This is a genomic window from Streptomyces sp. NPDC020875 (genome assembly GCF_040641415.1).
Lineage (GTDB): Bacteria > Actinomycetota > Actinomycetes > Streptomycetales > Streptomycetaceae > Streptomyces.
In genome coordinates this window covers 83,450-141,120 of the sequence record NZ_JBFADP010000004.1, presented here as the reverse complement: position 1 = coordinate 141,120, position 57,671 = coordinate 83,450, and the positions used below count along the sequence as shown (strand labels likewise).

Annotated in this window: 45 protein-coding genes, 1 tRNA gene and 1 pseudogene (1 of these 47 cut by a window edge); 22 read left to right on the top strand and 25 right to left on the bottom strand. The window is 72.7% G+C overall.

Translation table 11 applies throughout. From position 1 onward, the window contains the following. Positions 1-265: 265 nt before the first annotated feature. The 5 genes from AB0G74_RS03880 (at position 266) to AB0G74_RS03860 (ending at position 6,552) form a co-directional block, all read left to right on the top strand. A complete protein-coding gene (locus tag AB0G74_RS03880; protein ID WP_361140273.1) occupies positions 266-2,044 on the top strand; it encodes a SelB C-terminal domain-containing protein in 1,779 nt (592 codons plus the stop codon). Continuing rightward, a complete protein-coding gene (selD, locus tag AB0G74_RS03875; RefSeq protein WP_361140270.1) occupies positions 2,041-3,081 on the top strand; it encodes a selenide, water dikinase SelD in 1,041 nt (346 codons plus the stop codon). The genes AB0G74_RS03880 and selD overlap by 4 nt, the downstream gene beginning before the upstream one ends. A 223-nt stretch (positions 3,082-3,304) precedes the next feature. Continuing rightward, positions 3,305-4,381, top strand: coding sequence for a BTAD domain-containing putative transcriptional regulator (locus AB0G74_RS03870; RefSeq protein ID WP_361140267.1), 1,077 nt, complete (start codon positions 3,305-3,307; stop codon positions 4,379-4,381). A gap of 297 nt (positions 4,382-4,678) precedes the next feature. Further along, complete coding sequence (locus AB0G74_RS03865; RefSeq protein WP_361140264.1) at positions 4,679-5,809, top strand: pyridoxal-phosphate dependent enzyme; 1,131 nt, start codon at positions 4,679-4,681, stop codon at positions 5,807-5,809. Then, on the top strand, positions 5,806-6,552 hold the full coding sequence (locus tag AB0G74_RS03860; protein ID WP_361140261.1) for a PAS domain-containing protein: 747 nt from the start codon (positions 5,806-5,808) through the stop codon (positions 6,550-6,552). Before AB0G74_RS03865 ends, AB0G74_RS03860 begins: the two co-directional genes overlap by 4 nt. A gap of 446 nt (positions 6,553-6,998) precedes the next feature. Here AB0G74_RS03860 and AB0G74_RS03855 read toward each other — a convergent pair whose 3' ends face one another. From AB0G74_RS03855 to AB0G74_RS03840, 4 genes are read right to left on the bottom strand one after another with little or no spacing between them, the layout of a single operon-like run. Next, on the bottom strand, positions 6,999-8,351 hold the full coding sequence (locus AB0G74_RS03855; protein WP_361140255.1) for a DUF4407 domain-containing protein: 1,353 nt from the start codon (positions 8,349-8,351) through the stop codon (positions 6,999-7,001). Then, positions 8,341-10,014, bottom strand: a complete 1,674-nt coding sequence (locus AB0G74_RS03850; protein ID WP_361140252.1) for a hypothetical protein — start codon at positions 10,012-10,014, stop codon at positions 8,341-8,343. The genes AB0G74_RS03855 and AB0G74_RS03850 overlap by 11 nt, the downstream gene beginning before the upstream one ends. A gap of 5 nt (positions 10,015-10,019) precedes the next feature. Then, the gene (locus AB0G74_RS03845) at positions 10,020-12,503 is read right to left on the bottom strand and encodes a hypothetical protein (RefSeq protein WP_361140249.1); all 2,484 of its coding nucleotides are present in this window, start codon (positions 12,501-12,503) and stop codon (positions 10,020-10,022) included. A 45-nt stretch (positions 12,504-12,548) separates the two neighbouring features. Further along, positions 12,549-13,373, bottom strand: coding sequence for a hypothetical protein (locus AB0G74_RS03840; RefSeq protein ID WP_361140246.1), 825 nt, complete (start codon positions 13,371-13,373; stop codon positions 12,549-12,551). 323 nt (positions 13,374-13,696) lie between these two features. Here AB0G74_RS03840 and AB0G74_RS03835 point away from each other — a divergent pair, with 323 nt between their 5' ends. Further along, entirely contained in the window at positions 13,697-14,314 is a 618-nt protein-coding gene (locus AB0G74_RS03835; RefSeq protein ID WP_361140243.1) for a Pycsar system effector family protein, read from the top strand. A gap of 3 nt (positions 14,315-14,317) precedes the next feature. Here the strand turns inward: AB0G74_RS03835 and AB0G74_RS03830 are convergent, their stop codons facing one another. The 3 genes from AB0G74_RS03830 to AB0G74_RS03820 all read right to left on the bottom strand — a co-directional run bounded on the left by AB0G74_RS03830 (position 14,318) and on the right by AB0G74_RS03820 (position 18,357). Beyond that, positions 14,318-15,025 (bottom strand): Crp/Fnr family transcriptional regulator, encoded by a 708-nt coding sequence (locus AB0G74_RS03830; RefSeq protein WP_361140240.1) that lies wholly within the window; start codon positions 15,023-15,025, stop codon positions 14,318-14,320. A 39-nt stretch (positions 15,026-15,064) separates the two neighbouring features. Next, positions 15,065-17,149 (bottom strand): restriction endonuclease, encoded by a 2,085-nt coding sequence (locus AB0G74_RS03825; protein ID WP_361140237.1) that lies wholly within the window; start codon positions 17,147-17,149, stop codon positions 15,065-15,067. Between the two features lie 167 nt (positions 17,150-17,316). Then, positions 17,317-18,357, bottom strand: a complete 1,041-nt coding sequence (locus tag AB0G74_RS03820) for a hypothetical protein (RefSeq protein WP_361140234.1) — start codon at positions 18,355-18,357, stop codon at positions 17,317-17,319. Positions 18,358-18,484: 127 nt separating this feature from the next. Between AB0G74_RS03820 and AB0G74_RS03815 the strand changes: the two genes are divergently transcribed. Continuing rightward, positions 18,485-19,015, top strand: a complete 531-nt coding sequence (locus AB0G74_RS03815) for an ATP-binding protein (protein ID WP_361140231.1) — start codon at positions 18,485-18,487, stop codon at positions 19,013-19,015. A gap of 139 nt (positions 19,016-19,154) precedes the next feature. Here AB0G74_RS03815 and AB0G74_RS03810 read toward each other — a convergent pair whose 3' ends face one another. The 3 genes from AB0G74_RS03810 to AB0G74_RS03800 all read right to left on the bottom strand — a co-directional run bounded on the left by AB0G74_RS03810 (position 19,155) and on the right by AB0G74_RS03800 (position 20,406). Beyond that, the gene (locus AB0G74_RS03810) at positions 19,155-19,910 is read right to left on the bottom strand and encodes a hypothetical protein (RefSeq protein ID WP_361140228.1); all 756 of its coding nucleotides are present in this window, start codon (positions 19,908-19,910) and stop codon (positions 19,155-19,157) included. Next, entirely contained in the window at positions 19,907-20,239 is a 333-nt protein-coding gene (locus tag AB0G74_RS03805) for a hypothetical protein (RefSeq protein WP_361140225.1), read from the bottom strand. Before AB0G74_RS03805 ends, AB0G74_RS03810 begins: the two co-directional genes overlap by 4 nt. Positions 20,240-20,333: 94 nt before the next feature. Next, a tRNA-Arg gene (locus tag AB0G74_RS03800) sits at positions 20,334-20,406 on the bottom strand. Positions 20,407-20,616: 210 nt separating this feature from the next. On the opposite strand from AB0G74_RS03800, the gene AB0G74_RS03795 reads away from it, so the two are divergent. Beyond that, entirely contained in the window at positions 20,617-22,272 is a 1,656-nt protein-coding gene (locus tag AB0G74_RS03795; RefSeq protein WP_361140222.1) for a class I adenylate-forming enzyme family protein, read from the top strand. 154 nt (positions 22,273-22,426) lie between these two features. On the opposite strand, the gene AB0G74_RS03790 is transcribed toward AB0G74_RS03795, so the two are convergent. Then, complete coding sequence (locus tag AB0G74_RS03790) at positions 22,427-23,899, bottom strand: M6 family metalloprotease domain-containing protein (RefSeq protein WP_361140220.1); 1,473 nt, start codon at positions 23,897-23,899, stop codon at positions 22,427-22,429. 288 nt (positions 23,900-24,187) lie between these two features. Between AB0G74_RS03790 and AB0G74_RS03785 the strand changes: the two genes are divergently transcribed. Together AB0G74_RS03785 and AB0G74_RS03780 are read left to right on the top strand one after the other, a co-directional pair. After that, positions 24,188-25,096 (top strand): TetR/AcrR family transcriptional regulator, encoded by a 909-nt coding sequence (locus AB0G74_RS03785; protein WP_361140217.1) that lies wholly within the window; start codon positions 24,188-24,190, stop codon positions 25,094-25,096. Between the two features lie 159 nt (positions 25,097-25,255). Beyond that, on the top strand, positions 25,256-26,821 hold the full coding sequence (locus AB0G74_RS03780; RefSeq protein ID WP_361140214.1) for an MFS transporter: 1,566 nt from the start codon (positions 25,256-25,258) through the stop codon (positions 26,819-26,821). Between the two features lie 431 nt (positions 26,822-27,252). Here the strand turns inward: AB0G74_RS03780 and AB0G74_RS03775 are convergent, their stop codons facing one another. Continuing rightward, positions 27,253-27,795, bottom strand: a complete 543-nt coding sequence (locus AB0G74_RS03775) for a MarR family transcriptional regulator (RefSeq protein WP_361140212.1) — start codon at positions 27,793-27,795, stop codon at positions 27,253-27,255. Positions 27,796-27,899: 104 nt separating this feature from the next. Between AB0G74_RS03775 and AB0G74_RS03770 the strand changes: the two genes are divergently transcribed. Beyond that, the gene (locus tag AB0G74_RS03770) at positions 27,900-28,691 is read left to right on the top strand and encodes a class III extradiol ring-cleavage dioxygenase (protein WP_361140210.1); all 792 of its coding nucleotides are present in this window, start codon (positions 27,900-27,902) and stop codon (positions 28,689-28,691) included. Positions 28,692-28,826: 135 nt separating this feature from the next. Here the strand turns inward: AB0G74_RS03770 and AB0G74_RS03765 are convergent, their stop codons facing one another. After that, positions 28,827-29,972, bottom strand: coding sequence for a questin oxidase family protein (locus tag AB0G74_RS03765; protein ID WP_361140207.1), 1,146 nt, complete (start codon positions 29,970-29,972; stop codon positions 28,827-28,829). Positions 29,973-30,089: 117 nt separating this feature from the next. Next, the gene (locus AB0G74_RS03760; RefSeq protein WP_361140204.1) at positions 30,090-30,650 is read right to left on the bottom strand and encodes an N-acetyltransferase family protein; all 561 of its coding nucleotides are present in this window, start codon (positions 30,648-30,650) and stop codon (positions 30,090-30,092) included. Between the two features lie 149 nt (positions 30,651-30,799). Between AB0G74_RS03760 and AB0G74_RS03755 the strand changes: the two genes are divergently transcribed. Then, positions 30,800-31,801, top strand: coding sequence for a sigma-70 family RNA polymerase sigma factor (locus AB0G74_RS03755; RefSeq protein ID WP_361140201.1), 1,002 nt, complete (start codon positions 30,800-30,802; stop codon positions 31,799-31,801). Positions 31,802-32,020: 219 nt separating this feature from the next. Here the strand turns inward: AB0G74_RS03755 and AB0G74_RS03750 are convergent, their stop codons facing one another. Then, positions 32,021-32,992 (bottom strand): YafY family protein, encoded by a 972-nt coding sequence (locus AB0G74_RS03750; protein WP_361140198.1) that lies wholly within the window; start codon positions 32,990-32,992, stop codon positions 32,021-32,023. A gap of 126 nt (positions 32,993-33,118) precedes the next feature. Here AB0G74_RS03750 and AB0G74_RS03745 point away from each other — a divergent pair, with 126 nt between their 5' ends. Then, positions 33,119-34,798, top strand: a complete 1,680-nt coding sequence (locus AB0G74_RS03745) for an MFS transporter (protein ID WP_361140453.1) — start codon at positions 33,119-33,121, stop codon at positions 34,796-34,798. A gap of 109 nt (positions 34,799-34,907) precedes the next feature. Here AB0G74_RS03745 and AB0G74_RS03740 read toward each other — a convergent pair whose 3' ends face one another. The 3 genes from AB0G74_RS03740 to AB0G74_RS03730 form a co-directional block, all read right to left on the bottom strand. Continuing rightward, positions 34,908-36,071 carry a DUF6227 family protein gene (locus tag AB0G74_RS03740; protein ID WP_361140450.1) on the bottom strand — a complete coding sequence of 388 codons (1,164 nt, stop codon included), beginning with the start codon at positions 36,069-36,071 and terminating at the stop codon, positions 34,908-34,910. A gap of 254 nt (positions 36,072-36,325) precedes the next feature. Then, on the bottom strand, positions 36,326-37,486 hold the full coding sequence (locus AB0G74_RS03735; RefSeq protein WP_361140447.1) for a P1 family peptidase: 1,161 nt from the start codon (positions 37,484-37,486) through the stop codon (positions 36,326-36,328). 91 nt (positions 37,487-37,577) lie between these two features. Next, positions 37,578-38,759, bottom strand: a complete 1,182-nt coding sequence (locus tag AB0G74_RS03730) for a low temperature requirement protein A (protein WP_361140444.1) — start codon at positions 38,757-38,759, stop codon at positions 37,578-37,580. 627 nt (positions 38,760-39,386) lie between these two features. Between AB0G74_RS03730 and AB0G74_RS03725 the strand changes: the two genes are divergently transcribed. From AB0G74_RS03725 to AB0G74_RS03700, 6 genes are all read left to right on the top strand, one after another. Then, positions 39,387-40,388: an MFS transporter gene (locus tag AB0G74_RS03725; RefSeq protein ID WP_361140442.1), complete on the top strand. Its 1,002-nt coding sequence runs from the start codon at positions 39,387-39,389 to the stop codon at positions 40,386-40,388. Next, entirely contained in the window at positions 40,385-42,709 is a 2,325-nt protein-coding gene (locus AB0G74_RS03720; protein WP_361140195.1) for a molybdopterin oxidoreductase family protein, read from the top strand. The genes AB0G74_RS03725 and AB0G74_RS03720 overlap by 4 nt, the downstream gene beginning before the upstream one ends. A gap of 6 nt (positions 42,710-42,715) precedes the next feature. Continuing rightward, a complete protein-coding gene (locus tag AB0G74_RS03715; protein WP_361140193.1) occupies positions 42,716-43,330 on the top strand; it encodes a 4Fe-4S dicluster domain-containing protein in 615 nt (204 codons plus the stop codon). Then, positions 43,327-44,073: a Rieske (2Fe-2S) protein gene (locus AB0G74_RS03710; protein ID WP_361140190.1), complete on the top strand. Its 747-nt coding sequence runs from the start codon at positions 43,327-43,329 to the stop codon at positions 44,071-44,073. The genes AB0G74_RS03715 and AB0G74_RS03710 overlap by 4 nt, the downstream gene beginning before the upstream one ends. Continuing rightward, complete coding sequence (locus tag AB0G74_RS03705; protein WP_361140187.1) at positions 44,070-44,573, top strand: hypothetical protein; 504 nt, start codon at positions 44,070-44,072, stop codon at positions 44,571-44,573. The genes AB0G74_RS03710 and AB0G74_RS03705 overlap by 4 nt, the downstream gene beginning before the upstream one ends. 271 nt (positions 44,574-44,844) lie before the next feature. After that, a complete protein-coding gene (locus AB0G74_RS03700; RefSeq protein WP_361140184.1) occupies positions 44,845-45,048 on the top strand; it encodes a hypothetical protein in 204 nt (67 codons plus the stop codon). A 22-nt stretch (positions 45,049-45,070) separates the two neighbouring features. On the opposite strand, the gene mscL is transcribed toward AB0G74_RS03700, so the two are convergent. From mscL to AB0G74_RS03670, 6 genes are all read right to left on the bottom strand, one after another. Then, positions 45,071-45,565, bottom strand: coding sequence for a large conductance mechanosensitive channel protein MscL (mscL, locus tag AB0G74_RS03695; protein ID WP_361140181.1), 495 nt, complete (start codon positions 45,563-45,565; stop codon positions 45,071-45,073). Between the two features lie 216 nt (positions 45,566-45,781). Continuing rightward, the gene (locus AB0G74_RS03690; RefSeq protein ID WP_361140179.1) at positions 45,782-46,345 is read right to left on the bottom strand and encodes an RcpC/CpaB family pilus assembly protein; all 564 of its coding nucleotides are present in this window, start codon (positions 46,343-46,345) and stop codon (positions 45,782-45,784) included. A gap of 442 nt (positions 46,346-46,787) precedes the next feature. Further along, entirely contained in the window at positions 46,788-47,627 is an 840-nt protein-coding gene (locus AB0G74_RS03685) for an S-methyl-5'-thioadenosine phosphorylase (protein WP_361140176.1), read from the bottom strand. A 163-nt stretch (positions 47,628-47,790) separates the two neighbouring features. After that, positions 47,791-48,126: an FmdB family zinc ribbon protein gene (locus AB0G74_RS03680; protein WP_361140173.1), complete on the bottom strand. Its 336-nt coding sequence runs from the start codon at positions 48,124-48,126 to the stop codon at positions 47,791-47,793. A gap of 68 nt (positions 48,127-48,194) precedes the next feature. Beyond that, positions 48,195-49,448, bottom strand: a complete 1,254-nt coding sequence (locus AB0G74_RS03675) for an MFS transporter (RefSeq protein ID WP_361140439.1) — start codon at positions 49,446-49,448, stop codon at positions 48,195-48,197. A 541-nt stretch (positions 49,449-49,989) separates the two neighbouring features. Next, positions 49,990-51,477: a potassium/proton antiporter gene (locus tag AB0G74_RS03670; RefSeq protein WP_361140437.1), complete on the bottom strand. Its 1,488-nt coding sequence runs from the start codon at positions 51,475-51,477 to the stop codon at positions 49,990-49,992. Positions 51,478-51,743: 266 nt separating this feature from the next. Here AB0G74_RS03670 and AB0G74_RS03665 point away from each other — a divergent pair, with 266 nt between their 5' ends. Then, positions 51,744-54,641 carry a penicillin acylase family protein gene (locus AB0G74_RS03665; protein WP_361140170.1) on the top strand — a complete coding sequence of 966 codons (2,898 nt, stop codon included), beginning with the start codon at positions 51,744-51,746 and terminating at the stop codon, positions 54,639-54,641. Positions 54,642-54,888: 247 nt separating this feature from the next. Here the strand turns inward: AB0G74_RS03665 and AB0G74_RS03660 are convergent. Continuing rightward, a pseudogene (locus AB0G74_RS03660) lies at positions 54,889-55,443 on the bottom strand (5-formyltetrahydrofolate cyclo-ligase); the annotation flags it as partial. 445 nt (positions 55,444-55,888) lie between these two features. Between AB0G74_RS03660 and galU the strand changes: the two are divergent. Together galU and glp are read left to right on the top strand one after the other, a co-directional pair. Then, positions 55,889-56,800, top strand: a complete 912-nt coding sequence (gene galU, locus AB0G74_RS03655; protein ID WP_361140168.1) for a UTP--glucose-1-phosphate uridylyltransferase GalU — start codon at positions 55,889-55,891, stop codon at positions 56,798-56,800. Between the two features lie 26 nt (positions 56,801-56,826). After that, positions 56,827-57,671: the 5' portion of a gephyrin-like molybdotransferase Glp gene (gene glp / locus AB0G74_RS03650; protein WP_361140434.1), read on the top strand. 478 nt of this gene lie beyond the right edge of the window; only the first 845 of its 1,323 coding nucleotides appear in the window; it begins with the start codon at positions 56,827-56,829; the stop codon falls past the right edge of the window.

Sequence of the window (57,671 nt, the reverse complement as noted above, 5' to 3'; positions counted from 1 at the left end):
ACCCCGCCGACGCCGCCGACGCCGCCGACGCCGAACCCGCGGGGGCCGTCGGGGCGCCGCCCGCCGCCGAGTCGTCCGCCCGTCGATCCGGCCCGGAAGCGCCCGCCGCCGTACGGCATCCGCGTGACACACCCCCGCCGGAGCCGGGCGACGGCGCCGCCGGTGCCGTACGCGATCCCGGTGACGCCCTCGCCCCCGCGCCCCACCCGGACCCGGACGCGCCCCTGCCCCCGGTGCCCGCCGAGCGGGCCGCCGGAGCCGCCCGATGATGGTCGTGGTCACCGCGGGCCACGTCGACCACGGCAAGTCGACGCTGCTGCGCGCCCTGACCGGGATGGAGCCGGACCGTACCGAGGAGGAGCGGCGGCGCGGCCTCACCATCGACCTCGGCTTCGTCTGGACGGACATCCCCGCCGGGCCCGGCGCGCCGCCCGCCGCCGACGAGCGGGTCGCGTTCGTCGACGTACCCGGGCACGAACGTTTCCTCGGCACGATGCTCGCGGGCGCCGGGCCCGTGCCCGCCGTCCTGTTCGCCGTCGCCGCCGACGGCGGCTGGATGCCGCAGTCCCAGGAGCACGCCACCGCGCTCGACGCGCTCGGCGTCCGCGACGGAGTCCTCGTCGTCACCAGGACCGATCTCGCCGACCCGGCGCCCGCGTTGGCGCGGACGAGGGCCGCGCTCGCCGGTACCGGCCTCGCCGGGCTGCCCGCCGTCGCGGTCAGCGCCCGTACCGGCGACGGCATGGACCGGCTCCGTACCGCCGTCGCCGGACTCCGGGACCGGCTCCCCGCACCCGACCCCGGGGCGCCGGTACGGCTCTGGGCCGACCGCGCCTTCACCCTCCCCGGCCACGGCCTCGTCGTCACCGGCACCCTGCGGGACGGCGCCATCGCCCGGGGCGACGTCCTCGAAACCGGTCCCGGCCAGGCGCCTTTGACGGTCCGGGGCGTCCAGGAACTCGGCCGGGACACCGACCGTTCCACCGGGACCGCCCGGGTCGCCGTCAAACTCCGGGGCGAACCCCCGCGCGGCGGACTGCGCGGTACGGCGCTCTGCGCCCCGGGCACCTACGCCCTCACCGACACCGCCGACGTCCGGCTCGCCGGGGCCGTACTGCGCCGGATCCCCAACCGGCTGACCGTGCACCTCGGCTCCGCCGCCGTACCGGCCGCCGTCCGCCGCTTCGGCCGGGGCATCGCCCGGCTCGTACTCGAACGGCCGCTGCCGCTGCGGATCGGCGACCGGGCCGTCGTCACCGAACACCGCCGCGTCGTCGGCAGCGCGCTCATCCTCGACCCCGTACCGCCGTACGTCGGGCCGCGCCGGGCCGGAGGGCGCCGGGCCGACGCGCTGACCGGCCACCCCGGCACCCCCGACCTCGGCCACGAGACCGCCGCCCGCGGCTTCGTCCGGACCGGGACCCTGCACCGGGCGGGCGTCGACTGCGCGGCCGCCGAACCCGTCGCGGGCGACTGGCTGGTCGCCGCCGCCGAACGGACCCGGATCGCCGCCGCCGTCACCGCCGCCACCGCCGACGGCGAACCCGTCGACGCGGACGGACTCGTCCGGCGGCTCGGACTGCCCGACCGGGCCCTGCTGGCACCCCTGTTGCCGGAGGGGCGGGTGCTGCGCGCGGGCCGGGTCGTCCCCGCCGACCGCGCCGATCCCCTCCCGGCCGCCGCCCGACGGCTGGTCGAAACCCTGGAAGCCGGTCTCGCACGAGGCGAGTTCGAGGCGCCGACCCCCGCCCAGTTGATCGCTCTCGGCGTCGGCCGCCGCGATCTGGCCCTGGTCGTCCAGTCCGGCCGCCTGGTCAGGCTCTCCGAGACCGTCTACGTCGCCGCCGGAACCCCCGAATCCGCCGCCCGCGCCCTCGCACCGCTGACCGGACGGCCGTTCACGGTATCCGAGGCCCGGATCAGGTGGAACGTACCCCGCCGTATTGCCCTCCCTCTTATCGAGCACCTCGACCGCGCCGGGATCACCCGGCGCGGCCCGGACGACTTGCGCACCTTGCGCCCCACAAGGGAGAAACGCACGTGAACGGCTTGAGGATGACCCAGTACGGGCGGGGTGGCGGCTGTGCCTGCAAGATCCCGCCCGGGGAACTGGAGACCTTACTCAGCGGGCTGACCGACGCGGCGGCCGATGCGCCGTCCCCTTTCTCGTCCCCCGCCCCCTCCACCTCGGGTGCCCCGCTCGCCCCCCGGCTCCTCGTCGGCCCCGAACACGGCGACGACGCGGCCGTCGTCCGGGTCGGCCCGTCCCTCGCCGTGATCTCCACCGCCGACTTCTTCACCCCCGTCGTCGACGACCCCCACACCTGGGGCCGGATCGCCGCCACCAACGCGCTCTCCGACGTGTACGCGATGGGCGGTACGCCGGTGATGGCGATCAACCTCCTGGCCTGGCCGCGCGAGACGCTGCCGCTGGAGATCGCCCGCGAGGTGCTCCGCGGCGGACTCGACGCCGCCCGGGCCGCGGGCTGCCCCGTCGCGGGCGGCCACAGCGTCGAGGCGGCCGAACCGCTGTACGGCATGGCCGTCACCGGGACCGCCGACCCGGAGCGGCTGATCACCGTCGACCGGGCCGAACCCGGCACCCCCCTCACCCTCACCAAGCCGCTGGGCGTCGGAGTCCTCAACACCCTGCACAAGAAGACCGGCGAGGTCTTCCCCGAGGCGATCGAGGTGATGACCACCCTCAACCGGGACGCGTCCACCGCCGCGCTCGCCGCCGGGATCCGGGCCGGAACCGACGTCACCGGCTTCGGACTCCTCGGCCACGCCCACCGGATGGCCCGCGCCTCCGGCGTCACCGTCGCCATCGACACCGCGCGGGTACCGGTCATCGAAGCGGCCCGCCGGGCCGCCGCCGCGGGCCACATCAGCGGCGGCAGCCGCCGCAACCTCGCCTGGGTGGCGCCCCACGCCGACGTGGGCGCGGCGGACGAGGAGACGACGCTGCTGCTGGCCGACGCACAGACCTCCGGCGGCCTCCTTTTGGCCGGAGAGCTGCCAGGTCATCCCGTCATCGGAGAGGTCCTTCCCTACGAGGGCAGCACCGTGCTGCTGCGTTAGGGGGTCACTGGTGGACCGGGCCGGACGAGCGAGCCGGGGCCGGTACGTACGAAGGTGCGTACCGGGGCCGCGAGGCCGGCCGGAGCCACCGGAGACCAACCGGGCCGTTCCCGGCGGCGCCCGCCGTCCGCCCGGGCGGGCCCAACCGCCCGACCCGGCCCGGGACATGAACCGGCCGCCGGGCCCACGTGCCATCCGACCAACGACGAATCGGGGTTCCATCATGCAGAGAGCCGGTGCCATCGACCCGGGGCTCCTCGACCAGAGCCACGGTTGGCCGGCCGTCACCGACGAACCGGCGACCGGCCCCCGTCCCGGCCTCAGGTCACCGCGCGACGCGGGGACCCGGGACCCGGGGCGGCCCGACGGCCTGCCGGGCGTACGGGGCGCCTCGGCCGCGCCGTACGACCCGGGCGTCCTCCACCGGGCGCCCGGACCGGCCGTGCCACCCGCGCCGCCGACCGTCGCCGAACGCCACACCGCCGACACCCCAGCCCCCGCCCCGCTCCCGGACCCGGCCACCACCGACCCGGCCGGCGTCCCCGACTGCGGAGGCGGCGGCTCCGTCCACAGCGTCGGCATCCTCGGGCCCGTGGTACTGATCGGCCCCGACGGCTCGACCGCGCCGTCGGGCTCCGTGGTCCGCGCCCTGCTCGGCAGCCTGGCGCTGGCCCACCCCCATCCGGTCAACGCCGACACCTTCGCCACCCGGCTCTGGCCCGACCGGACACCCGCCCAGGCCCGGCAGTGCCTGCACACCGGCGCCCACCGGCTGCGGTCCTGGCTCCAGAACGCCACCGACGGCGGTCTCGGAGTCGTCACCCAGCCCTCCGGCTACGCCCTGACCGGCGGGGAGATGCCCACCGACCTGGCCCGCTTCCGGCACGCCGCCGAACGGTCCCGCCGGATCGCCGACCCGCTGCGGCGACTGCGCCACCTCCAGCAGGCCCACGTCCTGTGGCGCGGCAGGCTGCTGGAAGGCGTGGCGCCGGAGTGCGTCGACCACCAGGCCCAGCAGTCCCTGATGCTGGAGCACACCGGCCATCTCCAGGACCTGGCCAGGGCGGCGCTGGAGGCCCGGCTGCCGAGGGAGGCCATCGTCGCGGCCCGCCGCGCCTGCGAGGAGGACCACTTCAACGAGTCGTCGCACGCCCTGCTGATGGACGCCCTCACGGCGGCCGGGATGCGGGTCGCGGCGCTCGACGTCTACGAGCACATGCGCAACCGGCTCAACCGGTCCCTCGGTATCGCGCCGGGGGAGATCCTCAAGCAGGCCAGGGGACGGGTGATCGGCCGGTGACGACCGTCACGTCACCGGCCGGGGGCTCGTAGGCCCCCGGAACCCGGCTCCCCCTCCCGGCGGCGGCACCCCTGCCCGCGGCCGGGCCGGGCGGAGCCACCACGGACCGAACGGGGCGCGGAGTTCCCGGAGAAGGACGGCCGGACCACGGGGGACCGGCCACCGGGAACGCCCCGCGCACAGTGCGGCACGTTCCGGATCCCGAACCGGGAGCGCCCCGCGCCGACGAGGCGCTTCTCAGGCCCCCGAAGCTCCGCATCCTTGACAGATCTTCCAGATCTGGAAACTCTGTCCACCATGACCGCTCCGACCTACCGCGACGAACGCTCGGGCCGCACCTACCCGTTGACCGGCCCCGACCGCTGGCGCGGCGACGACGGCGCACCGCTCACGGTCGGCCCGCTGCCCGGACTCGCCCCCGTCGACGTGGACACCACCCGCCGGTCCCTGTGGCGCTACCGGGCCGCGTTCCCCGTACCACTGGCCCCCGTCACCCTCGGCGAGGGCGCGACCCCGCTGCTCGACGGCGAATGGGACGGCGTACCGGTCGCCTTCAAACCCGAGTGGTTCAACCCCACGGGCAGCTTCAAGGACCGCGGCACCAGCCTGATGATCTCCTTCCTCGCCCACCACGGCGTCACCGAGGTCATCGAGGACAGCTCCGGCAACGGCGGCGCGTCCGTCGCCGCGTACTGCGCCGCCGCCGGGATCCGGGCCCGGATCCTCGTCCCCGCCCACACCTCACCCGCCAAGATCCTCCAGGCCCGGGCGTACGGCGCCGAAGTCGAGGAGATCCCCGGCGACCGCGACGCCACCGCCGCCGAGGCCCTGCGCCGGGCCGGGACGGGCACGGTCTACGCCAGCCACAACTGGCACCCCTTCTTCCTCCAGGGCACCAAGACCCTCGCCTACGAGATCTGGGAAGACCTCGGCTTCCGCGCACCGGACAACGTGGTCACCGTCGCGGGCGCGGGCAGTACCGTACTCGGCTGCGCCCTCGGCTTCGGCGAACTCCACGCCGCCGGACGCATCGCCCGCCCGCCCCGGCTGCTGGTCGCCCAGCCCGCCAACTGCGCCCCGCTGTACGCGGCGTTCCGCGCCGGAGCGGAGACGGAAGTCCCCGTCGACACCGCCCCCACGATCGCCGAGGGCACCGCCATCAGGCACCCCGTCCGCCTGCCGGAAGTCCTGCGCGCGGTCCGCGCGTCCGGCGGCGACTTCGCCGCGATCCCCGAGCCCGCGATCGAGGAGGCCGTACGGGGACTCGCCCGCAAGGGGCTCTACGCGGAACCCACCAGCGCCGGAGCGGCGGCGGCGGTCACCGCCTTCGCCCGCCGGGGGCTGATCACCCCCGGACAGACGACGGTCGTCCTGCTCACCGGCTCGGGCCTCAAGACGGACGCGGCGATGGCGAGGATCACCGGATGAGCCGTACCCCCGAACCCCCGACGGCCGCCGCGCCTACGCCGGTCGCCGAACCCCCGACGGCCGCCGCGCCTACGACGGCCGTTGCGCCCGCGACGGCCCCCGCGCCCGCGACGGCCGTCGCCGACGAGCATCTGCTGCGGGAGGCCGAGAAGATCGCGACCGCCGTCGGCCGGATGTTCCCCGGCCTGTGCGAGGTCGTCCTGCACGATCTGCGCGACCCGGAGCACGCGATCCGTACCGTCGAGAACCCCCTCTCCGGCCGTACCCCCGGCGACCCGGCCACCGAACTCGGCCTGGCCCGGGCGGCGGACCCCGGCTTCCCCGACGTCGTCCAGAACTACGCCAACCACCTCCCCGACGGCCGCCCGCTGAAAAGCACCTCCATCGGGATCCGCAACGCGCACGGCGACTACATCGGCGCCCTCTGCCTCAACCTCGACGTCTCCGTACTCGACCGGGTCACCACCACCCTCAACCGCCTCACCGCCACCAGCGCCGACGCGCCGGTACGGGAGACACTCGCGCCCCGGACCCTCGACACCCTCAGAACGGCCGCCGAACGCCGGGCCGCCGACCACGGCCTCGCCCCCCGCGAACTCCCCCCGACGGCCCGCCGGGAACTGGTCCGCGCCCTGCGAGCCGAGGGCTACCTCGACCTCAAACACGCCACATCGACGCTCGCCGCGCTGCTCGGCGTCTCCCGCTCCACGATCTACAACGACCTGGACGCGCCCCCGCTTTGACGCCTCCCGGCTGCGCCTGAGCTTCCCGGGGGCCGCGCGCCCGGCGCCCGCAGGTTTTCCCCGGCCTGCGGACCGTCGTGGGTTGCTCGCGCAGTTCCGCCCCCTATGCCTTCGGCAATGGGGGGACCCCCAGCGCCTTGGCCCTCCGGGTGAGGCCCACGCCACCCGCCCAGCCGGGCAAGCCACTTGGGCGACCGCGCGCGGTCGGTGGCTTGTCGCGCAGTTCCCCGCGCCCCTAAATGCTCTCCCCCGCGCCGCCCCTGCAAGGGGCAGCCTCTGGTAGGAGGGCCCGTCTCTTTCCGAAGGCCGTCAGGAGAAGCAACCAGGGGCGCGGGGAACTGCGCGAACGGCCCACGACGGCGCGCGGTCGCCTGACCGGCTGGCCCGGCTGGGCGGGTGGCGTGGGCCTCACTTGGAGGGCCGAGGCCCTCCGGGGCGTCGGCCCGCTACACGCCCACCCCCCTCGCCCGCAGCAGCCGCTCCGTACGCGCGTCCAGCTCCTCCCGTTCCTCCGCCGCGCGTTCCGACCTGGCCTGCTGGTATTCGCGTTCGGTGCGGTCCTTGCGGTCGGCCGCGTCCTGTTCCGAGCGGTGTCTGCGGACCTCGTGTTCGAGCCGGGCGCAGACGAGCTGGACCTGGAGTTCCTCGGTGTGCCTGCGGCGGCTCGCCGCGTACCGGGCGCCGAGCAGGGTGTCGTACGTGGTCGAGCCGCCGAGTACCTTCGCCAGGACCGGCATCGCGTCCAGCGCCAGCAGCAGCAGGTGCAGTACGACGGTGAGGAAGAGGGCGAAGCCGTCGGAGCCCGCGACTTCCTTGAGGCCGTGGGCGCGGGTGAGGATGCCGTCGGTGTCGAGGTCCGCCGCCCGCCGATCGGTCTTCGCGTCGACGGCCCGCTGGAGCGCGGGCTGGTAGTCGTCGGCGGCCCGGTCCTTGCGGGCGCCGAGGTCGCGGGCTTCGACGACGAGCCCGGCCAGTTCATCCTCGTACATCTCGAGCCGACTGGTCTTCGGGAACGCCGAGGTGGCGGCCCTGGCCCGTTCGCAGGTGACGGAGACGTCCCGGCCGCCGCCGCGCCGTACCCAGTACTTGGGGCCGCACAGCCGCTGCTCGGTGTCCATTTTGCCTTTGAGGGTCCGGTTCAGGCCGTCGACCTGGGTCCGCAGGGTCGCGGCCCGTTTGGTGGTCTGCTCGATCTGCCGGGTGAGTTCGGCCGGTGAGCCCGGTACTTTCAGCTGGTACGGGCCGCATTCGGCGCGCCGGGTGGTGTCGGCGCCGTCCGTCGGGTTGCAGGAGACCAGCATGCCCCGGTAGTCGGCCACCTTCCGCTCGTTGCCGACGGCGATCTCCTGCCGGATCTCCTTGTCGAAGATCTGGAAGAGGATGGGTTCGGCGATGAAGAGTCCGAGCAGTACCGACAGAAAGAACCGGACTGCCAAGGTCCATTTCTTGACGCCGGTGCCATGGGTACTCGACACCAGCCAGGCGTCCAGCGCCAGGATCGCCCAGAACCAGATGACGGCCACCAGCGCGACGGCCGCCCAGGGCAGATCAGACCGGAAGCTGCCGAGGGCCAGGGCCATCGAGACCGCGCCGAACAGGGCCGTATTGACCACCAGCGCGCCGTACCAGGTGTAGCGGGTGCGCTCCTCCGGCACCCAGTCCAGCAGGGGCTCGTCCACGCCGATCAGCCGGCGCAGCCGGGCCCCGTGGCCGGGATCGGGCGGCGCGGGCAGTTCGGGGCCCCGGCCGTCGTCGAAGTCCCCGTCGGCCACGGGGCGCAGCGGGGTGTCAGTCGCCAAGGTGTGCCTCCTGGTTCGCGAGGTCCCAGCCGTCGTCATCCGGTTCGTCCATGGAGCCGGAGCCGGAGCCGGGGCCGGGGCCCTTCGGGCCGGGGGCCGTCCGCTCCGGATCGGCGGGCCGCCGGACGGCCCCTTGGTCCAGCTCGCCCTTCGGTTCGGCGGCGGTCGTCTCCCGCCCCTCCACGGACCGGCCGCTCATGGACCGGCCCTCCACGGTCCGCCCGTCCACCGGCCGTCCGCCCGTGGCCCGCTCCTCGGCGGTCCAGTCGCCGCCCGCCGCCGGGGACTGGTCGTAGGGGACGTCACCGAGGCTGTTGATGAAGGCGTCCGCGTCGTGCACCGAGTCGAAGAGCCCCCGGTCGATGGCGCGCCGGAACACATCAGCCCGGGTCGCGAGCTGCTCCCTGGCCCAGGTGCTGCGGTCCTGCCGCAGCTCGGCCGCGTCCGCGCGGTCCTCCTGGCGGCGCAGTACCCGGTCCTCGCGGTCCAGATTCCACTGCCGCTGCTCCTCCTGCCGCAGGGCCGCGGCCTCCTCCCGCCGTTCTGCCCGGTCCAGCTCCTCGCGGCGGACATCCCGCTCGACGCCGAACCGCCGTTCCTCGCGGTCGAGTTCGTCCCGGCGCCGCAGCTCCTCCCGGTCGAGCCGGATGCCGTCGTCCCGCCGCTCGGCCCGCTCCTTCTCGGCCTGCCGCAGCCGCCCGGCCAGCTCGTCGGCGCTGATGTCGCCCTGCTGCCAGGCCAGGAAGTCCGCCGCCGCCGGATCGGAGTCGATCAGCCGGACGTCCTCGGCCAGTTCGGCCCTGGCGGCCCGGTTGCCGCGCGCCTTGAGGATCAGTTCGTGCTCCTGGGCGTCGGAGCCGACGATCCGCTCGTAGCGGGTACGCAGGGTGTCGAGGCCCTGCCGGTTGCGCTCCTTGTCCAGCTCCTCGTCCCGGCGGTTCTCCTCCTCCAGATCGGCCTGGAGCCGCCGCAGCTCCTCCCGCTTCAGCTGCAATTTGGCCTTGCGCTCCTCCCGTTTGAGGGCGGCTTCCTGGTCCAGCTCCTCCCGCTGGAGATCGCGTTCCTGCTCCAGCCGGGCCCGTTCCATGTCGGCGGTGAGCGCCGTCATCTCCTCCGGCGAGAAGACCTGGACGAGGCTGCGCCGTACCCGCATCCCGGAGACCACGGCCGGGCGCATCTCGTGGTACGCGGTCAGCCGGGCGTCGATCCTGGCCCGCAGTACGGCCGAGGCGTCGACCGGCAGGTCCCGGCCGTCCTCGGTGAGTCCGGGCACCTCCCGCAGATGGGCCGTGAGCAGCGCCTCGGCATCGGTGACCCCGTCGCGTACTACGGCGCACGGGTCGGTCACCGTACAGCTGAACACGGCCCTGACCGTGAACTCGGCGGTCCCGGCCGACGGGACGCGGGTCTCGACCGTCACGGGCGTCTCGACCCGCAGATCGACGACGGTGACGGACGCGGCGCCGAGCACCACCGGGTCGTCGGCGCGCAGCAGCCCGTGGTCGGTGACGTACTCCTCGCCGACCCGGAAGACCCGCACGTGGTGGGCGGCGATCGGGGGCAGTCCGTCTTCGTTCCGGGTCGCCCGGCGCCGCAGAAAGCCGCCCCGCTTCTCCGGTGAGCCGTACTCCCGCTGCAGGACGAGCGGGTAGTTCTTCGCCATGCCTGTCATTCCTCCGTGCTCAATACGGCGGTGAGAAAGGTGTCGATCACTTCGGCGGCCGGATCGCCGGTGCCGGTGCCGGAGGCGGGCCCCGTGCCGGGGCCGGGCCCGGAGCGGGTGCCGGTCCCCGTACCGGTTCCGGTGGCGGCCCGGGTCAGGGCCGTGACGAGCCGGGTCCGCTCACCCGGGCCGAGGGCCGTCCCCACGGCCCGGCCGAACCGGTCTGCCGCCTTGCCCGGCTCGGCCGCGACGGCGGGCAGATCCCGCAGTACGGCGGCGAGCGCCCGCAGCGCGTCGCCCCGGTGGGGCCGGTGCTGAAGCACCCGCGCCCACAGCTCCCCGAGGACTTCGGTGCGGCGGGGCTCCCGCTCCAGGACCCGGGCGCAGACCATCCGCCCGGTACGGGTGTCCCGGGCGCGCAGTACGGTCAGTACGGTCGTCAGTACGGCCGTCCGCTTCTCCCACGAGAGCTTCCGGCCCGGGTCGCGGAGCCGGAACGCCAGCGGCCGCAGCACGGCGCCGGTGTCCTCCCCGCACTCCGTCTGGATCGCGACGAGACCGGCCGTCGCCAGCATGGCGCTCGCGGCGAGTACCGGTGACCGCTGCTGCGCCAGCCGCAGCAGAATCGTCACCGCGTCCGTGGGGAACCGGACTCCCAGGGCCCCGCTGAAGGCCGCGGCGGCCGTGGAACGTGTCGTGGTGTCGCCCGAACCGGCCCAGTCCCGGGCGATGCCCAGCGCCGTCACCGCCAGACTCTCGTCCAGACACATGCACTGGAGCACCAGCGCGGCCGTCGTCCGGCCCCCCGGGCCCGCCGCCCCGGCCGCCCAGGGCCGCAGATAGCTCTCGGCGACCTCCTCGAAGGCGGGCCGGGTGAGCAGGGCGAGCCCCTGCGCGACCGAGAGCTGGAGCGCCGGACCCGGCCCGGCCGACACGAGGTCCGTCAGCCACCCCCGTACCCCGTCCCAGTACGGCGTCGCCCGCAGCGCCCACAACTCCTCCAGCACCCAGGACCGGTAGGACGCCTGCGGGAAGACCAGGGCCGTACGGGTCAGCGCGCCCTGCTTCCGCCGCCGTACGTGCACCAGCGCGTTCCGGCCCAGCGACTGGCGGCGGTCGGCGGCCCGCCGGGCGGCCTCCGCCTGCTCCTCCTCCGTCACCGGCGCCGGGAAGGCAGCCGCCAGCCGGGCCTCCAGCAGCACCTGACAGGTCTCGAAGTCGCGGTAACCGGCCCCGGTGACGAACGCCAGGGCCGTGATCTCCGCCCACTCCTGCGGGGTGCGGTCCGCCGCGAACCAGTCCCGTACGGGCTGCGCCGCGCCGCTGCCGTACTCCGGCCACACCTCGGCGGGCGGCGCGCCCCCGGCGATCCGGTCGGCCGCCTCGGCGACCTCGGCGACCCGGCAGCCCCCGGGCATCAGCTCGACGGCCGTCGCCACGGTCTCCTCGGCACACCCGGCCCGCGCCAGCCGGACCCTGACCACTGCGGGCAGTTCGGGCTCCCGCCACTCCACATGCCGTACGGCCTCCACACCGCCCGGGCTCCGGACGGTGGTGACCACCAGATGGGCGCCGTGCTCACGGACCGCGTCCCGGACCCGCCGCCAGTCGAAGTCCGCGCTGTTGCCGCCGTTGCCGTTGCTGGTGTTCCGGGCCGTCGGGGTGTCGGACCCGGCGGACTCGCCCGTCCAGTCCAGCAGGACGTAGCCGACCCCCGGATCGAAGGGGACCCGGCCGCTCGCGAGATCTTCCAAGCTGCGGCTGGGGGAGAGGACCACCAGGTCGGCGCGTTCGGCGACCCCGGAGACGAGCTTCACGGCACCGGACCGCTTGCCCGAACCGGGCGGCCCGAAGACGACCACGACCCCGTCGCGTTCCAGGGCGCCCGCCGCCTCGTCGAAGCATGCGGAGGGTTCCACGTACGGGGCGATGATCGCGTCCGCCTCGCGGGCGCCCAGCCGGCCGACGGCCCGGCGGCGGGCGTTGTCGGGGTCGGCGCTGGTGATGCCGAAGAGGGCGCGGGAGGCGTTCAGCTCTCCGTAGAAGTACTGGTTGACGTTGTTGTGCTGGACCTGCTCGCGCTTCCCGGACTCACCGGGCGATTCGACCGCGGCTGTTCCGGCTGACCCGGCGGACCCGGCGGACTCAGGGCTCCCGGTGGTCCCGGCTGTCCCGGCGGTCTCAGGGGGCTCGGCGAGCCGGTCGTGCCCGGCGGCCCTGCCGGGCGGCTCGGACGGACCGGACGGTTCCGGGGGCTCGGCGGGACCGGACCCGTCGGGCGGCTCCGGGGGCTCGGGCGGTTCCGGCGGCTCGGGCTCGGGCGGGGAGCCGGACCCCTCGTCGGCGTCGGCGGATATCACCGACTCGGGGTTCTCCGGCGGGCGCTCCGGGCTCCCGGTCTCCGCCGCGTCCGCCGCCTCCGCCACGTCCTTCGCCCCGTTCCGCTCGGGCCGTTCGTCCGGTTCTGTGCTCTGTGCTCGGTCTCTCACGTCGCTCGGTCTCTCAGGTGTCCCACGTACGTTCAAGGCAGTCGCTCACGGTCGATTCGAGATCCCGAAGACGGCACCCTGGGCATGGACGGTTCCGGTGAATGCCTGAACCACCTGATCCCTGGGAGCAGTCGGCGCACCAGGGGGGCGCGCGCCGGGAGATTCACCACCGTCTCGGCCCCGCGCCCCCTCCGCGGCAGCCGGCCCGCCCCCGGCGGCCCGCCCGTCCCCGGCGGCCCGCCCGTCCCCGGCGACTCGCCCCTCCCCGGCGGCGGGACCGAGGTCGAGGGCCCGGGAGTCGTACCCCGGAACCCAGATCCAGATCCGCCCCGCGTACTCCTTCTCCACCACCGGGACCTCACGGAAGTCCCCGGCCCTGATGGTCGTGTACGCCTCGCCGATCATGTCGTTGAAGACGGTCGAGGAGACCGCCAGCGCCAGACAGGCGTCCGGCGCCGAGGCCAGCGCGCTCCGCAGCGGCCCGCTGTCGAGCATCCGGCCGATCTCGACCGGGGCCCGCCCCTCGAACCCGTTGGCGGCCGCCCGCGCCGTACCGAAATGCACCGCGGCCCGCAGCCGCAGCCACGCCTCGCGCACCCGGTTGCGGTTGAACTCCCGCAGCCCGGCGTCCAGACGGCGCATGAAGGTGTCCACGAGATCGGGCTCGGAAGCCCCCTCGGGCAGTACGGCGAAGACGGAGTCCCCGCCGATCTGCGTCTCCCACCGCTCCCGCGCGAGACCCGCCGCCGCGGCGGCCTCGGCCAGCAGCCGCGAGATGGCCTCCTGGAACTGCCGCTGGGTCACCACGTCGACCCGGCCGTAACCCTTGGCGTCGACGGCCAGCAGCAGCCTGCGACCGAACGTTCCCATGCTCGAACTCCCCGTTGGCGTGAGTGGAGCCGCACCCCGGGGACGGTGGTCCGGGGCACGGCTCCGGTACGACCCGGCGCCCGCACCCCCGATTTCCCCCGACATACGGGCGCCGGTAAGAGCAGTCGTACACGTCCCTCGGCCCGTGAACCCCGTCGAAGTACGGGATGCGGAAAGATGCGCAAAGTACCGGCCGTACGACGGGTTACGGGCGAGTACGCCGCGGGCCCCGGCCCCGATTCCCCGAATCCCGCAGAAATCCCAGGTCGTGCGCCCGGAGTTCGGGCCTACTAAACGGGTCCCCACCGACCAGGAGGAGCCGGATGTTACCCGTCACGCCCCCGACCGCCCCCGCCACCGTCCCCACGCGCCCCGACACCCCCTCCGGAAGCCGCCCCGACAACCGCTACGAGAGCCGCCCCGAGAGCCGCCCCGAAAACGGCCACGGGAGCCGCCCCGCCCAACTGATGTTCACCGCCCTCCACACCACGCACCAGCACGCCGACACCAAGGCGGGCATCCTCGCCGCCGCCCAGGCCGCCCTCGTCGGCACGGCGGGCGCCTGGAGCGCCCCCGCCCTGCGTGCGGCGGCCGACGGCGGCGCCAGGGGACTGATCGCGGGGACGCTGCTGGTCGTCTTCGTCGCCGCGATGGCCACCGGAGCGGGCTGCCTCGCGGCGATCCTCCGCCCCCGGCTGCTCCGCCCCACGAACACCAACCGCTACAGCTTCGTCCATCTCACCTCGGGCCCCGACATCCTGCCCGCCCACGACGACGAGGAGCCCCCCGGCCCGGAACGGCTGGAACTCTCCCAGACGATCCGCTTCCTCTCCCAGGTCGCCGTCCGCAAATTCCGCTGGGTGACGGCGACCGTGATCTGCACCTCGGTGATGGGCGGCTGCGCGGGCACCCTGATGGTGCTCCGCCCCGTCCTCACCTGACCCTCACCCGTCGGGCGCCAGATCCCCGATCTCCCGCAGCCGCCCCAGATCCCGGATCACCGTCGACCCGTACCCGGTCTCCAGCAGCCCGTCCTCCCGCAACTCCCGCAACCCCTTGTGCACGGTGGTCTCGGCGGCCCCGGTGAGGGCCGCCAGCTCCGGCTGCGTCAGCCGGCAGCCCAGCACCACCCCACCACCCCCGCCGTTCACGGGGTGCCCGTACGACGTCGCCAGCTCCACCAGCAACCGCGCCAGCCGCACCTTCGCCGGATACCCCCGGAAGTCCAGCCGCCGCCGGTTCGCCCACCGCAGCCGCCCCGCGACGATCCCGGTCAACGCCAGATGCACCTCGGGCCGCCGCACCAGCAGCGCGTGCAACACCGCCGACGACACCACCCGCGCCTCCACCACCCCGCAGGCGGTCACGGTCGCCGACCGGGGAGCCCCGTCCATGGCGGCCATCTCCCCGACGGTCTCCCCACCGACCCGCACCGCGAGCAGCGACTCCTCCCCGTTCTCCACCCGCGCGGTCACCTTCGCGAACCCGGACAACAACACCACGACATGCCGGTCCCGGTCCCCCTCCCGCAACACGACCTCCCCGGCCCGGAACCGCGCGGCGACCCCCAACCCCATCAACTCCCGCCGCGCGTCCCCGGACACCACCCCCAGCAGACTCCGCCCGGGCCAGTCCCCGGAGCCGTACGCCATCCCGATCCCTCCGATCGACGACAGGGGCCGCCGCGCCCGCTACTCGACCTCGATGCCGTAGTCCTGGATCAGCTCTTCCAGACCACCCCGGTAGCCCCTGCCGCCGGGGACGAACTCCCAGTCACCATTGGCCCGGCGGCGGAAGGAACCCAGGACGAGGGCCGTCTCACCGGGGCGGCCGTCGGAGACCTCCAACTGGTCGAGCGGGGTGCCCCCGGAGTCCAGCAGCCGGATCCCGGCCCGGGTGAACCCGGACAGATCGGCCGCCGGATTGACCTCGGGATCGACCGCGGCGACCACCACGAGCCGGTTGGCCCGCGCGGGCAGCTCGTCGAAGGACACCTGGATCGCGGCCCGGTCCGGCGGCACGGCCGGAAGCGCGCGTACCGCACCGTCCGGCGTACGCGGATTGTTGAAGAAGACGAAGTGCTCGTCGTCCAGGACGCGATTGTCCCGGCAGACCAGCGCACAGACGTCCAGGGCGACACCACCGGACCAGAACATGCCCAGCACGTTGTGGTCCTCCGGGCCCGGCCCGGGATCCGGCTCGGCCCGCTGCGCGGGCACCCGCCGACCCTCACCGCCACCGCCACTGCCGCCGCTGTCGCCCAGTCGCCCCCGGAGCCCGTGCCGGTGCAGCAGATCCACCAACTCGGCACCCGACACCAACTCCAGCGGCTTGCCGTTGGCGAAGGTGTGCGAACCCGGCCCGAACCCCGAAGTCGTCACCAGCACACCCTTGTTGGCGCCCGCGTCCTGAACCGTGCCGTAGAGATCGCGGACGGCCGTCGGCGGCACCGTACCGCGATACCGCTTGACCTGGACGACGATCTTCCCGCCCCGGATCGGCGTGGGATCCAGCGCGTCGACATCGACCCCGCCGTCATTCGACCGCTGCGTCGTCACCGCCTGCATCCCCATCGCCCGGAACAACTCGGCGACCAGCTCCTCGAAGGCCACCGGGTCCATCGCGTACAGATCGGGATCGTCGTCCCCGCCATGGGTGACGACACCGCCGCCGACATCCTCCGGCACCCGGCCGGGCCGTACGGGCGCGTACTGATCAGGCTTCGTCGACAACTGCCCCCGAAGACCGTCCACCAGACAGTTGACCGCGTTGACCTGCTCCAGATGCAGCCCGGCGAAGGCCGCCCGGGTGGCCATCACCGTACCGAGGACGATGGACCCCCGCCGTCCGGTCGTCGGATCGTGATCGTCCACGAACCCGTTCAGCGCCACCGACTCCAGCGCCCCGAACTCGTCCGCCGCGAACAGATCCCGCAGCACCAGCAGCAGACACTGCGCGAGCACATCCCGATACAGGGCCCGGCGCTGCGCGACCGGCCGGGGCGCCTCCTTCTCCTGATCGGCATTGATCATGTACCGCACCGACTTGGCCTCCGGTACGACGTCGTACCGGGGCAGCTCCCAGTTCATCACCAGCTGACGCGCACCGGAGTCGTACGCGGCCGACAGCTGCCGGGGCAGCCCGTCCGGCCACCCCGTCGAGGCGTACAAAGCAGCCGAGAAATACTCCACCGCGGCCCCGGCGTCACCCTCCCGCAGCCCCACCAGCATCTCCGCGATACCCGCGTTGTGCCGCCGTATCTCCCCCAACCGGCCATCAGCCCAACGCCGGTACTCCTGCTGATACGCGGCCAACTGCCGCTGCCGCTGCGCCTCCGCGGCCTGCGCCGCCGCCCAGTCCCGCTCGAACCGCGACCGGGCCTCCGCCTGCGCCTGAGCCCGCCGCGCGGCCGTCCACCCCCCACCCTGCGCCTGATAGTGACCGGGATCCGGCATCCGCAGCGGAACCGCCAACTGCCCCGGCGCGAACGGCTCCACGTGCTCCACCCGCCGCAACGACTCCACCCGGAACGCCGGCGCCCCGCACCCCGCCGCCAGCAACCCCCGCAACACCTCGACCCGCGCCTCTAGCTCCGCCGTCCGCCGCCGCGCCTCGGCCTCCCGCTGCTCCCGATAGCTACGCTCCGCCTGCCGCCGATAGGCACGCTGCTGCCTCTCCTGCTCCCGTACGAACCTGTCCTGCGCCTCCCGCTGACGCTGCTGCTGACGCTGCGCCTCGGCCCAGATCCCGACCAACCCATCGGAGCGACGGCTCATGCTCTCCCGGCCTCCCCACCAGCGCCCCGGCACACCTGTTCCGGGACCCCGACCCCATTACCAGTAGTGATGACCCGACTCTAGTAGGCGACGACGAACCGGCCCATGCCCTTGCACCAGATCCCCGCCGCCCGACAAACCCGCCCAGCCCGCCGGAGGCCCTGCCGTCAGGCGGGATCGTGCTCCTCCCAATCCAGCACCTGGACCGTTCCCAGAGGCCAAAGGTGATCTCTGTTCCTGTCGGGGCGCCGAGCCTCGGCCTCCTGTACGTATTGCTCGTGCCAGCGCACCTGTTCCCGGTGGAGGGCCGGACGGGACAAGCGTCCAATGGCCGGATCACAGGCAGCGATCACCTGCGCGAGGACGAGTGCGGTCTCGGCGTCACAGGAGGGATCACCGGGGCGTTCGTGCGGGATGCCGTACCACTCGGCGACCGCTTCCAGGGCGCGCCCACCAGGGCGGAAGGGTTCGGCGTGCCGGTCCAGGACGAGCGGGTCGCAGATGGGTCCCAAGCCGTTGGCCAGACGATTGGACAATGGAGTGAGTCCGTGCCGGAGCAGTTCGGTCTCCAACGTGGTCAGCACGAACGGAGCGTGCCAGACCACCAGTGGTTCCTTGGCCGCCAAATGCTCGGCTAATGCGGTCGCCAGTTCTTCCAATGCCTGGGAGGCAGGCTCCCCGCAGGTACGCGCGTGCTCCATCGAAATGCTGTGGTTCTTGCGAGGCGCGACGGACATCGGGCCGGGACCAGGGGCGATGAGCCAGGACCGGTCCGTTCCGTCGGTGCTGCGCACGGCCGCGCCGAGAATACGGTCGACGCCGTAGCGATTGCCGGTGGTCGCGATGTCCAGGGCCATGAGACGGCGTCGGTGCCAGCCCGGGTGGTGACGCCGGGGCGGCGGCGCGGGTTCACGGACGTGTTCGCGATGGTAGACGTCCCATCCGCCGAAGCCGGTGTTCACGAGCACTCCGAGCCCTGCCGGAACGATCGAGCCGCAGACCTCGCACTCCCCGTCTCTCTGGTTGGAGCGCATGGCGGAGGCGTCCGACGTGGTGCCGTCCGTGTCGGGTGTCGGTGCATGAGCCGGGTGGTAGACCACCCAGTTGCCCCACACACTGCGGAGCAGCACGCCAGCCTCGGCCCCGACATCCGCGCCGCACCGAGCGCAGCGGCCGGCGTACTGGTTGGTCCGTACCGGACTGTTCACTGCCTCACCTCGATGGTGATCCAACACTGTGGTAGAGCTGGGTAAATGCCTCTTGGGCCGTCACGGGTAGGACACTGACCCAGTGTGATGCAGGCTCACGCCCGCCCGTCGCGGAAGGGATGACCCCGTGCCCCTCGCCGTTCTCCTGGTCGGCCTCACCGGCTCCGGCAAGACCACCGTCGCCAAGAGCCTCACCCGCCACGGCTACGTCCGGTTGTCCGTGGACGAGGAGGTACACCGCCTCCACGGCCGATACGGCGTGGACTACCCCGAGCACACCTACTTCGAGCGCGAGCGACCCGCCGTCGAGACCATTCGGGAACGGTTCACCAAGGAACTCCAGGCCGGGAACGACGTCGTCCTCGACCACGGACTGTGGCGCCGTACCGACCGGGACGCCTGGCGGGAGACTGTGCGTGAAGCAGGCGGCCATCCTGTCGTCGTCCACCTCCCCGCCGACCGCGACGAACTGCTGCGGCGCCTGGCCGAACGCAACCGGCGTGAGGACGCCAACGCCCTCGCTGTCACCCCGGAAGCCCTCGACGACTTCTTCGCCCGCTTCGACACCCCGGCCGAGGACGAGGAAGCCATCGTCCACACCGGAGACCAGAAGGCGCTCCTCGCAGCGCTGGCGGCAGCTCGGCACACTCAGCGCTGAGTGCCCTTGGCTGTCCCGTGCGCTATGTGGTGGGGCGCTGCCACCACGGGCCGAGACACCGAGCGACTGGGGAGGCGACCGGTCTCGTGGTCGGCGGTCTCGGCCCGCCCGATGCGTGCCTATAGTTGAGCGGTTGCGGTCAGAACGGTGGAGGTTCCCCATCACTCCGTGACCAGGCCCAATCAGTCTCCGACGAGGTGTTGTTCGGCGCATCGCACACATCGAAGGCATTCCTCCGGACTCTCATGCCCGAGGTGTCCTCGCCCCAGGCGGCAAGGCTTTCGACGGCCCGCTCCTGGTACTGCCACAGCGCGCTCACCGCAAGTTGCTCCCGCAACAGCGGTACCAGGGCCGTTCGGTGATGACGCAGGCGGGGATCGTCCAACAGGGGAGCGCAGGCGGCGATCGCCGCATCGCTCACGTCCGGGTCGTGGTCGGCAGTCCACGCGGCGACTGAGACGTACAGGAGTGGGCGGATCTCACCGACCTGGACGAAGGGCGGGTACTCCTCGGGCGGGAATCCCAGCCGACGGCTGACCTCCGCTGCCTCGTCGCCGACCTGGTCGGCTACGGAGCCGAGCCAACCCAGCAGCCCGGCACGCAGAGAACCGGGGAAGTCGTGAGGCCCCTTGTCGACGGGCCGGTCGGTACGAGGGTCGGGGAGAACGCCCGCGACGTAGAGCACGGCCGGGACCGTGGCGGTGTACAGGGTCTGCTGGTGGTGCACCTCGTAGTGCAGGTGGTCCAGGGCCCGCGATCTCACGCCCTGGTCGGCGTCCAGCAGCCCGGCAAGGTGCGCGGGGGTGTCCGTCGCCGGTCCGTACGCGTGCTCCAGGGCGGCCCAGTCGGTCTCGGCGAGCACCCCTCCGGGTTCGGGTAGGGCGGCGCGGCTCAACGGTTCTCCCGCCACGCCTGGTCCACCGCCTTGGCCGTCGCGTCCCCGGTGCGCTTCTCGATCTCCTCGGGGACCTCGCGATCATCGAGCACGAACAGCCTGCCGCCGACCAGCCTCGTGATCGTCTTCCAGCCCAGTCGGCTCCCGGCCTCACGTGCCGCTCGCCGGACGTTCTGGAGGTCGCCCAGCTCCTCCAGGCGCTCGGCGCCGAGGATCAGCTGCCCGTAATATCCGGCGTACTCCGGCTTCAGGCTCGCCCGCAAGAGCCCTTCCAGGCGGTCGACCAGATGCTCGTAGCGGCGCCGTGCCGACTCGTCCTTCGCGGTCATGGGACGCAGCCCCCCCACACGCTGAATGTGTGCCGCACGCCGGAGGCCCTGCCGCCCTAACGGACGACAGGGCCTCTGACCTGCTGCTTTGCTGTGCCCCCGGCAGGATTCGAACCTGCGACACCCGCTTTAGGAGAGCGGTGCTCTATCCCCTGAGCTACGAAGGCGGGGTGGACCGGAGTCCCGGTCGGTCGGTCACGGTCCGTCGGGCCCGTGTCGGGCTCGGAGTAGCCGATCGCCGGTGACAGCCTAGCGGATCGGTCCCGGGTGGGTCGCCTCTCGGGGCGGGGGACGTGGCTTGACGGGGGTCCGGGGGCGACCTAGCGTCCCCGTGCGTGGGGCCCGGACGGTGTCCCGGTCTGGTGGAGGAGGCGGCCGTGAGGCGGGAGCAGCTGGTGGCGCCGGGTGGGCCGTTCGAGGTGGGGCGGGGGGACGACGGGGTGCTGCGGTACGTGAACGCGCCGCGCACCCTGGTCGAGTTCGTGGAGACCACGTGGGCGTACCGGGACCGGGTGTTCCTGGTCGGGGACGATGTGTCCTATACGTACGGGGAGTTCTTCGCGGCGGCGACGGCGCTCGCGCGGCGGCTGGTGGAGGAGTACGGGATGCGGCCGGGGGAGCGGGCCGCCGTGGTGATGCGGAACCATCCCGAGTGGCAGATCGCTTTCTGGGCCGCCCAGTTCGCGGGTCTGGTGACCGTGCCCCTCAATGCCTGGTGGACGGCTGACGAGCTGGCCGCCGCCCTCGACGACTGCACTCCGAGGGTGCTGCTCGTGGACGGGGAGCGGCTGCCCCGGGTGGCCGGGTGGGCCCGGCGGGTCGGGGTGCGGGGTGTCGTCTTCCGGGGCGAGGCCGGGGAGGGGGCGGGCGCGGAGGGGTTCGAGCGGTATGAAGATCTGCCCGCGGCCGATCCGTACGGTGCCCCGCCCGTCGTGGAGATCCGGCCGGAGGACGATGCGACGATCCTCTACACCTCGGGCACCACGGGCCGTCCCCGGGGTGCCGTCGCCACCCAGCTCGCGCAGGCCGGGGCCGCCGTGCACCCCCGGTTCCACGCCGCCGTCGCCGTGCTCGCGCGCGGGGGCGTACCGGGGGCCGGGCCCGCGCCTGTCGCCCTGATGACGTACCCCTTCTTCCACGCCGCCGCCTTCACGCACGTCTACTCCGTGATGGCCGTCGGCGGCACGATCGTCCTGATGCGGGAGTGGGACGCCGACGCGGCGCTCGGGCTGATCGACCGGTATCGCGTCACCCACTTCTCCGGGGTACCCACGACGGCGCTGCGGCTGCTGGACGCCGCCGAGCGCGCCGGGCACGAGCTGGCGTCGCTGACCCATCTCTCGACCGGCGGCGCCGCCCCGCCGCCCGCGCTCGCGGCCCGGGTCGCCGAGCGGTACGAGGGGCGGATCGAACCACGTACGGGGTACGGGCTCACCGAGACCTGCGGCGGCGTACTCGCGCACTTCGGCGACGCCTACCGCGCCGATCCCGCCGCCGCGGGGATTCCCGCGCCCGCCGTCGAGGTCAGGACCGACGAGCACGGCGAGCTGTGGCTGCGCGGGCAGTCGCTGATCCGGGGCTACTGGCGCGATCCCGAGGCCACGGCCGCCGCCTTCACCCCCGACGGCTGGTTCCGGACCGGGGATCTCGCCGTGCTCGGCGAGGAGGGTGAAGGGGCCGGCGGGAGACGGATCGCGGTCGTCGACCGGATCAAGGACATCGTGATCCGCGGCGGCGAGAACGTGTACTGCGCGGAGGTCGAGGGCGTCCTCCTCGGGCATCCCGCGATCGAGGACGCCGCCGTCGTCGGCGTGGCCCATCCCGAACTGGGGGAGGAGGTCGCCGCCGTCGTCCGGCTGCGGGCCGGTGCCGGGGCGGGCCCGGACGAACTGCGGCGGTACGCGGGGGAGCGGCTCGCGGCCTTCAAGGTGCCCGCGTACGTCGTCCTGGGCGACGTACCCCGGAACGCGACCGGGAAGGTGCTGAAGCGGGAGCTGCGGGAATCGGCGGCCCTGGCCGGTGTGAAGGCGTAGGGCCGGTGTGAGGGCGCAGGGCTGGGCAGGCGGATGGCCGGACAAAAGATGTGCCGGGCCGGGCCGGGACGGGGGCGTAGGGCCGGACAAAGAGGTGCCGGGCCGCGGGCCGGGGGCGTAACGCCAGGCAAAAGAGGTGCCGCGGCGGATCGCGTCAGCCGCGGGTGACGCGGACCTTGTACGTTCCGTCCTCGTCCTCCGACAGCACCGCTATCTCCACCCCGTGCTCCTTGTCCCGGAACTTCTCACCGGGGCGGTACGGCGCGTCCGACAGTTCCGCGTGCACATTGGGGCGTTTGGTGCAGCCGCCGCTGTCCGTACGGCTGTCGGAGACCGTGACCGGGCCCTGGCCGGTGTCCACCCCGGCCTGGACGCGGTAGACGAGGACCCCCGGGCGGCAGACGGCCTCGTCGTTGCCCTCGCGGGTACGGACCTCGACGGCGTAGCCGGTATCGGCGGACACCGGGACGATCGTCAGTTTGGCGCCCCCGGTGGTCGCGAGCGGCGTGAGCCGGTACTCGGCCGTGCCGGGCGCGGACGCGCAGTGGATCTGGTCCGTGTCGAGCCAGCCCAGCTTCCATTTGTGCCAGCCCAGGAGGTCGTTGTTGGCCCCCCAGTCCTCGGACATGATGTCCCAGTGGCCGACGGTGCCGCCGCCGTCGGCGGTGTAGAGGTCGGGCAGGCCGAAGACATGGCCGTTCTCGTGCGGCAGGACCCGGAAGCCGGTCTCGGCGTACGAGCCCGAGCCGTCGTCCTGGCGGCTGTAGACGAAGGACGTGTTCGCCAGCGGTACGCCGTCGGCGACGGGCGCGTCGGGGTTGCCGGAGAACGTCACCGACAGCACGGTGTCCAGCGCCGACGGGCCCGCGTTGGGCGTGACCAATATGTTGACCAGGTCGTATGTACTGAAGTCGACCTGCGGGTCGGCCGCCTCGACGATGTCGTCGACCAGATCGCGGTAGGCGGGCTCGTACGGTGAGCCGCGCTCTATCCCGTACTCCGTGAACGGCTTCGGCATCCGCAGCCAGCCGCTCAGCGGGGACTGCGGGAGATAGCTGAGCCGGCCGTACGAACTGGTCCGGAACCACTCCGCGGTCTGCGGGAAGAACTCGCCGAGACGTTCCGCCGCCGTGCCCTCGCCCACCGCGTCCGGGAAGTCGATCATCAGATTGAGGGCGCGGATCTCACCGGTCGAGGGGGAGAAACCGGGCGGGGTCGGCAGGCCCTCGGACATCTGGACGCCCAGGGTCGCCGGGAGGCGGCAGGGGCCGAGGCCCGTCGCGTCGGGCGCGGCGGCCGGGCCCGCGGAAGAGGTCCCGCCCGGCCCGGACAGCGGATCGCTCGCGGTGGTCAGGGCGGCGATCGCGAGGGCGAGGAACGCCGCGATGCCGCCGATCCGGCGGGTCCGGCGGATCCGGCCGGAGGTACCCGCTCCGCCACGGCTCGCTCCGCCCCGGCGGCCGCCGGAGCCGCTGCCGCCGCCGCGAAGGGGCGGGAGGCCGCTCGGCGGGGTGGGGGCCAGGGGGGATTCGGGGACGGGGGCGTGCTTCGGCGCCCGGGACGCCCAGCCGGTCTTCCGGCTGGATATCCGGCTGTTCGGGCCTCTCCGGCGGCGCGCGGGGTGCATGCGATCAGCCTCCGGGCGGCGGGGGAGGGGCGCGCGCGGAGTGGGGCCGATCGGGTGGGGTTCCGAACAACGACGGAAATGTGATGTAGGTCACATTCGGTTTGGGAAACAAACGGGGAGCGGGTCCCCGTTTGCATCAGTGCCGCGCGAAACGGGGAGCCGATCCCCGCTTCGGACGGCCGGCCCGGGAGACCGGGAGCCGAACAGACATGACGGGCGGGACCCGGTGTCGTGGCGTCCGGACGTCACGACAGCCGTGGGACGACGGGGGCGAAGGGAGTGGACACTGTGAGCGCAGCCGCCGAGGCCGTGGGCGAGGGTACGGGCGCGGGTACGGCCGTGCGGGCCGACACCGCCTCCGGGCGGGACACCGGCGCCGCCGACCCCGGCGCCGTCGTATGCGCGGACAGCGACAGGGGTAGCGGCAGTGGCGTCGGCAGGGACGCCGCCCGTGCCGATGCCGACGCCGCGACGCGGATCTCCGGCCTCGGCGGCCTCGCCGACCGCGCCGCCGGGTCGGCCGGTGCCGGTGCCGCCGTGACCGGCGGCTGCCCGGACCATTCCGGCGCCCGCGCCCCGCGCGGCCGGACCCGGGCCGACGCCCTGCGCAACCGTGAGCGGATCGTCCGTACCGCCCGCGACATGTTTACGGCCCACGGGGCCGAGGTGTCGTTCGACGAGATCGCCCGCGGCGCCGGAGTCGGCAACGCCACGCTCTACCGGCACTTCCCCGACCGCGCGTCCCTGGTGCACGCGGTCGTCCTCTCCGTCCTCGATCGCGCCTGCGCCCAGGCGGAACGGGCCTCCGCCGAGGAGGCCGACCCCTTCGACGCCGTACGCCGGTTCGTCCACAGGGCGGCCGACGAACGGACCGGGGCCCTGTGCCCCATGATCAAGGAGACCTTCGACGGCGAGCATCCGGATCTGGTGATCCGGCGCACCCGCCTGGAGGCGACCGTGGCCGCCATGGTCGAACGGGCCCAGACGGCGGGCCGGATGCGCCACGACGTCGGCGCCAGCGATCTGATGATGGCCGTCGGCCTGCTGACCCGGCCCCTGCCGGGGACGAGCTGCGACAGCAACACGTCGTATGTGCACCGCTATCTCCAGCTCTTTCTCGACGGAGTCGAGGCGCCCGCTCGTTCCGAACTGACCGGCACATCCATCACCTTGGAGGACCTGCGCAACCACCACTGACCCCGACCGCCGCACCGGACCTCCGTACGGGACCGGCTCCAGAGCCGTACCGGCGACGCCCGAACGACCTCGGCAGGCCGACTCTCTGACCTCGTCGCGCCGACCGTACGCCCCGATTGGGGCGACATGACCTCTTCGCACTCCAAGGTGGCTCCACGCATGTCAAAAACCGACCGCACCCTTCCCGATACCGCCCTGCCGGACAGTTCCGGCCCGGGCGGCATCCCCGGCGCCGACCCCGCGCGCTGGAAGGCCCTCGTCTTCATCGCCCTCGCCCAGCTGATGGTGGTCCTCGACGCCACCATCGTGAACATCGCGCTGCCCACCGCCCAGGAGGACCTGGGCATCTCCGACGGCAACCGCCAGTGGGTGATCACGGCCTACGCCCTCGCCTTCGGCGGTCTGCTCCTCTTCGGCGGCCGGATAGCCGACCTGTGGGGCCGTCAGCGGACCTTCATCGTCGGCCTCATCGGCTTCGCCGCGGCCTCCGCCCTCGGCGGCGCCGCGACGGGCGAGGCCATGATGCTGGGCGCCCGCGCCCTCCAGGGCGTCTTCGGCGCACTGCTCGCGCCCGCCGCGCTGTCGCTGCTCGCCGTGATGTTCACCGATGCCAAGGAGCGCGCCAAGGCGTTCGGTATCTACGGTGCGATCGCCGGTGGCGGTGGCGCCGTCGGTCTGATCCTCGGCGGCTTCCTCACCGAGTACCTGGACTGGCGCTGGACGTTCTACGTCAACATCCCGTTCGCGATCGTCGCCGCGGTCGGCGCCTACCTGGTGATCAAGGAGCCCGCGGGTGCCCGCAACCGCTCCTCGCTCGACATCCCGGGTGTCGTCCTCTCCACCCTCGGACTGGTCGCCCTGGTCTACGGCTTCGCCCGCGCCGAGCACTCCGGCTGGACGGACGGCCTGACCATCGGCATGTTCGTCGCGTCGGTCGTCCTGCTGGGCGCCTTCGTGGCCGTCGAGTCCAAGGTGAAGGCGCCGCTGCTGCCGCTGCGGGTGCTCACCGAGCGCAACCGGGCCGGGATCTACCTCTCCCTCGGCCTCGCCATCATCGGCATGTTCGGCCTCTTCCTCTTCCTCACCATCTACCTCCAGGTCGTGGAGGGGTACTCCCCGGTCAAGACCGGGTTCGCCTTCATGCCGATGGTCGTCGGCATGATCGTCGGCTCGACGCAGATCGGCACCCGGCTGATGACCCGGGTCCCGGCGCGACTGCTGATGGGCCCCGGCTTCCTGGTCGCCGCGGTCGGCATGCTGATGCTGACCCAGCTGGAGATAGGCAGCTCGTACCCCGCCCTGATCCTGCCCGCGCAGCTGCTGCTCGGTCTCGGTATGGGTACGGCGTTCATGCCCGCGATGGCGCTCGCCACGCACGGGGTCGAGCCGCAGGACGCCGGTGTGGCCTCCGCGATGGTCAACACCTCCCAGCAGGTCGGCGGTGCCATCGGTACCGCCCTGCTGAACACGATCGCGGCCTCCGCCACGTCGTCGTTCATCGCCGACCGGGCGGCCGGTGCCACCAGCCGGGAGCTGCTCCAGTTCCAGGGCATGGTGCACGGCTTCACCTCGGCGATCTGGTGGGCCGTGGCCATCCTCGTCGTCGCCGCCGTAATCGCCCTGACCATGATCAACGCGGGCCGTCCGGGTGCCGGTGGCGCCGGTACGGTGGCGGGCGGCGACGGCGCCGAGGCCGAGGTCAAGGTGCCGGTGATCGCACACTGACGCCGGTCCGGCGCGATCAGGTCCGGGTGCGGTCCGGGCCGGTCGGAGCCGGAAGAGGTCGGTAGTCCGGGCACGGGCGTCGCCGATCCGCCCGGGTACGGAAACGCGGTGGGCCCCGCCGGAGGTGAATCCTCCGGCGGGGCCCACCGCTGTCGACGGCCGGCGCCGGGGCCACCGGTGTCGGCTACCGGCGTCCGCGGCCGGTCGTCGTGGTGCGGGTCGTCGTGGGACGGGCCGGGTCTTCGGGCCGGGGAACGAACCCGTGGGGCGAGCCCGGTGGCCGGACCCGGCGGGCGGGTCAGGGGGTACGCGACCGGCGGTCGGATCCGGTGGCCTGGCGGCTCGGCGACCCGGTGGCCATTGGCGGCCCGGTGGCCGGGTGGCCGGGTGGCCGTCGGCGGTCCGGCGGCCGGGTAACCGGGTGGCGGGGGTCAGCGGAGCCAGGGGAGATCGGCGCCCGAGTCCGCGGGCTGGAGGCCGTCCGCGATGATCATCATGATCTCGCCCAGCCGGTCCACCTGCTCCGGGGTCAGCCGGTCGAACATGGCCTGGCGGACCGCCTCCACATGCCCGGGGGCGGCGCTCTCCAGGACCGCGAACCCCTCGTCCGTCAGGACCGCGTTCTGGCCGCGCTTGTCCGAGGGGCAGTCCTCGCGCCGGACCCAGCCCTTCTTCTCCAGCCGGGAGATCGCATGCGACAGCCGGGAGCGGGTGATCTTGGCGTCGATGGCCAGTTGGGTCATCCGCCTGCGGCGGTGCGGCGCCTGTGAGAGCTGGACCAGCAACCCGTAGTAGATATGCGGCATCCCGGCGTCACGCTGCAACTGGCGGTCGAGATGGTCGTCGAAAAGCATGGTGGCATGGAGATACGCGCGCCAGACGCGCTGTTCGTCATCGGTGAGCCAGCGCGGCGCCGGGCCGCCCTCGCAGCTGCCCTCGCCGTGGGCGGGGGACGCCGTGGATGCCGTATTCATGCCTCTACTGTACGACCTGTTCTTGAAAGTTGAACTAAATGGTCTTACGGTAGGCGGGAACAGTCAGCTTGAACTTTCAAGCTTCTCGTCGGATCGGAGACGCCATGACCACCGCGACCGAGACCTCCCCGACGGGGCGCATGCCCGCGATCTACCTCTCCCACGGCGCGCCCCCGCTGGCCGACGATCCGCTGTGGCCCGGTCAGCTCGCCGCTTGGTCGGCCGAGCTGCCCCGGCCCACCGCGATCCTGATCGTCTCCGCCCACTGGGAAGAGGCCCCGCTGGCGCTCGGCGCCACCACGACCCTGCCGCTCGTGTACGACTTCTGGGGCTTCCCGGAGCGCTACTACACCGTCCGGTACGCGGCCCCCGGGGCGCCCGCCCTCGCCGACTCCGTACGGAAACTGCTCCGCCGGGCCGGGACCCCCGTACAGGACGTGCCCGACCGGGGGCTCGACCACGGCGCGTACGTACCGCTGGTGGAGATGTACCCCGAGGCGGACGTTCCGGTGCTCCAGCTCTCCCTCCCCACCCTCGACCCCACCCGGCTGATGGAGATCGGCCGCAGGCTCGCCCCGCTCCGCGACGAGGGCGTACTGATCCTCGGCAGCGGGTTCTTCACCCACAACCTGGCGGCCCTGCGGAGCGACGGCATCCCCGGCTGGTCCACCGAGTTCGACGAGTGGGGACGGGAAGCGCTGGAATCGGCCGATGTCGACGCCCTGCTCGACTTCGAGCACGCGGCGCCCGCCGGACGCCTGGCCCATCCCCGTACCGAACACTTCGCGCCCCTCTTCGTCACCCTGGGAGCGGCGGCGGACGAACTGGACGGCGGGCGCAGTGTGATCGACGGCTTCTGGTGGGGGCTGGCCAAGCGGTCCCTCCAGTTCGGCTGAGGCGGGCGGTTCAGGGGATTGGGGGGGCCGGGCGCCCGGCGCCGTTTCGCCACCGTACGGCCGAACGCGTCGTCGTATGGCCGGTCGTGTCGTCGTACGGTCGGCGGGCGGCGGCTCCGGTGGCCACGCCGCCGGTCAGAGCAGCGGCTCGTTCAGGTCGATCGAGCGTCCCGCGGCGATCAGTGCCAAAGGGTCGCCGACGTCCAGTGCCGTATCCGTGAACTTGATGGTGTGGTCGTCGCCGTGCGCGGCGGCCGCCGCGAAGATCTCCTCGGGTGTCCTGGTCCCGGCCCGTGCCGAGCCCGCCGCCGTCCCGTGTCCCGCGCCCGGCCAGGGCTCCAGACCGGCCGGGACGTACGCGGCGGTGACGGCGGCGGACGCCGCCCACGCCGCGTCCAGACTCGCCGTCCACAGCTCCCGGGGGAGTGCGGGCAGCGTCCTCAGGACGGCGTTCGGCGCGGTCGCCGCATGGACCAGCATCACCGGCTCGGCGTGGCCGTGGGTCGCGTACCGGTGCGTCGCGGCGGCGACCAGACCGCGCAGCCGTACCTCGGCCTCCTCCGGCGACCCGGGCGCGGCCGGGGTGTTCGGCCAGTCCGGGAGCGCCGTCAGCTGTGCCAGCCGCCGATTGATGCCAGCCGACTGGTCCGGTACCGGCGCCACCGCGCCCAGCGCCGCCGTCGCGTCCGCCGGTGAACCGGTGAAACGCAGCCCGGCCGGCAGCGGATCGTGGCGGGCCGCCCAATAGCCCAGCCCGTGGGCCAGTTCGACGACCCGGGGCGTGGTCTCCTCGGTGGTCAGCAGGGTCCGTACGGCATGACCCACCCGGATCGCCGGATGCGTGGCGCCGCCCGCGATCCCGGGCAGCAGCAGGGGCCACCACTCGGCCAGCACCTCGCGCCACGGGCGGTCCGCCGTCTCCCGCTCGAAGTAGAGCGCCCAGTCGGTGATCCGGCGGGGGTCGCCGAGCGCCTCGCGCCAGTTCTCCGCCGTGATCGGGGTGGCGGGGGCGGGCAGCTCCTCCAGCCGCTCGCTGTAGCGGTCCAGCCAGCGGTGGACCGTGTCGGAGCGGCCGTGGCGCACCAGCGCCTCGACGGCCATCGGGGCGTGATTGCTCAGCCAGCCGTCGAACTCGGGGCCCAGGTCGTGGATACGGTCCAGGGCCTCGTCGAGTCGGCCCGACGAGTCGGGGACGGCCGGGGCTGGACCGGCCGGGACGGGGCCGGGGCCGGAATTCGCCGGGGCGGGGACGGGGGCTTCGCCGGGGGATGAGGTACTCATACCCGGACCCTAGGCACGGTCCGTCGCGGGGTGTAACGGACTGTGGGCCCAGCGCCGTACCGCCTTCGGTCCTAAGCCCTCGGGCCGTGCCGGGTCGCTACGCCCCCGCACGCGTCCCTACGTCCCGGGAGCGTCGGCCTCCGGGTCGGCCCCGCCCAGACGCTTCTCGTACCAGGTGATGTCCCAGTAGCGGCCGAACTTCCGGCCCACCTCGTGATACGTCCCCAGGGGGCGGAAGCCGAACCGGGTGTGGAGCCGTACCGACGCGTCATTGGGCTGGGTGATCCCCGCGTAGGCCCGGTGGACGTCCTCGCCCTCCAGCGCCTTGAACAGGGCCTCGTACAGTGCCGTGCCGACGCCCTTGCCGCCCGCGTCGGGCGCGCAGTAGACGCTGACCTCCACCGAGGTCGAGTACGCGGCCTTGGGCCGGAGCGGGCCGCTGGTGACATAGCCGAGCAGGCCCTGATCGGGGCCCCGGGCAACCAGAAGGCGGTGGGGGCCGTCTTCAGGGTGGGAACGCAACCACGGCAGACGTTCCCCGGAGGTGAAGGGTCGGGTGTCGAAGGTGATGGGCGTCTCCACGATGTAGTGGTTGTACAGCGCCGTCAGCTCTTCGAGATCGGCCTCCGTACCCGGCTTGACCTGCACTTCTGTCGGCTCGCGACGCGACCGGACCATACGACCTCCTCGTGTGGCGGGACAGGGTACTGCAAGATCATAAAAAATGTCGCGCGGCACGGGAATTCTGTCCGGATTGCAATCGTTGATTCCATCGGATGCAGGGCACCCGAAAGGGTGTCGCGACACTACTCAGCAAGGGAGCTCGCATGGCCACCCGTGCCGTCGCCCGTCGCCAGTCCGAGACCAAGGGGACCACCGGCCGGGCAAGCAGCGCTCGCGTCTCCGGCGGGGAGATCGCCGACCGCGACCTGGTCGGCATGTACCTCGACGAGATCGCGCGTACACCGCTGCTGGACGCCGCTCGTGAGGTCGAGCTGTCCCAGACGATCGAGGCGGGTGTCTACGCCCGGCAGATCCTCGACAAAGAGGTCGAGAGCGACGCCGGGGGAGCGACCCGCGAGGAGCTGGAGGCCCTGGCCGCCGACGGCGAGCGGGCCAAGGATGTCTTCATCCGCTCCAACCTGCGGCTCGTCGTGGCCGTCGCCCGGCGCTACCCGCGCAGTGGGCTGCCCCTGCTCGACCTGATCCAGGAGGGGAACGCGGGCCTGGTGCGCGCGGTCGAGAAGTTCGACTACGCCAAGGGCTTCAAGTTCTCCACCTACGCCACCTGGTGGATCCGCCAGGCCATCACCCGCTCCATCGCCGACCAGTCGCGGACCATCCGCCTCCCCGTCCACCTCGTGGAGGAGCTGGGCCGTATCCGCCGGGTGCAGCGGGAGTTCAACCGGGAGAAGGGGCGCGAGCCGGAGGCCGCCGAGATCGCGGAGGAGCTGGGCTCCACCCCCGAGCGGGTCACCGACGTCCTCGACTGGGCCCGTGACCCCGTCAGTCTCAATATGTCCGTCGACGACTCCGGGGAGACCCAGTTCGGCGACCTCCTGGAGGACACCTCCGCGATATCGCCGGAGCAGTCGGTGCTGACGCTGCTGCGCAGTGAGGGTCTCGACGATCTGATCGGCCAGCTCGACCAGCGGACCGCCTCCATCATCCGGATGCGGTACGGGATCGTGGACGGCCGTGAGCGCACCCTGACCGAGGTCGGCAAGGAGCACGGGCTGACCCGTGAGCGCATCCGCCAGATCGAGAAGCACGCACTGCTGGAGCTGAAGCGAATGGCGCGGGACACCGGATTCGACGCGGCGGCCTGACCCGGCTGACGGCCTGACCCGGCGACGCTGGTCGGGCGACGGCCCGGCCGCCGGGTGCCTCTTCGGAGGCTGCGGGACGGGTGGGGCGCCATCCGGGGCAGCCGGAGCGCCGTGCCGATATCGGGGCCGTAGCGGCCCCCCATAAGCGGACCCCGAGGCCCTCCCCCCGGTCTCGGGGTCCTTCCCTGCCCCCGCGCCCCGCCCCGCCTTCGCCCTCCGTCAGACGTCGCCGGGGGCGGCCCGGGTCAGCCGGGCGCCCAGATCGCGGACGTACCCCACCAGCTCGGGCGGTCCGTGCACGGTGAACTCGCAGTCGACCAGCGCCAGCCGCAGGGCCAGCCACTCCACGGAGTCCGACGCGCGGTTCCGCAGTCGGCAGCTCTCGTCGCCGGTGGCCACCGGAGCCCCCAGATGCCCCGGCAGCCGGGCCGCCACGAACGCCGCGGGCGCCGCGAAGGACACATCGAACGCGTAGTCCCCCCGCGGCGGACCCGACATCGTCGCCCGCAACAGCTCCGCCCCGTCGCCCGTCGGCAGCTCCCGGGGCGTGAACCTGGCACCCGTCGCGAACGCCTCCGACACCCGGTCCACCCGGAAGGTGCGCCAGTCCTCCCGGCCGAGGTCGTACGCGACGAGATACCAGCGCCATCCCGTGGAGACCAGGCGGTACGGCTCCACCAGCCGCCGCGACTCCGTGGCGTCCCCGGCGCGATAGCCGAACCGCAGCCGCTCCCGTCCGCTCGCCGCACTCGCTATCGTCGTCAGCGTCCCCGGTGAGACAGTCGCGCCGTCGCCCTTGACCAGCGGGATCGTGGCGTCCTGAAGGGTCGCGACCCGATAGCGCAGCCGCCCGGGCAGGACTTGCTCCAGCTTGGCCAGTGCCCGTACGGACGCCTCCTCGACGCCCTCGATGGCATGCCCCGCCCCGGCCCGCAGGCCCACCGCGATCGCCACCGCCTCCTCGTCGTCCAGCATCAGCGGAGGCATCGCGGCCCCGGCCACCAGCCGGTAGCCGCCCACCGCGCCCCGGGTCGCCTCCACGGGGTAGCCCAGATCCCGCAATCGGTCGATGTCCCGGCGGATCGTCCGGGTGCTCACGGCGAGCCGGTCGGCCAATTCGCTGCCCGGCCACTCGCGCGGCGTCTGGAGCAGGGACAGCAGATTCAACAGGCGTACAGGAGTGTCCGTCATGCCTCCCAGGATGAGGCCGCACTAGGACTTCTTTTGTCCTAATGGACTTCTACTGTCCTGCCCATGACCTCACAGCAAGACCGGATCAGTGGTCCGGAAGCCCCTGACAGCGCTTCGGTGAAGGCGATGGCGACGGCGACGATGGTGGCGGCGGAGGCCGAGGCCGAGACGATAGCCGACGGAGCCGAGGCCGGATCCGGAGCCCGGGCCGGAGCCGAGGCCGGAGTCGGGGAGAACGACCGGCGCCGCTGGATCGCCCTCGCCGTGATCATGACCGCAGCCTTCATGGACCTGGTCGACGTCACCATCGTCAATATCGCCATCCCCAGCATCGAACGGACCATCGACGCCTCCTTCGGTGCCATCCAGTGGATCACCGCCGGATACGCCCTGGCCTTCGCCGCCGGTCTGATCACGGGTGGCAGGCTCGGCGACATCTACGGCCGCAAACGCGTCTTCCTCATCGGCATCGGCGGCTTCACCGTCGCCTCCGCGCTCTGCGGATTCGCCGCCGGTCCTGAGATGCTGATCGCGGCCCGGCTGGCCCAGGGCGCCACCGCGGCCCTGATGGTTCCCCAGGTCCTGTCGATCGTCCACACCACCTTCCCGGCCCATGAACGCGGCAAGGTGTTCGGGCTCTTCGGCGCCGTCATCGGACTGGGCGCGGTCTCCGGGCCCCTGATCGGCGCCCTGCTGACCCAGTGGAACCTCTTCGGCCTCGAATGGCGGCCGATCTTCCTGATCAATCTGCCCGTCGGGATCGCCGGGCTGATCCTGGGCCGGATCTATCTCACCGAGTCCCGCGCCCCCCAGGCGCTCCGGCTCGACTTCGTCGGTGTCGTCCTCGTCACCGCCGCCATGCTGATGCTGGTCTATCCGCTGACCCGGGGCCATGAACTCGACTGGCCCACCTGGGGCTTCGTCGTCATGGCGGGCAGTGTGCCGATGTTCGTCGCCCTGGTGGCGTACGAGCGGTACAAGGCCCGCAAGGACGGCTCCCCGCTGATCGAACTCTCCCTCTTCCGGATCAAGTCCTTCGCCGCCGGGATCTCCGTCCAGCTCGTCTTCGGCCTCGCCCTCGGGGTCTTCTTCCTGGTCTGGACGATCTATATGCAGAACGGGCTGGGCTGGAGCCCGCTGCGGGCCGGACTGACCGGCGTACCGTTCTCGATCGCGGTCTCCGTCGCCGCCGGGCTGTCGGTACAGAAGCTCGTCCCGAGGTTCGGCCGCAAGGTCCTCCAGACGGGTGCCCTGCTGATGATCGCCGGAATCCTGATCTACATCTGGGAAGCCGACCGCTACGGCACCACGATCACCGCCTGGCAGATGACGGCACCGCTGGCCGTGATGGGGCTGGGGATGGGGCTGATCGTCGCCCCGCTGACGGACGCCATCCTCTCCGGCGTACCGCGTGAGCACGCCGGCTCCGCGTCCGGGCTGATCAGCACCGTGCAGCAGATGGGTACGGCGCTCGGCCTCGGACTGGTCGCCGTCGTCTTCTTCGGATCGATCGACGAGCGGCGGCTCACCCCGGCGACCGCCGGAACGGCCTTCTCCGACGCCTTCCGGAGTTCCCTGTGGTGGATCGTCGCGGTCCTCGCCGTGATCTTCCTGCTGATGTTCGCCCTGCCCGCCCGCCCCGCCCAGCACCTCGAAGGCGGTACGCCCGATTCGGATGATCCGAATGATCCGGACGGAACCACGACCCCGGCGGAGGGGTCCCGGGCCGAAGCACAGCCGGACGGCGACCGGGTGGCCGGGGACGCGGTGGACGGAAGCATCAAGGAAGCCGCCCTGACGCGCTGACCGCCCCGAACCACGGGCCGTTCCCGCCGGATCCTGCTCGTTCCGCTGGTTCCTGCTGGTCCCGCCGGTCCGCTGATTCAGGTCCGCCCCGGCGCCCCGGTCCGAAGGCTCAGAGCCCGGCCCGGGGCGCCGAACGTCCTCTGCCCCGCGACTCCATCGCCTCGCGCGCGCCGCTCTCCGTCGCGTACACCTCACACATATGGCGGCCGTCCGGAGTCGCGGTGTGCTCCACCTCCCACAGGGACACCTCGGCACCGTCGAGCAGCAGAAACGCGTGCTCGTAGAGGGTGAACCCGGCGTCCCGGAAACCGACTCGGCACTGGCGGCCGAAGACCTGGGTGATGTGGTGCGCGAAGGCGCCGCGCAGCAACTCGGCCGTCTTCGGGCCGGGACGGTCCGCGTTCTCCGCGCGCCGCAGCACCCGGCGGGCATGGTCGGCGGAGTTGTCCGGGACGTACATCCGGGGGAGCGGGGCGGGCGGCGCGGACAGCAGCCCGGCGAGGAGGTCGATGTCCGACCCGAAGTCGGTGGCCGATCCGCCGCCGAACCCCTGAAACCCCTCGTACCCGTCAAAGCCGCCGGACCCGTCGAAGCCGCCGCCGGACCTGCTGGAATCCCAGGGTCCGTCGAATCCCGCAGACCCCGTCCGGCCGTGGGAGCCGCCGAGACCCGCCGGGCCGAGCGCACCCCGGTCCGCGGGGTCGGAGCCGTCGGAGAGCCCCGAACCTTCGTACGTGTCCTCCGTGGCCTCGGCGTCTCGCCCCGTACCGCCGGTACCGGTACCGCCGGTACGGGCACCGCTACGGATACCGCCGTCACCGGGTTCGCCGTCCCAGGCCGGGTCCGGGAACGGGCCGTTCGGTCCGACCGGCCCGCCGCCGGAGCGCCGGGAGCCGTCGAGGCCCGGGGAACCGTCGGCCGAACGCCCGCCGCGACGGCCGCCGGAACCCGGACCGGGCCCCGGGCCCGGACCGCTGTCGGCGAAGCCGGGGAAACCCGCGGGCAGCCGGGACGCCGCCAGTCTGACCTCGGACTCGTCCGCGTACACCTCGTGCTGCTCGGCACCGCCGGGACCCGAGTTGTGCACCAGCTCCCAGAGCACGACGGACGAGCCGTCGGCCAGCAGATACGCATGGCGGTACGTGGCGCGGTCGAGTCGCGCGCTGTGGTGCGAGGAGTGGAGCGAACTCGCGTGAGCCAGCGCCGAGCCCAATCTGTCGACCGTGGTGTCGGGCAGATCGAAGGAGTTGAGCGCCCGACCCAGGAGTCGCACCAGATGCGCCTCGGTTGTCTCGTACGGATCGTTCAAAGTGGGTCTCCTGGCCGTCGCCACAAGTAACACGTTGATTGCTAAAAGTAGCCCCTGGTTCCGACATCGGGTCCGGCGTTACCGAAAACGTAGGAACTCTTTGTAGAGTTCCCGCTCTCTGTCAACAGGGCATATCTGTCATGTCAGTTGATGTCCCCCCGGTCCGGGGAGGCGGACGTCGGCGGTGTCCCCGGCGGACACCGGGAACACCCCTCCGGTTACTGATACAGCTCCCGGTACGACGGGAAAACCCCGCCCGCGCCCGCGACCGGCTCCGCCGCCAGCACGGCGTTCACAATGGCCCGCGACACCACATCCGCCCCGGCCGCCAGGACGGCGTTGAGCGCCAGGGGATCCGACGGGGGCAGCGGCACCGCCCCCGTGGCGAGCGCGAAGACCGTATCGCCGTCATGGAGCAGATGTACCGGCCGTACGGCGCGCGCGATCCCGTCATGCGCCGTCCCCGCCAGCTTCTGCGCCTGGGCCCTGACCAGATCCGCGTCCGTCGCCACCACCGCGAGCGTCGTGTTCAACGGCGGCGGGCCGCTCGCCGCCCGTACCTCCGCGAGCCTGCGCAGCGCCGCCGCGTGCACCGCGGGATCGGGAAACCGGATCCAGTCCGAACCGGTACTGGTATCAGTGCCCGAGCCGGTACCGGTGTCCGTGCCCGAGTCCGTGCCGGTGTTCGCGGTCGTAGGCGAATCCGGCCCTACGCCGGGCCCCGCCGGTCCCGTGCCGTGTACGTACTGCCCGTACAACACCCCCGTCCGGGGATCGAGCACGTCACCCGCCGCGTTCGCGACCACCAGCGCCGCCACCGTCACATCAGCACCATCCGCCCCGGCGCCCGGCAGAACCGTACTCGCCGTCCCCACACCCCCCTTGAGCGCACCCGTCACCGCTCCCACACCCGCCCCCACATTCCCCACCGCCACCGGCCCGCCGACGACCGAAGCCGCCGCGTCCTCCACCGCGGCCCGGCCCGTCGCCGCGTCCGGCCGCGCCCCCCACTCCCCACCACGCCCAAGATCGAACACACACGCCGCCGGAACCACCGGCACCACCCGCCCCGGCAGCACCGGAACTCCCCGCCCCCGCTCCTCCAGCCACGCCATCACGCCACCCGCCGCGTCCAGCCCGAACGCGCTCCCGCCCGTCAGCACCACCGCGTCCACCCGCTGCACCAGATTCCGCGGATCGAGCGCGTCCGTCTCCCGCGTACCCGGACCGCCCCCGCGCACATCCACCGCCGCCACCGCGCCCCCCTCGGGCGCCAGCACCACCGTCGTCCCGCTCAGCGCCCCCGCACCCGGCAGCCGCGCATGCCCCACCCGCAACCCCGTCACATCCGTCAGCGCGTCGTTCCGGCCCGCAGTCACCACCCCGTCACCACCCCGTACGCGCCCGGCGGGACCGACCCCGCGCCCCGATCCCCGTACCGGCCGCCCTCACACCGTTCCATCGCGTCACTCATGCGTCCTGGGTACCACGAGGACCGCCGTCCACCGACTGCCACGCCCGGCGGAACTCCCGCTCCGCCAGCACCACACCCACCGCGACCGCCGCCGCCGTCACCACACCGGCCAACGGGACCGCCCGGTCACCGGCGAACGTACAGCCGACGACCGCCACCGCCGCCAGCGGCAGCGTCGATTGCTGTGCCCAGCCCCGCTTGAAGTGCCGGGAGTGCAGAAACCACACCGTCAGCAGGAATACCGCCGTCGGTACGGTCACCGCCGCCGCGGCGGCCCCGGCCGAGATATGGGCCTGGCCGACCGCGTGCTCCACGGCCACCTCCATCCCCGCGCCGATCGCCGCCGCCGAACCGAAGACCAGCACATGGCCGTAACCCCACGGCAGCGCTCGCCGGTTCGACGTCAGCCGCTCGTGCTCCGGCACCGCGAAGTAGATCCACCACGCCGAGAAAATGATCAGCAAGCCCCCGGCGGCCAGCGGCAGCAACTCCGCGACCGCCTTGTGCTCGTCCAGCGCCGACTGGACCGCGACCGTACTCGCCGCCATCGTCTCGCCCAGCACGATCAGGGTGAAGAGGCCGTACCGCTCCGCGATGTGCCGCGGATGCCAGGACGTACGGTGCCTCAGCTCGGCGAGCGGCGGCACCGCCAGCTCCGACACGATCACCACCGGGAACAGCCACCGCTTCGACCCGTCGGGCGCGAACAGCAGAGCCACCCACGCCAGCTGGCAGAGCGAGATCCCGGCGGCGTACAGCAGAGCCGTACGCCGTCCCGCGCCCGTGTCCGCGGTGGCGGCCCGCAGCCACTGGCCGGTCTGCGCCAGCCGCATGATCAGATACCCGCCGACGGCGATCCGCCAGTCGTTCTCCTCGAACGCCCGGGGCACCCCGGCCGCGTACACCAGCACCCCGGCGATCTGTACCAGTGTCGCCACCCGGTACGGCACGTCGTCGCAGTCGTAGGCGGAGGCGAACCAGGTGAAGTTCATCCACGCCCACCACACCCCGAAGAAGACGAAGGCGTAGCCGATCAGACCCCGCCCCGGCTCGCCCTCGGCGAGGGCGTGGACCAACTGGACCCCGGCCTGGGCGACGGCGACCACGAAGCAGAGGTCGAAGAAGAGCTCCAGCGGGGTCGCCGCGCGATGCCCCTCGTCCGTCCGGCGCGGCACCATCCGCCGCAATGGCGCGGCCCCGTGCCGCACCACGGCCCCGCCACCCCCGCGGCCTTCGTCCCCGCCGCCTCCGATACGGGCGGTCCCTGCGGTCCCAGCTCCGGCTTCGGCTCCGGTTCCGGCGGCGGTGGACCGGTCGGCGGCCTCACCGGCGCGGCCGTCGCCGGAGCCTTCGGCGGGATCGCCTCCGGGGCGGTCCGGGGGTTCGTCCGCGTCCCCGGCGCCGTGGGGAGTGGTGGTCATACGACGGCCTTCCCGCACCCGGCCCCTTCCCTACCGGTGCCACGGGCCGACTGGGCTAAGCCATCACCCCACCGCCTGACGTGTCCGCCGCACAAAAGGCGCATCCCGCCCACCCTGCCTACGGTGGGCCGCGTGACCGCCCCGCCCCCGCCGCCCGACGAACCCGCCCTCCCGGGGGCCCCTCCCCCCTCCCCCTCCCCGCCCTCCCCCGCCTCCCCGCCCTCCGCGCAGCAGCCGCCCGTCCCGCCCGGCCCCGGAGCCGGGACGGGAGCCGGACCCGGGGCCGCCGAACCGCCGCATGCCCCCGGTCAGGGACCCGATCAGGGACCCGGCCAGGGACCCGGTCCCGGGTCCGGCGGTACCGGGCATGTCGTCGGGCGGGCCGTGGCCGCCGGGGCTGTCGTCTCCGGGCTGCTCGTCCTGGCGATCGTGCTGGGCAGCCGGATGCTGCGCGACTTCGACTCGGCCCTCCTGCCCTATGCCGTCGCCACCGTCTTCCTCGCCTTCGGCGTGGCGTACCGCTACACCGTCTGGATCTCCTCCCCGGGTGCCCGCCGGCTCTTCCGCCAGGGGTGGCGGAGCTTCTTCTCGGTCGCCAACTTCCGCCGGGCGCCCACCGCCGTGCCCCGGATGATCGCCACCTATCTCGGTTTCCAGAAGTTCCTCGGCGCCCGCTCCCGGTCCCGCTGGATCGCCCACCAGCTGGTCTTCTGGGGCTGTGTGCTGGCCGCCCTGATCACCTTCCCGCTCACCTGGGGCTGGTTCACCTTCACCTCCGCCACCGGTTCCGGACCCGGCTACGAGATGCGGATCTGGGGCTTCAAGGTCCTCGGCTTCGACGCCTTGAACGCCATCGGCTGGATCATGTTCCACGGCCTCGACCTGGCCGCGGTCCTGGTCATCGGGGGCGCCTCCTACTTCCTCTGGCGCAGGTCCCGCGAGCGGGGCGCCGTCGCCGGCCAGCGGTTCGGCTACGACCTCGTACCGCTGATCGCCCTTCTCGTGATCGCCGTGACCGGTCTCCTCCTCACCTTCTCTTCGCTCTTCCTCGACGGCGGCGGATACGAGTTCCTGGCCGTGCTGCATATGGCCGTGGTGGTGCTGACGCTGGTGTACATCCCGTTCGGGAAGTTCTTCCATATCGTCCAGCGGCCCGCCGCCGTGGGCATGCAGCTGGTCAAGTACACGGCCCGGCAGGACTCGCAGGTCCTGGCCTGCCGCCGCTGCGGGGAGCCCGTCGACACCGCGCCCACCATGGAGACCGTCCGGGGCAGCCTGCGGGATCTGGAACTCGACTTCGGGGAGTGGCCCGAGTACTGCCCCCGCTGTAAACGGGTCCTGCGGGGCAGCGCGTATCTCACCGATGTGAAGAAGGGTTTCCATTGACGGCCGCTCCGTATCCGCCCGCACCCGGCGACATCCCGCTCGACCCGGCCGTCGCCCCGCCCGGCACCACCGCCTTCCGCGACGCCGGAGGCGTATCCGCCGGGAACTGGCGGATCGGCCGGGCGGGCGAGACCCTCGTCCCCACCCACTGCTGCTTCTGCGGGGTGCAGTGCGGCATGTATCTGCGGGTCGACCGCACGGGCCGGGTCTTCGGCGTCGAACCCCGCAACCACGACATCAACCGGATGCGGCTCTGCCCCAAGGGCATCAACGCCTACCAGCAGGTCAACCACCCCGACCGGCTCACCGCCCCACTGGTCCGCGCCTCCCGCGACGAACCCTTCCGGGAAGTCTCCTGGGACGAGGCCCTGTCGGTCACCGCGGCCGGGATCCGCCGGGTCCAGAGCCGGTACGGTGCCGACGCCTTCGGCATGCTCGGCGGGGCGAGCCTGTTCACCGAGAAGACCTATCTGGTCGGCAAGTTCGCCCGGGTCGCTCTGAAGACCCGGCACGTCGACTACAACGGCAGACTGTGCATGGTGTCCGCCGCGGGCGCCAACAAGCTCGCCTTCGGCATCGACCGGGCGGGCAACCCGTTCTCCGACATCCTCCGGACCGACTGCCTGCTGATCGCCGGATCCAACATCGGCGAATGCTTCCCCGTACTGACCCAGTACGTCTGGGGAGCCCGGGACCGGGGGGCCCGGCTGATCGTGGTGGACCCCAGGGAGACCGCGGTCGCCCGTACCGCCGATATCCATGTCGCCCTGCGGCCCGGCACCGACGCGGCCTTCTTCAACGCCGTCCTCCATGTCGTCGTCGCCGAGGGCCTGACCGACGAGGACTTCCTCGCCGGCCGCACCAGCGGCTGGGACGAGGTCCGGAAGACGGTGGCCGCCCATCCGCCCGAGCGCGCGGCGGAGATCTGCGGCGTACCGGCCGCCCAGATCGTCGAGGTGGCCCGGGCCTTCGGTACCGCGGACCGGGCCATGGCCTGGCACGCCCGGGGCATCGAGCACCACACCCAGGGCGTCGACAACTGCCTCGCCGTCATCAACCTCTGCGCCGCCACCGGCAATATCGGCAGGCCCGGCGCCGGATACGGCACCCTCACCGGCCAGGGCAACGGCCAGGGCGGCCGGGAACACGGCCAGAAGTCCGATCTGCTGCCCGGCGGGCGCTCCATCAACGACCCGGAACACCGGCGGCAGATCTGTGAGATCTGGGGCATCGACGAGGCCGAACTGCCCCCCGCTGGCACCTCCATGATGGAGATGGTGCACCAGATGCGGCGCGGGGAGATCCGCGGCCTGCTCGGCGTCTGCAACAACCCCTTCGTGTCCCTGCCCGATCTGCGGACCGTCACCGCCGGATACGACACCCTCGACTTCCACGTCCAGTGCGACTTCTTCCTCTCCGAGACCGCCGCCAACGCCCATGTAGTCCTCCCCGTCACCACCTGGGCCGAGGACGAGGGCGTGATGGCCAACGCGGAGGCCAGGGTCGTCAAGCACAACAAGGCGCAGGAACCCCCGCCGGGCGTACGGACCGACACCTGGGTCCTCTGCCGGCTCGCGGAACTCCTGGGCGCGGGGGACAAGTTCCCCTACGCCGGGTCCCGCGACGTCTTCGAGGAACTCCGGATCGCCTCCGCCGGGACCGTCAACGACTACTACGGCATCACCTACGAACGGCTGGAGGAGACCGGCGGCATCGCCTGGCCCTGCCCGGCCACGGACCATCCCGGCACACCCCGGCTCTTCGAGGACGGCCGGAGCTACCACCCCGACGGGCTGATCCACCTCCAGCCCGTCGAATGGCGCCCGCCCGCCGACCCGTACAGCGACGACTACCCCCTCTCGCTCACCACCGGCCGGACCGTCGCGCACTTCCTCTCCGGCAACCAGACCCGGCGGCTCGGCGCCCTGGTTGAGCAGACCCCCCGGCCCTGGGCCGAGATCCACCCCGCCCACGGCTTCCGCAACGGTGATCCGGTTCGGGTCGTCACCCGGCGCGGCAGTACGGTCCTGCCCGCACTCGTCACCGAGGCCATCCGCCCCGACACCGTCTTCGTGCCCTACCACTGGCCGATCCCGACCGCCGCCAACACCCTCACCATCGACGCCCTCGACCCCCGCTCCAAGATCCCGGAGTACAAGGTCTGCGCCTGCCGGATCGAACGGGCCGAGCACCTCGAACCGGTACCCGCGCCGCCTGCCGCACCCGGCCACGACCCCCGTCCCCGCGAGGCCGGGGCCGCCCGCACCGATCCCCTGCCGCCCACCGCCCCGCAGGGCCGGGGCACCGCGGAGAGGAGCTGACCTCCCATGATGGGCAGAACGATCTTCATCGATCCCGGGCGCTGCATCGGCTGCCAGGCATGTGTCTCCGCCTGCCGGGAATGCGACTCGCACCGCGGCCGGTCCATGATCCATCTCGATTACCCCGACGAGGGCCATTCCGTCGCCTCCCTTCCCACGGTCTGTATGCACTGCGAGGACCCCGTCGCGCCCTGTGCCGAGGTCTGCCCGGCCGACGCGATCCAGGTGACCGCCGACGGGGTGGTGCAGCAGGCCGACACCTCCCGCTGCATCGGCTGCGCCCACTGCGTCAACGCCTGCCCCTTCGGCGTACCGAAGATCGATCTGGCCGCGAAACTCCAGATGAAGTGCGACCTCTGCTACGACCGCACCTCGTCCGGTCTCGCCCCCATGTGCGCCACGGTCTGCCCCACCGGGGCCCTCTTCTACGGCACCCTCGACGAACTGCGGGCCGAACGCCCCGGGGTACAGGTCGCCGACTCGTTCACCTTCGGCGCGACGACGGTCCGGACCGGGGTCGCGATGGCCGTCCCCGCCGACCGGGCCCGGTGGCCCCTCCCCGGCGGGCTGCCGGTGGTGGAGGTCAACGGGGTCGACACCCGGGAGGCGGGGCCCCGATGAGCCTGACCGCGCCCCCGCCCTCCGGGCCCGGTGCCGGGGGAGACCCGCCCGCCCACGGCGGCCCGCCCGGCGACGGCGGGCATCAGGGCCCCGGACCCCACGGCCCCGAGTCCGGCGATCCCGAGTTCCACGGTTCCGGCGGGCCGGGCGGTGCCCGGGAGGCGCTGCGCGACCGGATCGCGGCCGACGCGCTCACCACCCGACGCGACTATCTGCGGATCGTCACTATCGTCTCCGGCGGTCTCGCCCTCGGCGGGATCGGGGTCGCCGCGGGCATCCTGCACCGGCCCAACGACGTCGAGGGAACCCCCGACCCCCGGAAGATCGCCGACAGTCTGGCCCCCGGCGAGGCCCTGGCCTTCACCTACCCGGGGAAGGACGACCGGGCCGTCGCCGTCCGGCTCGCCGACGGCACCCTCGTGGGCTACTCGGCCGTCTGCACCCATCTCGCCTGCGCCGTGCTCTACCGGGCCGACCGGGGCCAGGAGGGCGAACTGCTCTGCCCCTGCCACGACGGCGTCTTCGACGTCCGTACGGGCGAGGTCACCGCCGGTCCGCCGCCCCGGCCGCTGCCCAGGGTGATCGTCACCGAGGACCTCGACGGCAGTATCTGGGCCCTGGCGACCACCCGCTCCGGCGAGAGCGACAAGGACGCCTGGTGCCGCCAGTTCGCCGAGGTCTCCCCCGACCAGGCCGTGGAACTCGGCTGCCCCGGCGCCGAGCTGCCGAAGGACGACGTATGACGCCTCCCGACCGGCCCGCCGACCAGCCATCCGGACCGCCCCCCGAGCGGCCGTACGGCTCCGGACCCGGCACCGGCGAATCGAGTTCCGGCCCGGGGGAGCCGGGACGGCCCGCCGAGGACGGCCACGGCCCCGGAGCCGGGGCCGCGGGGCCCCAGGACGGCTACCACCCCGGGAGCGCCGAGCCCAGGCTCAACCGGGCCGTACGCGAGCGATATCCCCAGATCCGGTCCACCAGCGGCTGGACCGATCCCCGGATCCGGCACACCGGGCCCGGGCCCGGCGCGGGTGGGGAGCAGGACCCGGCCGGATCCGCCGGGCTCACCGCCCGGCTCGTACTCGTCCTGGGCGCCGTCGCCGGTCAGCTGTGGGGCCTCACCGTGGTCGTCGACGCCTGGATGTCGGGCCGTACCGAGACCGCGTGGTGGGGTGCGGGATTCCTGTGTCTGTCGTTCGTCGTGGTCCTCGGACTGTGGGCCCTCGGCCCGAAGGACCGCTGAACACCCATGGCGCTCGGCCCGTCCGCGAGCCCCGGGGCGCTCCGGCCCCGGCCGGGAGACCGGGACCATCCGCCTCATCACGTCTCTCAGCGCGCCCAACAGCTGCGGGACTGGGCCTCCGGGAGCCGTCGCCGCCGTGAGCGGGGGAGGAGCCGCTGGGGCGGCGGACCGTGCCCGCGCGGCGGGGCGCGGCCGGGGAGCGGGGCCCGCCGGGACCGTAAGGGCCGGGAATCCCACCGGGGCGCGGCGCCGCGCGCCGTACCCTGGAGACATGAGCACCGCCCCCGCCCCCGGACCGCGCGACGCGAAGAACACCCGGCAGCAGAACCCGAAGCCGGTCCTGGACTTCGACGATCCGCTGGACCAGCAGTCCGCGGACGATACGGACCGAGGGTGGGGCGAGCGGCCTCCGGCCGCCGCCTCGGCCGACGATCTCGCCCGCTTCCTCGACGAGAAGCCGCCCCACCACCTGTGACCCGTGGCCCGGGCCACCCGGGTCAGCCCAGCGGGCGTCCCGGCGAGGACCCGGAGCCACCGCCCTCGCCCCGCGACTGCGCCACCAGCGCGTCGCGGATCTCCTTGAGGACCTCCAGCTCCGTCAGCTCGACGACCTCCTTCGTGCCTTCCTTCGCCGCGTCCCTGGCCGCCTTGCGGGCCAGGTACTTGGCCATCGGCAGCACCAGCAGGAAGTAGACGACCGCCGCCGTGATCAGGAAGGTGAGGGCCGCGCCGAGCACCGAACCCCACATGATCTTGATGCCCTGCACCTCCCCGTTCACCACCTGGCAGGTGCCCTTGATGCAGGAGCTGTAGGCGTCGAGGTCCTTGGTGCCGAAGGCGCCGACCAGGGGGTTGATGATGCCCTTGACGAAGGAGTTCACCACACTCGTGAACGCCGCGCCGATGACGACCGCTACCGCCAGGTCGATCACATTGCCGCGCATCAGGAAGGCTTTGAAGCCCTCCAGGACGCTGACTTTCTTCTCGGTCACCACTGAGCCTTTCGTTGCGGAGGAGGAATACGGAGCCAATCGCTCCGCAACCTACGGCACACAGTGGTCGGGCTGTCCAATTCCGGGTGGCCGGGAGGTGCAACGGCGGTACGCCTGTACGAGTGACGGGCACGCCCCGCCCGGCGGGCGACCGCGCGGGCACCCGGAGCCCGGACTCCCGGGCGCCGCCCCGGCCCCCGGCCCGTACTTCCCGGGTCAGCACACCGTCACCGCCAGCCGGGAGGTCGCCGCGGCACCGGCCAGGGCCGTGGCCGTCGACCGGGGCACCGAGAGCACCACCAGCGCCCCGCCCTCCGGCCCGTCCGGCCCTTCCCCGAACGCCCCCTGAACCCGGGGAACTGCGGCCACCCGTACCCCCGCCGCGACCACCCGCGCCTGCCCGGCCTCGCCGGAGGCCGCCGCGCCCTCCGCTCCGGGCCCGCCGAATCCGCCCGGCCCGCCCGGTGCGGACGGTGCGGCGATCACATCGACCCGGTCTCCCGGGCGCAGCAGCCGGACGGTCGCCGCGTCCGCGATCCGTACCGGCGCCGTCACCAGTCGGGGCGGTGGAGCCGAGGCCGCCGGTGGACGGGGAGCACCCCGGGCGCCGCTGTCCGGCGCGGATGCGCCGCCCGCCCCCAGCGCGTCGCGCGCTCCGGTGGCGGCCATGGTCGCGGCCACCACCGCGAGCCCGGCCACGACGGCTCCGCGCCGCCTGCGCAGCGCCCGCCGCAGCCGATGAGTCCCGCCCCTGACCCGGACCGGTGGGAAGTCCGGCACGCTCCGCCGCCCGGGAACGGACGGCCCCGGTGGACAGAAAGGGGATGAGGCGTAGGGAAAGGGGGCGGCGGAGGAGGTAGAAGCCGAGGAACTGGAAGAAGGAGAGGAGGAGCAGGAGCGAGAGGAAGGGAAGGGGGAGGAGGGCGAGGGGAATGGAGGGAGGCCGGACATGGTCGTACACCGCCTGTCGGTCGGGCTGATCCCGGCCGTGGTCGACCGGGTGCCCTCACCATCCCCGCTTCCCGGCGATCCCGCCGACGGCTGTGGACGGAGCGACCGGCTGTGGAAAACGCTGTCACCCACAGGTGTCACTCCGCCCCCGGCAACCCCTCCCGTGCTGCCCCGGACCGGCTCCGGGCCCCAACCCCGACGCAGACCCGAGAATTTTTCCGGGCGTCGGAGTTCGGGGGACCGCAGTCGTGGGGCCGGGGAGTTCGAGGACTCAGGGCAGGTCGATCCCCAGATCCCAGCCCTCGTGCGCGTCCACGCAGAGACAGTCCCGTTCCGCGAGCGCCGGAAGCCCGGCGACGGCGTCGAACAGGACCTCCCGCAGCCGCCCCACGTTCTCGCCGAAGACCCGCATCACCTCGGTGTGGGAGACGCCCTCGCCGGTCTCGGCGCCCGCGTCCAGGTCGGTGACGAGCGCCAGCGCCGTGTAGCAGAGCGCCAGTTCACGGGCGAGCACCGCCTCCGGGTGCCCGGTCATCCCCACGACCGCCCACCCCTCGGAGGCGAACCATCGCGACTCCGCCCGGGTGGAGAACCTCGGCCCCTCCACGACCACCAGCGTGCCGCCGTCCACCGGCTCCCACTCGCGCCCGCGCGCCGCCTTGATCGCCACCGCGCGCCCGGCCGGGCAGTACGGGTCCGCGAAGGTGGTGTGCACGACGTTCGGAACCGCCCCGTCCGCCCGGGGCACGCCGTCGAAGTACGTCTCCGCGCGCGACTTCGTCCGGTCCACCAGCTGATCCGGGACGACCAGGGTTCCCGGGCCGTACTCCGTACGCAGCCCGCCCACCGCGCACGGCGACAGCACCTGCCGTACGCCGACGGAGCGCAGCGCCCACAGATTGGCGCGGTAGTTGATGCGGTTCGGCGGGACGCGGTGGTCCCGGCCGTGCCGGGGGAGGAAGGCGACCTTCCGGCCGCCGATCTCGCCGAGGAAGAGGGAGTCGCTGGGGCTGCCGTAGGGCGTGTCCACGGCGACCTCGGTGACGTCCTCCAGGAAGGAGTAGAGCCCCGAGCCGCCGATGACGCCGATCTCTGCGTTCACGTTCACCATACCGATCACACTATCGACGCGGCGTCCGCCGGTAACCCCGCCCTCGACCCGTACTACGGCCGCCGGGACCCCTCAACTGCCCCCGGGCCGCGGGGGAGTCGGGCGCGGGTACGGCGAAGACCCCGCCGTGTCCCACGGACGGGGTCTTCGGTTCGGCGCCGACTCAGGCGGCCGACGTGCTCGTCGAGGAAGACGACGCGGCCGAGGAGGCCGACGACGTGCTGGAAGAGGAGGAAGAGGCGGCCTTGTCCGAACCGGAGCCCGAGCCCGAGCCGGAGCCCGTGCCCTTCGACGAACTCGCGGGGGAGGAACTGGACGACGCGCCCCGGCTGTCGTTCCGGTAGAAACCGGAACCCTTGAAGACGATGCCGACCGCGGAGAACACCTTCTTCAGGCGTCCGTCGCACTGCGGGCATACGGTCAGGGCGTCGTCGGTGAACTTCTGCACCGCCTCGAGGCCCTCGCCGCATTCGGTGCACTGGTACTGGTAGGTCGGCACTTGTCTTCCTCCTGGCACTCTCACTCAATGAGTGCTAACGACGGTCTATAGTGACCTATTCCGTGGCGTCAGTCCACCGGCACCGGTGACCGGTGATCCTTCCCACTCGTCCCGCGGGCCGCGATCAGGCCCCCGGGATGCCCGCCGCCCGCCGGAGCCAGCCGACCGCGCAGGGTGAGCAGAGTGGCCAGGGCCAGCACCGTTCCGCCCAGCGGGACCAGGAATCCGGCGCTCGCCCCCTGAGTGTCGGCCAGCCGGCCCGCGACCGTCACCGCCGCCGCCTGGCCGAGCGCCACCGCCCCGGTGAGCCAGGTGAACGCCTCGGTCCTGGCCGAAGCCGGGACCAGACCGTCCACCAAGGTGTAGCCGCTGATCAGAGCCGGTGCGATAAACAGACCGACCAGCAGCCCCAGGGCGCCGAGCAGAATCACCGAGTGAAGCGACCACAGCATGGAGACGCTGAGCGCCAGCCCCGCATAGCCGAGAATCATGCGCCGCAGCGGGCCGTGCTTCGCGGCGACGACCCCACAGGCGACGCCCGCGAGCATATTGCCCGCGGCGAAGATCCCGTACAGGACGCCGTTGACGCCGGGGTTGCCGATCTCCTCGGTGAAGGCGGTCAGGGAGACCTGCATCCCGCCGAAGACGGAGCCGATCCCGAGGAAGGCGACGATCAGTACGCGCACTCCGGGAACGGAGAGCGCGGAGGTACGGGCTCCGCCGGGCGCCCCGGCCGCGCCCCGGCCGGTGACCGGCGGCTGCGTACGGTGCTGGGCGGCGAAGAGCAGCCCGCCGATCAGGGTCAGCGCCGCCTCGGCGACCAGACCCGCAGCCGGATGGACCTGGGTACAGAGGGCCGTCGCCAGTACCGGGCCGACGACGAACGTGAACTCGTCCGTCACCGACTCGAACGCCGCGGCGGTCGGCATCAGCGGCGAGCCGTCGAGCCGGGCCGCCCAGCGGGCCCGCACCATGGGCCCGATCTGCGGTACGGAGGCACCGGTCGGGACGGCGGCGGCGAGCAGCGCCCACATCGGGGCGTCGGCGAGGGCCAGCGCGATCAGCGCCGAGACGGACGCGGTGTGGACGACCGCCCCGGGCAGCAGGACGGCCCGCTGCCCGAAACGGTCGGCCAGCCGGCCGCTCTGCGGCGCGAACAGCGCCATGGAGACCCCGGCCGTGGCGGCGACCACGCCGGCGCTGCCGTAGGAGCCGGTGGTGTCCTGGAGGAGCAGGATGATGCCGATGGTCAGCATCGCGAAGGGCTGCCGGGCGACGAACCCGGGGAGCAGAAACGTCCACGCACCGGGGGTGCGCAGCAACTGTCCGTAGCCCGGGCGGGCGGCGGGGGACGGGTCCGTACCTTCGGTACGTACGGTGCCGGGGCGGCCGTCGCCCGTGTCGGTGACCGCGGAGTCCACGGTCCGTGCCTTTCTGCCGCCTGGTAGCCGCCCCTGGCCAGGTGGGGCGACCGAGAGCTGTCCACGCGCGCGGGACTGCGGTAGATACCGGGGCCCGGTCCACAACGGGGACGCTACGAGGCTCCTGGCCGCCATACGGTCGCGCCAGCTCTGCGTCAGGCAGAGGTGGTCGATCAGAGGGTCAAGACGTGTCCTCATGGTAGCCGCTCGGCCGCCCGGCCACCCGGGGCGCGGAACAGGGCACTACAGGGGCGGCGCCGGGCGGAGGCGTGCCCCGGGGCACACCCCCACGCCGATCCGCCCGGCAGCGGTGCCGTACGCCCGGCTCCGCCCCGATCCACCCGGCCCCGGCGCCGTACCGACGGCCCCGGCGCCGTACGCCCGGCTCCTTGCCGCGCCCCGCCCGTACCTACGGCTCCGCCCCGGCCCCGTACGGCCGTCGTCAGCTCACCCGGCCCAGCCAGCCCGCCAGCTTGCCGCCCTGCCCCACGTCGAGGAGACGGCGCTCGGCCGCGTCCCTGACCGGATCCGTCGCCACCACCAGCAGTTCGTCGCCGCGCCGCAGCACGGTCGTCGGCAGCGGTACGAAGCTCTTGCCGTCCCGGACCACCAGGGTGACCGCCGATCCGGCGGGCAGCCGCAGCTCGGCCACCTCCACCCCGTGCATCCGGGAATCGTCACCGATGGTGAGCGAGAGCAGATGGCCGCGGAGCCGCTCCAGCGGCGCCGACTCGATCCCCAGATCCGACGGCGCGCCGGGACCCAGCTTCAGGGCCTTCGCCAGCCACGGCAGCGTCGGCCCCTGGATCAGGGTGTAGACGACGACCAGGACGAAGACGATGTTGAAGATCCGGGTACTGTCCGCGACGCCCGACACCATGGGGATGGTCGCCAGGATGATGGGCACCGCCCCGCGCAGCCCCGCCCAGGAGAGCAGGACCTGCTCCCGTTTGGGGATCGGGAACGGCAGCAGGGTCAGGAACACCGACAGCGGGCGGGCCACCATCGTCAGCGCCAGCCCGATGAGCAGGGCGGGCACCAGGTCGTCGCCCAGTTCGTGCGGGGTGACCAGCAGCCCCAGCAGGACGAACATACCGATCTGGGCGATCCAGCCGAGCCCCTCCGCGAAGCCGCGGCTGGCGGGGGCGTGCGGCAGCTTCGAGTTGCCGAGGACGACGGCGGCCAGATAGACGGCGAGGAAGCCGCTGCCGTGGGCCATGGCACCGGCGGCGTACGCGATCACCGCGATGGCCATCACGGCGATCGGGTACAGACCGGACGCGGGCAGCGCCACATGCCGCAGCCCGAAGGCGCCGGCGAAGCCGACGGCGAGCCCGATGCCCGCTCCGATCGCCAGCTCCAGCGCTATCTTCCCGACCAGCATGTACCAGTCGTCCACCGGTCCCGCGGTGGAGAAGGCGACGACCAGGATCACGACCGGGGCGTCGTTGAACCCCGACTCGGCCTCCAATACGCCGGTGACCCGGGACGGCAGGGGCACCCTGCGCAGTACGGAGAAGACGGCGGCGGCGTCCGTGGACGAGACGACGGCGCCGATGATCAGCGCCTGGCGCCATTCCAGACCGATGACGTAGTGCGCGGCGGCGGCCGTGACACCGACGCTCAGCGCGACGCCGACGGTCGACAGGGCGACCGCCGCGGGCAACGCGGGTTTGATCTCCTGCCATTTGGTGCCCAGACCGCCCTCGGCCAGGATCACCACCAGCGCGGCATAGCCGATCACCTGCGTCAGTTCGGCGTTGTTGAACGTGACGTTGAAGATGCCGTCCTGGCCTATGGCCACCCCGATACCCAGATACAGCAGCAGGCTCGGGAGGCCGCTGCGGGACGAGATGCGTACCGCGGCGACGGCGATCAGCAGCACGAGCGCGCCGCTGAACAGGAGCTCATTGAGGTCGTGAACAGTCAGTGGCCGATCCTTCCCCTCGCGCCTCTACGTGCCGGATGCTGATTCCGGGCGGCGACACTTCGTTACCTTACCTAATCTTTAACGTTTTCTTGACGCTCCCCATGGGATCGCCGCCCCGGTCCGCCAACTGACGTGAATCGGACACAAGGTGGCGCTCCGGTCCGATAATCGGGGTGCGCTTGTGGATACCGCGTCAGGGGTGGAGGGCCGCTGCGCCTATGGTTGCTCCAGCACCCCAGGACCAGCTTGCGCCTCGAAGGACAGCGATGCCCTCCAACACAACGGCCTCTTCCCCCAAGAAGAAGAAGGGGCGACGCGGTCGTCTGTTCGTGATCGTCCTGGTGCTGGCGCTGCTCGGCGGCGTCGGTTACGGCGGTTACTGGACCGTCGACTCCGTGCGCGCCTCCTTCCCTCAGACGACCGGCAAGATCGAGATCCCGGGTCTGAAGGGCGAGGTCGAGGTCAAGCGGGACGACTACGGCATCCCGCAGCTCTACGCCGACAGCGACGAGGACCTGTTCCGCGCCCAGGGCTTCGTCCACGCCCAGGACCGCTTCTGGGAGATGGACGTCCGCCGCCATATGACGGCGGGCAGGCTCTCCGAGATGTTCGGCTCGGGCCAGGTCGACACGGACGCCTTCCTGCGGACCCTGGGCTGGCACCGGACCGCGCAGGAGGAGTACGACAAGAAGCTCTCCCCGGCCACCAAGAAGAACCTGGACGCCTACGCGGCCGGGGTCAACGCCTACATGAAGGGCAAGGAGGGCAAGGAGCTCTCCGTCGAGTACGCGGCCCTGTCCTTCAGCAACGACTACAAGCCCGAGCCCTGGACCCCGGTCGACTCGGTGGCCTGGCTCAAGGCGATGGCCTGGGACCTGCGCGGCAATATGCAGGACGAGATCGACCGCTCCCTGATGACGTCCCGGCTCTCCCAGGACCGGATCGCCCAGCTCTACCCGAAGTACCCGTTCAACCGGAACAAGCCGGTGGTGCGGAACGGCGCCGTGGACGAGTCCGAGGGCGCATTCGACCCGAACGGCGAGCCCTCGGAGGACGGCGGCAGCGGCAGCGGCATCGGCAGCGACGGCTCGGGATCCGATTCGGGTACGGGCGGCGCCTCGTCGGACCCCGGTACGGGCGACGGCTCCGGCGACGGCGGTACGGGCGACGGCACCGGGATCTCCGGCAACAGCGGCTCCGGCGACGGCTACCCCGGCGGCACCGACGCCTCCGACGCCGTGGACGGCGTGAACGCCCAGCTCGCCGGGGTCTCCAAGGCCATCGAGTCCATTCCCGCCCTGCTCGGCCCCAACGGCGACGGCATCGGCTCGAACTCCTGGGTCGTCTCAGGCAAGTACACGACCACCGGGAAGCCGCTGCTCGCCAACGACCCGCATCTGGCCCCCCAGCTGCCGTCGCTCTGGTACCAGATGGGCCTGCACTGCCGGAAGGTCTCCAGCGCCTGCTCCTACGACACCGCGGGCTTCACCTTCTCCGGTATGCCCGGTGTGATCATCGGACACAATCAGGACATCTCCTGGGGCCTGACCAACCTCGGCGCCGACGTGACCGACCTGTATCTGGAGAAGATCTCCGGCGACAGCCGGGTCGCCGACGCCGAAGAGGGCACCGAGGAGAAGCTGATCTCCCGCAAGGAGGTCATCAAGGTCGCGGGCGGCAAGTCCAGGACGATCACCGTCCGCGAGACCGCCCAGGGCCGCCCGCTGCTCTCCGACCGCAGTGACGAGCTGGAGGGCGTCGGCGAGAAAGCGCCGGTCGACAACGACGCGCCCGACCGGGCCACCGGCTACGGCGTCTCCCTCCAGTGGACGGCCCTGGAGGCCGGCCGCTCCATGGACGCCGTCTTCGAGCTGAACCGGGCCAAGGACTTCGACTCCTTCCGCGCGGCGGCGAGCAAGTTCGAGGTCCCCTCGCAGAACCTGATCTACGCCGACAAGAGCGGCAAGATCGGCTACCAGGCCCCCGGCCGGATCCCGGTCCGCGCCAAGGGCGACGGCGCCCGCCCGGCCCCCGGCTGGGACCCCGCCTACCGCTGGGAGAAGGACCCCGTCCCGTTCGAGGAGATGCCGTACGAGGAGGACCCGGAGCGGGGCTTCATCGTCACCGCCAACCAGGCCGTCATCAACGACTCGTACAAGCACCTGCTGACCAAGGACTGGGGCTACGGCGCCCGCAGCCAGCGGATCAACGATCTGATCGAGCAGAAGATCGCCGACGGCGGGAAGATCTCCACCGAGGACATGCGGACCATGCAGATGGACAACAGGAGCGAGATCGCCACGCTCCTGAACCCCATCCTGGTCAAGCTCGACATCAAGGACCCGCACGTCCGCGAGGCGCAGAAGCTCCTGGAGAGCTGGGACTTCAGTCAGGAACCCGACTCTGCCGCCGCCGCGTACTTCAACGCCGTCTGGCGGAACATCCTCAAGCTCGCCTTCGGCAACAAGCTGCCCAAGGAACTGCGGGCCGAGGGCGACTGCCTGAGTGTCCGGCCGGCCGACGCGACCGGACCGGACGACCAGATCGAGCCGGTCGTCGAATGCGGCGTCCGGGACGGCGACACGGCGCAGCCCGACGGCGGCGACCGCTGGTTCGAGGTGGTCCGGGGCATCCTCAAGGACGAGGACAACATCTGGTGGCAGTCGCCCCGCAGCCGTACGGACAAGGCGACCAAGACCCGGGACGAGCTGTTCGCCCGGGCCATGGAGGACGCCCGCTGGGAGCTGACGGCCGAGCTGGGCAAGGACATGGACTCCTGGAGCTGGGGACGGCTCCACCAGCTCCACCTGAAGAACCAGACCCTCGGTAAGGAGGGCCCCGGGCTGGTCAAGTACTTGCTCAACCGCGGACCGTGGAACCTGGGCGGCGGTGAGGCGGCGGTCAACGCCACCGGCTGGAACGCGGCCTCCGGTTACGACGTGGTCTGGGTGCCGTCCATGCGGATGGTGGTCAACGTCGGCGACTGGGACAAGTCGCGGTGGATCAATCTGACCGGCGCCTCCGGGCACGCGTACAGCGCGCACTACACGGACCAGACCGACAAATGGGCCAAGGGTGAGCTGCTGGACTGGTCCTTCAGCCCCGACGCGGTGGAGAAGAACACGGTCGACACCCTCACCCTCGCCCCGAAGTCGGGCGGCTGACGGCGGTCGGGCGCACCGGGACGACCGGGCCGGGAACGGGGCGTACGGCCTCGTTTCCGGCCCGTCCGGGCTCGCGGGGCCGGGCGGGATGTGCGGCCCGTCCGGCCCCGCAGAAGCCGTTCGCCGGGCCGCTCAGGTCCGGGGGCTACCGGCTCCGGTCCGGCTGTCCGTCCTGTTCCCCGGCGCCGCCGTACGGCCCGTCCCCGGCCTCCGGAGGCGGGCCTTCGACGGCTTCGGACGATCCGGCGAAGCGGCGGACGCCGTCGGGGGTGACGACCGTGTGCACGGGACGGTCGTGCGCCTCCGCCGGGACCCGGTCGACCACCTCGTTCGCGTACAGCAGGACGACCAGCGGCGGCGGTACGGGGCTGTCGGCGAGCCGGGCCAGTACGCGGTCGTACGAACCACCGCCCCGTCCCAGCCGCATCCCGCGCCCGTCCACCGCCAGGCCGGGCAGCAGCACCGCGTCCGCCCCGCGTACGGCGCCGGGGCCGAGCCGGGGCCCGGTCGGCTCCAGCAGCCCCCGCCCGGCGCGCGCCAGCCGCTCCGGGCCCTCGTACACCGCCCAGTCGAGGTCGTCGTCGGGCAGCAGCACCGGCAGCAGTACGCGGACGCCCCGGGCGCGCAGCGCGTCCAGCAGGGCGCGGGTGCCCGGTTCGCGGCCCACCGAGACATACGCGGCCACGGTGCCCGCGGCGGTGAGTTCGGAGAGTTCCAGGGCGTGCCGGGTCAGTTCGCGGGCGGCGGTCGCGGCCAGCTCGGGGGTCAGCCCGGCGCGGGCGTCCAGCAGGGCACGGCGCAGGGCGCGCTTCCCCGCTGTCGTATCGGCGCCGCTCCCCGCCGCCGCGACGGAACCGGTCGTACCGGAGCCGGCCCCGCCACTCGCACCGGTCGTACCGGTCGTACCGGAACCGGCCCCGCCGTCTCCGCCGGTCGTACCGGAGGCAGTCGTATCGGAACCAGTCGTACCGGTCGTAGCGGAATCCGCCGCGTCGCGGCCGGGGCCGTCGGCGCCCCGGCCCGTAAGGGTTCCACGCGCCCCCGGAGCCGTACCGGAATCGTCCGTAAGCGCGTCGGCGCCCGCGTCGGGCCCCGGAACGCCCTCCGCCTCCGCCGGGTTTTCGGACACTTCACCGGAACGTTTATGCCTCATCGACCGCTCCCAAACCCCTCGTATACGCCTTTATGCGTAGGTAGTTAACCGGAGCCTGATCTTCCCCGCATATGCACCGGATATTGTGCCGGGCATGACTCAGTCGAACCCCAGGATCAGCAAGGCGGTCATCCCCGCCGCCGGCCTCGGTACGCGCTTCCTGCCTGCCACCAAAGCCACTCCCAAAGAGATGCTGCCTGTCGTCGACAAACCCGCGATCCAGTACGTCGTCGAGGAGGCCGTGGCCGCCGGTCTCTCCGATGTGCTCATGATCACCGGACGCAACAAGCGTCCCCTGGAGGACCACTTCGACCGCAACTACGAGCTGGAGGAGGCGCTCTCCCGCAAGGGCGACGAGAGCCGGCTGAAGGCGGTCCAGGCATCCAGTGACCTCGCCACCATGCACTACGTCCGGCAGGGCGATCCGCGCGGCCTCGGCCACGCCGTCCTGTGCGCCGCCCCGCACGTCGGCGACCAGCCCTTCGCCGTCCTCCTCGGCGACGACCTGATCGACCCGCGCGACCCGCTGCTCGCCCGCATGGTCGACGTCCGTGAGCGCGAGGGCGGCAGCGTGATCGCCCTCATGGAGGTCGAACCGTCCCAGATCCACCAGTACGGCTGTGCCGCCGTCGAGCCGACCGCCGACGGGGACGTCGTCCGGGTCACCCAGCTCGTGGAGAAGCCCGAGCGGGCCGAGGCGCCCAGCAATCTCGCCATCATCGGCCGCTACGTCCTCGACCCCGCCGTCTTCGCGATACTCCGCGAGACCGAGCCGGGGCGCGGCAACGAGATCCAGCTGACCGACGCCCTCCAGAAACTGGCCGCCGACGAGAAGGTCGGCGGACCGGTCCACGGGGTGGTCTTCAAGGGACGGCGGTACGACACCGGCGACCGCGGGGACTATCTGCGGGCGATTGTCAGACTCGCGTGCGAACGTGAAGATCTGGGGCCGGAGTTCCGGGACTGGCTGCGGAGCTATGTGACCGAGGAGATGCAGCGGAATTGAGCGACAGCGCGTTGAGCAGCGGCACCATGTGGTCGGTCGACGGCCATCTGGAGGACATCCTCGCGGCGGTCCGGCCGCTCGACCCGATCGAGCTGCATCTGGCCGATGCCCAGGGCTGTGTCCTGGTCGAGGACGTCACCGTCCCCGTCGCCCTGCCGCCCTTCGACAACAGCTCGATGGACGGGTACGCGGTCCGGGTGGCCGATGTCCAGGGGGCGACGGAGGAGTTCCCGGCCGTGCTGACGGTCGTCGGCGACATCGCGGCGGGCGGCGCCGCCCCGCCGTCGGTGGGCCCCGGCGAGGCGGCGCGGATCATGACGGGCGCGCCGCTGCCGCCGGGCGCGGAGGCGGTCGTCCCCGTCGAGTGGACCGACGGGGGTACGGGCGGCGGGGCCGCGGTGGCGATGCTCCCGGCGGGCCGGGCCCCGCAGGGCGCGGGCGGCGAGGTCCGGGTCCACCGTCCGGCGTCGGCGGGCGCCCACGTCCGGGCGCGCGGCAGCGATGTGAGCGCCGGGGATCTGGCGCTGGCGCGCGGTACGGTCCTGGGCGCCCCGCAGATCGGGCTGCTGGCCGCGATCGGCCGGGGGACGGTGCGGGTGCGGCCCAGACCGCGGGTGGTGGTGCTGTCGACCGGGAGCGAGCTGGTCCAGCCCGGTGAGGCGCTGGGGGAGGGGCAGATCTACGACTCCAACAGCTTCGCGCTCGCCGCCGCGGCCCGGGAGGCCGGGGCGATCGCCTACCGGGTGGGCGCCGTGACCGACGACGCGGACATCCTGCGGGCCACCATCGAGGACCAGCTCGTCCGGGCGGACCTGGTGGTGACCACGGGCGGGGTGAGTGTGGGGGCGTACGACGTGGTGAAGGAGGCCCT

What these genes read in the sequence shown, in the direction of transcription:
- AB0G74_RS03880 (WP_361140273.1), top strand. Translation starts at nt 266, where the DNA reads ATGATGGTCGTGGTCACCGCGGGCCACGTCGACCACGGCAAGTCGACG.
- AB0G74_RS03870 (WP_361140267.1), top strand. Translation starts at nt 3,305, where the DNA reads ATGCAGAGAGCCGGTGCCATCGACCCGGGGCTCCTCGACCAGAGCCAC.
- AB0G74_RS03865 (WP_361140264.1), top strand. Translation starts at nt 4,679, where the DNA reads ATGACCGCTCCGACCTACCGCGACGAACGCTCGGGCCGCACCTACCCG.
- AB0G74_RS03860 (WP_361140261.1), top strand. Translation starts at nt 5,806, where the DNA reads ATGAGCCGTACCCCCGAACCCCCGACGGCCGCCGCGCCTACGCCGGTC.
- AB0G74_RS03850 (WP_361140252.1), bottom strand. Translation starts at nt 10,014, where the DNA reads ATGGCGAAGAACTACCCGCTCGTCCTGCAGCGGGAGTACGGCTCACCG.
- AB0G74_RS03840 (WP_361140246.1), bottom strand. Translation starts at nt 13,373, where the DNA reads ATGGGAACGTTCGGTCGCAGGCTGCTGCTGGCCGTCGACGCCAAGGGT.
- AB0G74_RS03835 (WP_361140243.1), top strand. Translation starts at nt 13,697, where the DNA reads ATGTTACCCGTCACGCCCCCGACCGCCCCCGCCACCGTCCCCACGCGC.
- AB0G74_RS03830 (WP_361140240.1), bottom strand. Translation starts at nt 15,025, where the DNA reads ATGGCGTACGGCTCCGGGGACTGGCCCGGGCGGAGTCTGCTGGGGGTG.
- AB0G74_RS03825 (WP_361140237.1), bottom strand. Translation starts at nt 17,149, where the DNA reads ATGAGCCGTCGCTCCGATGGGTTGGTCGGGATCTGGGCCGAGGCGCAG.
- AB0G74_RS03805 (WP_361140225.1), bottom strand. Translation starts at nt 20,239, where the DNA reads ATGACCGCGAAGGACGAGTCGGCACGGCGCCGCTACGAGCATCTGGTC.
- AB0G74_RS03790 (WP_361140220.1), bottom strand. Translation starts at nt 23,899, where the DNA reads ATGCACCCCGCGCGCCGCCGGAGAGGCCCGAACAGCCGGATATCCAGC.
- AB0G74_RS03780 (WP_361140214.1), top strand. Translation starts at nt 25,256, where the DNA reads ATGTCAAAAACCGACCGCACCCTTCCCGATACCGCCCTGCCGGACAGT.
- AB0G74_RS03775 (WP_361140212.1), bottom strand. Translation starts at nt 27,795, where the DNA reads ATGAATACGGCATCCACGGCGTCCCCCGCCCACGGCGAGGGCAGCTGC.
- AB0G74_RS03770 (WP_361140210.1), top strand. Translation starts at nt 27,900, where the DNA reads ATGACCACCGCGACCGAGACCTCCCCGACGGGGCGCATGCCCGCGATC.
- AB0G74_RS03765 (WP_361140207.1), bottom strand. Translation starts at nt 29,972, where the DNA reads ATGAGTACCTCATCCCCCGGCGAAGCCCCCGTCCCCGCCCCGGCGAAT.
- AB0G74_RS03760 (WP_361140204.1), bottom strand. Translation starts at nt 30,650, where the DNA reads ATGGTCCGGTCGCGTCGCGAGCCGACAGAAGTGCAGGTCAAGCCGGGT.
- AB0G74_RS03755 (WP_361140201.1), top strand. Translation starts at nt 30,800, where the DNA reads ATGGCCACCCGTGCCGTCGCCCGTCGCCAGTCCGAGACCAAGGGGACC.
- AB0G74_RS03750 (WP_361140198.1), bottom strand. Translation starts at nt 32,992, where the DNA reads ATGACGGACACTCCTGTACGCCTGTTGAATCTGCTGTCCCTGCTCCAG.
- AB0G74_RS03745 (WP_361140453.1), top strand. Translation starts at nt 33,119, where the DNA reads ATGGCGACGGCGACGATGGTGGCGGCGGAGGCCGAGGCCGAGACGATA.
- AB0G74_RS03730 (WP_361140444.1), bottom strand. Translation starts at nt 38,759, where the DNA reads ATGGTGCCGCGCCGGACGGACGAGGGGCATCGCGCGGCGACCCCGCTG.
- AB0G74_RS03715 (WP_361140193.1), top strand. Translation starts at nt 42,716, where the DNA reads ATGATGGGCAGAACGATCTTCATCGATCCCGGGCGCTGCATCGGCTGC.
- AB0G74_RS03710 (WP_361140190.1), top strand. Translation starts at nt 43,327, where the DNA reads ATGAGCCTGACCGCGCCCCCGCCCTCCGGGCCCGGTGCCGGGGGAGAC.
- AB0G74_RS03705 (WP_361140187.1), top strand. Translation starts at nt 44,070, where the DNA reads ATGACGCCTCCCGACCGGCCCGCCGACCAGCCATCCGGACCGCCCCCC.
- AB0G74_RS03700 (WP_361140184.1), top strand. Translation starts at nt 44,845, where the DNA reads ATGAGCACCGCCCCCGCCCCCGGACCGCGCGACGCGAAGAACACCCGG.
- AB0G74_RS03685 (WP_361140176.1), bottom strand. Translation starts at nt 47,627, where the DNA reads ATGGTGAACGTGAACGCAGAGATCGGCGTCATCGGCGGCTCGGGGCTC.
- AB0G74_RS03665 (WP_361140170.1), top strand. Translation starts at nt 51,744, where the DNA reads ATGCCCTCCAACACAACGGCCTCTTCCCCCAAGAAGAAGAAGGGGCGA.
- galU (WP_361140168.1), top strand. Translation starts at nt 55,889, where the DNA reads ATGACTCAGTCGAACCCCAGGATCAGCAAGGCGGTCATCCCCGCCGCC.